A 57,671-nucleotide genomic window follows, 5' to 3' on the forward strand; every position below is an offset into this window, starting at 1 on the left:
TCAGTACAGGATCTACCAGAAAAGAAACACCATCTGTTTGCAGGTAATAGGATGAATGTCCCAGCCAGATAAAAACATCCTCATCTTTCCTGATTTTTTTCAAATCTGTATGAATGGCAGGAACAGCTTTCAGGGGTTTTAGCAAGGGATGCTTTTTGCTCAGGATGAAATCATAAGTAACTTTTATTGTACTGTACCCTTCAGCTATAGGCGGGGTATGACTTATATTCTGGAATTTCCCGTTTTTATAAAGCTTTGATCTTCTAATGCGTTCCAGTCTTTTGCCTTCCGGTTTTGTCCCGAAAGCAGGCATATTTATTATCAGGTAAATTGCTGCCAAAACTCCAATCAGTAAAATCAAATACATCATCTGCAAAAATAAAGGGCAAAGGTATTTACTTTTGGTTTAATCTAAAAATTGAAGTATTTTTTTAACTTAATTTATAAAGGTTTCTGAATAATTTATTATTTATTTAAATCAGAATCATCTTAATCTTTTTAATTTAGCCGATTGAAAAAAATTCAAAACACGTTGAAAAATTATTCGATAATACTGCTGGCTGCAGCACTTTCTTCATGCTCATCTGTCAGAAGACACAATGAGCGCAGTACAGCATGTATTGGCACCCACGAGCTTAAAGAGGATATAGATTATGCTTATTTAAAGCTTCAGAAAATGCATCCACAGCTTTATTGGTACATTTCTAAAAAGGATCTTGATTATAAATTTGACAGTCTTAAACAAACTATCGACCAACCGCTAACCCCGCTCCAGTTTTATTTTAAACTCCAGCCCGTAATTGCTGATATCCGTGAAGGGCATCTGGCATTGAGAATTCCCAGAAAAAAGTTTTCTAAAAAAGAAATTAAATCTCTTGAGCACAAGAAAGGAATGTTCAGCCGTTTTGAATATTATGTAAAAGACAATCATCTGTTTATCGTTCAAAACAAAGATTCTATCAACAATATAAAGCCGGGAACCGAAATCTTATCAATCAACCATATACCTGTATCCGACTATATAAAGAAATACCGTGCCCTGATCAGCAGTGACGGATATAATGACACATTTCAGCCTTATTTTTTAAAGGATGTCTTTTTTAATTTTTATACAGCAGAAAACGGTTTTGCGGACAAGGCCTATTTGGAAACCCTTTACAACGGCAAAAAACAGGTATATATCCTCCACCGGGAATCTAAATCCATAACTGATCTGGAAAAAGATAAAGAACAGGAAAAGCGAACTCCGGAAAAGAAAATCAACGATTATGTAGCCTACAATGATTCCTATAACCGCAATTTTAAATTCCTGGATAAAGATAGTACTACAGCTTATTTAAAGATTCAAAGCTTTTCCAGTGATTATTCAGACCGGTTTTATAAAGAAACATTTGAAAAAATAAAGAACGCAGGATCCTCCTATTTAATTATAGATGTCCGCAACAATTATGGCGGATCTCTACACGAGATCAATAACCTGTACTCTTATCTGGCCCCGGAACCTTATGTCCTGATAAAGCCGTCACAGCTTACCTCAAGGATTACTCCACTTAAAACCAACTATTTCAGAAAAAGCTCTCCTTTCCAGTATGCTTTTAAAAGCCTTGCCTATCCCACGTATGTTTTTGCACAAACTTTCAGCACGTATAAAAAGGACGGAAAAGTATACTATAAAATGAAGGCCGCCAAACCTACAAAACCGAAAAAAGATGCTTTTCAAGGTAAAGTATTTGTACTGATCAACGGAGGGAGTTTTTCCGCATCCTCAATTATCACTGCAAAACTGAAATACGACAAGAGAGCAGTCCTGGTGGGTGAAGAAACCGGAGGCGCCAATGACGGGACCGTAGCCGGATTTTACTCCTACCAGAAACTTCCTCACTCAAGGATCAATTTCCCGATAGGATTATTGCTGGTACAACCCAATATTGATTTTCAAAATACAAAGCGAGGGGTTTCCCCGGATGTCACCATTAAGGAAAGTATGCAGGACATCATTGGAAACAAGGATCCGCAACTGGAATGGGTGAAAAAAGAAATTGCCAAAGAAAAAGGAAACAGATAATTGAAAAGGTTTCGGCGGGCTTTCAGCCCGCCGAAACTGTTTTTCATCTTTTTAATTCTTTCAAAAGCTCTTCAATATGTACAATATATCTTCCGTAGTAACGGTAAAACCAGAACTTTCCGGATATAAAGAGAACAAAAAGCCCTATGGTCACCGAACTTATGAGAACCACAGCAATTTTCATTTCGCTCATCGGCTGTGGCCACGGTATGAATTCTATTACAATGATCATTTCGCAGACAATAAAAGGAACAAAACTCAGATAATAGGACAAATAATACTGTTTATTGAGATTGACCTGCATAACCAGATCCTTTAAAGAGTCATAGGTTTTGAGCATTGGATTGCTGATATCGTTGTAAAGCCTGAAAAACTTACTGAAAAAGAAGATCGTAACAACAAGCATTGATGCCACAAGAACAGTGATATAAAACTGAAGTTTAAAGGGTCTGCAGAAAGCACAAACTATAAATGAAAATATAAAAACTCCAATCACAAACCAAAATTCCATACGCATATTCTTACGTATCTTTTCCAGAGGAAGATTGATCTTATTCCTCTGCTCAATACTTATTTCAGGGGTTTCCTGGGAAACATCATCATTCCACACATTTTTTAATTCGTCTATATTCATGGGGCTTGATTTATAATTATGATTTATTTAAAATATCTTTCAGTTTATTTTTAGCTCGGTTCATTCTCACTCTTGCATTGCCTTCGGAAATTCCCATTTGCACTGCAATTTCTTTTCCCGAAAAATCTTCCAGATAATAGAAAATAAAAGCTTTATCAATAGGGTTTAACTGCCGGATCGCTTTATACATTTTAGCCAATTTCTCTTCCTTTCCATAGTCGTAATCATCATGGGCAATTTTATATCCGGAAAAATCCTCATTAGAAATAAAGCTTCTTCTTTTCTCGGATTTCAGAAAGATAATAGCGGTATTGAGAGCAATTCTGTACAGCCAGGTAGAAAATTCACTCTGTCCCCTGAAATAGGGATAAGCTTTCCAGAGCTGGTACGTAATTTCCTGAAAAAGATCATCGCGGTCATCTTTTTCGGACATATACATTTTAGAAATCTTGAAAATGATTCCTTTATGCTGTTCAATTTTGTCTAAAAATTCCTGCTCTGATGAGTTCATGGTTTCGGGCTCTATAGAGTTAGTTTTAAATGTAAAAAATTGTTACATATATTTTATAAATAAAATTTCTGAAAAACCCCTGATCCCGATTTAAAAGGCTTGTACAGATACATTAAAAAACCCAACAGAAATTACCTGTCGGGTTCGGTGTGTGTTTTTTTAAGCTCTACTCCACAATCTGCTTAAAACAGAACGAAATAATCTAATTAATAATTACTTTACGAAGTATTTTACTAAAATTGAACAGTCAGTTAAAATTGGCAATCACAATATTGAGACTAACATTTTTCCTGCTTATAACAGTTAGTAGAATAAAAATGAAAATGTTACACTTTTTTAGGAAAAAATTACATTAAAAATAAAATTTAATGCTCTTATTTTATTCAATGCTTATAAAATTTATAGTCAATAAATAACCTGTCAATTATTTGACAGGTTATTTTATGTGGATATTACAGAATTAAAATCTTTTAATTCAAATTATTTAAAGCTTTTTGAAGAGAATAAATGTCAATGAAATGTAACTTCACCCCAATGACTATAAAAAGAACGAGAACAATTGTTAAAAATGCAATAATAAAAATATATACCGAAACAAACCACAGGACGGTATTCAGGATATTCCCCTTAAGCCCGAACTTCTTGATAAAAAATTTCTGAGATCGTTCAAACCATGAATTTCCCCGTACTTTTTTGGGGCCGACTTCCACTCCGTTCAGTTCGTCCACCAAACGCACCACATCTTCTATGTATCTGCCGTACATATAATACATCCAATATTTTATTATAAACCACACCAGCATCAGGGTAATCAGGAAACTGACCCCGAAGATGGAAAGGTTATACTTTATATCAAAATGAAAGTTAATCTGGATCAGGGATAACAGGAAAGCGAGAGGAATATAGGAGATATAATAAGAAATATAGATTTCTTTTGATATTAAAAGCTGTGTTTTCAGGTTAAAAAGGTCATAATTGGTATTAATACCGCTTTTGCAGAGTATTTTGTAAAGTTTAAGAAAACGGGAATAAAAATAGATAATAAAAGCCAGTGTCAGGGCAACTACAAAACCTGATATGATAATAATATTGGTATCCCTGGCGGCAAAAGGAAACCCTATAAGAAGCATAGGCAGGGTAAAGAGCATCAGCCAGAATTCCGTTTCCATATTAAGCTTCAGCATCTGCATGGGAGAATGAATTTCCCTTTGCTTTTCCAAAGAAATCTCAGGCAGATCCTGCCTGTTATCCTTATCCCAAAGTTCTTTAAAATTTTCTAACTCCATTTGTCTTGTTTTAAATCCGATTATTCTTTTGCTTTTCGATAATTTCCTTCAGTTTTGCTTTGGCCCTGTTAAGTTTTACCCGGGCATTCACTTCAGTTATACCCAACTGGCTGGCAATTTCTTTACCTGAAAAGTCTTCCAAAAAGAAAAAAATCAATGCTTTATCTATAGGGCTTAGCTGATGGATAGCTTCATACATTAGCTTCATATTTCTGTCATCCGTATCATTATAGGACTCCTGTGGAACGACAAGATTCTCTATTCCCTGATTTTGTATAAAACTACGTTTTTTTTCGCTACGAAGAAATACGATTGCTGTATTAAGTGCGGTTCTGTAGAGCCATGTTGAGAAGTCACTTCTCCTCTGGAAATCGCCGTATGATTTCCAGGCCTGATAAATGATCTCCTGATAGAGATCATTCTGATCATCCTGATCGTCCATATACATTTTAGAGATCTTGAAAATAACACCTTTATGTTTCTCAATTTTCTCTAAAAACTCCTTTTCCATTAAAGACATTCTATAAACTCTACCCGTAAAGAAACATTATTAATAAATTACAGCCTTTTTAATATAAAAAAATTAAAAACTTCACGTTTGAAAATACAAAATCCTCAAAAAATAAAGAAATTTATTGAGGATTATTATTTTATGTTAAATAGAGTTAAAAAAAATCTAGAAAATATAATCTGTGCTTAAAAAATTAGAATCATGTTCCCGGACGATGGTATTTAATAATTTTTTATTGGCATCCGTCAGTTTTGCAGCTACCAGGGACCTGATCGAGAATGAACGAAGTGCATCAAATACAGAAAGCGTTCCTTCCGCACTGTCTTTTCTGCCTGTGAACGGGAATACATCCGGACCTCTCTGTGCCTGGCAATTGATATTAACGCGGCTTACAAGATTTACAAACGGGTCTATCAGCCTGGAAACTTCCTGTGGATCTTCACTGAAAATGCTTACCTGCATCCCATGCGAAGCATTTACCTGGTAATCAATAGGCTCTTCTATATCTTCAAACGGAACTACCGGAATCACCGGCCCGAACTGTTCTTCATGGTACAGCTTCATGTCACTGTTAACAGGATAAACCACTGCAGGAAAGACAAAAGATTCTTCCATAAATCCACCGTTTTCATTTAAAACTTTCGCTCCTTTGGCTAAAGCATCTTCAATGCATTCCTTCAGGTAAGGCGGTTTATTTACTTCCGGAAGCGGCGTTACTTTTACATCCTTTTCCCATGGCAGACCTGCTTTCATTGCTGAAACGGCAGCGCTTAATTTCTCAGTAAATTCTTCCGCAATTTCTTTTTGAACGAATATAAGTTTTAACGCTGTACATCGCTGCCCATTAAATGACAAGGCTCCGAGAATGCATTCACTTACCGCAACATCCAGATTTGCATTTTTGGTTACAATCGCTGCATTTTTAGCATCGAGGCTTAGGATGGCACGTAAACGGTTCACTTTAGGATGTAGTTTTTTCAGCCCGTTGGCCACTTTACTGGATCCGATAAAGGCCAGAACATTCACTTTTCCGCTTTCCATAATTGGAGTGATGATCTCCGAACCTTTTCCATACAAAGTATTTACTGTTCCTTTCGGGAAGGCTTCTTTAAAGGCATTCAGGAGCGGATAATGAGCAAGAACCCCATGCTTCGGAAGTTTAAAGAGAATGGTATTTCCCATGATCAATGCAGGAATGAGGGTCGTGAAGATCTCGTTTAAAGGATAATTAAATGGTCCCATACTCAGAACAACGCCCAACGGAGCTCTTCTGATCTGTGCAATGGTTCCTTCAGCCTGCTGGAAACGGGAAGACTCCCTGTCCAGATCTTTTAAAGCATCAATGGTCTGATTGATGTAATCTACAGTCCTGTCGAATTCCTTGGTAGAATCTGCCAGGGTTTTACCGATCTCCCACATCAGCAGTTTGATCACCAGGTCGCGCTGTTCAATCATCAGATAAACAAATTTCTGCATGCACTGGATGCGTCCTTCCACAGACATTGTAGGCCATTCCCCAAGACCGTTATCATAAGCTTTTACACAAGCTTCAAGAACATCCATTGCTTCTTTTGGGCCAATATTGGGAACGCTTCCCAGAAGTTTCCTTTCCAGACCGTTTTCTGTAGGAATACATACGGGTGAATAGATATTCTGGATCTCCCCTTTCCATTCTACAAGTTCGCCATTCAGAAGATAAACGTTCTGATGGATTTCCGGGACTTTATATTCTTCGGGAATTTCGTTTTCGCTTTTAAAAATATTCTGAAATAAGGCTTTGTTTTCTGAATCCATAAATTTTTAATTTTTGATAATTTGAATGTAATTTTTAGCTTTTACAGAATAAAGGTAGACGTTACAACCGGTAAAAAAAATAGCTGACTGATAGATTTGCTCTATTTGATGGCTGTTTGAATTAAAATTAACAAACAGCTGCCAAAAAAAGAATAATTTTGTTTAAAAATAAAATTCATGGTATCAAGATTAATTTTCAGTGCTGCAATCCTTTTCTCAGTATTCAGTTTCGCCCAGAATACTGTTCTGATGGGAGGAAAACCCGTGCATACCTACTCCAAATTACCTGCAGTGAATAAAGCTGCACCCAGGTTTATCCTTACGGATGTGACGATGAAAGACCAGACTCTGGATTCGTATAAAGGAAAATATGTTATCCTTAATATCTTCCCAAGTGTAGATACAGGGGTTTGTTCGGCTTCAGTACATCATTTCAATGAAGATGCGGGTAATATTCCGAATACGGTGGTTCTTTGTATTTCCAAAGATCTTCCTTTTGCCCAGAAAAGATTCTGCGGTGCAGAGGGGATCAAAAATGTGGTGATGCTTTCGGATTTCCGTTCAGATTTCGGGAAGACATATGGAGTGGAGATCACAGATTCTGTAATGAAAGGCCTTTTGAGCAGAGCTGTGGTGGTGATTGATCCTTCAGGAAAGATCATTTATGAAGAACAGGTTGCAGATATTTCCCATGAGCCGAATTATGAGGCGGCCATTGCAGCTGTGAAAAAGTAAGCTTATGCTTTGTTTAAAAGAGGTTTCGGGCGATCTTCGATCGCCCGAAACCTCTTTTATTTCTTTATTTTCCACTTCTTTTTCGTGGTCACTATGATCACTCCGTTCTGAGCTTTTGAGCCATAGACTGAAGTGGCAGCTGCATCTTTCAGAATCCTCATGGTTTTTATTGCATTGGGATCTGTTTCCTGCAGATCTTTTAAACTGACTATTTTGCCGTTCATAACCACCAAAGGTTCCTGATCTTTCCTTACACTGGAGTTTGCCCCTCCTATTCTTATCGGCTGATTGCTAACCGGCATTGGGTTGCTAACCACTCCCTGAACTTTTGATACCATTTCTTCCGGCTTGTTTTCTTTGGTATTCGCCAGAAGGTTTTGTTGTACCACGACAGGGGCTCCGGCCACCATCTGCTCTTGCTTTTGCTTTGGTTTCACTCCGTACAGCACGACTTCTAATTGTTCTGTTTTTAAAGTATCATTTGTAATGTTTTGCTGGGCAGGCACAGAAACCAAGCCTCCGGTAGTAAGAATAAAGCCTACAGCAAATTTCACAAAAACCGAATTGAGATAAGAATACTGCAGATTCCTGTTCAGCTGGGATTCATAAAAGTTTCCGCAGATATCTTCTGAGGAACGGGAAAAAACATTTATAATTTCCTCATCAGAAGCAACAGTAAAATCTCTGACGGTCTTGGAGCAGACGGAGCAAAATCTTCCTTTTTCTTCCGGGGTCATAGTTTCCCAGTTTTCTTGGCAGGGTTTGAGTATGGTAATTTTCATAGGGATCTTTTATAGTAAAGATGCTTTGTTTTGGAAAAAGGTTGGATTCTTTATATTTGGTGATTATCTTTAATCATCATATAATAGTAGAAGAACACAATAATGATATATACAATTGAAAAAGCCAATCTTATTTCTGAACAACTAAAAAAATTTACGACAGGTTATACCCATCATGTTGTTGGTCATTATTCAAATATTGATTTTTGGATGAATGAAGTAATAGAAGCATTACATACTATCGACAATCACAAAAAAAGATTTGACAAAATATATGATGCTCAAAAAAACTGGATTGAAGAACATGGTACAGTTGTTCACGATTATTGCCCAATATGTAACGGGAAATGTGAATTTGGAGATGGAAAACCAACTCTACCCAGACTGAAATATAAAACCGAATTGGCAGATACAAGAAAAGACCTGATAGATTCAGTATATTTTTTTCTCATCCGCTGTTTTAGAATAGGGGTTTTAAACAATAACGAATTGTATGAAAGATGCAATTCTGTTGGAACAAGCATTGATCCGAATGACTTAATAAAATAACACAACATTATATAAACAAATACATGAAAACTTTAAGATTTCTTTTACTATTTACAGCAGCAATTACTTTAACGGCCTGCGGAACCTCCCACAATTACACAAATAACAGTTTGAATAAAAATTTCTATGCAGAAAAATCCATCTATTTCAAACTGAATCCTAAAAGTCAGAACCAGATCAACTTTACGGGAATGTATGGGACTGTACTGGGCGGTGTGATGCAACCCAATGTAAAGGAAACCTTCCAGTTATCTTTAAACGAACTCGCCAGTGAGACCAATATAAAACTCAGTTTCATCGAAAACTCTGAAGAAATCACGGATAAAAATGCCGTGGTATTCGACACGGATATTTCGGAGATTAACTGGCATTTCGGGTTTTCTGTAGCGACCCTGAAAACAGTGGTGAACTATAAAAACATCAACAACAGCAAAGAAATACAAACTACAGGAATCCGTAAAAGCGGTGGAGGGGACGAAAAAAATAATCTAAAAAAATCTTTAAAAGATGCCACGTATAATTTCCTGAAAGAATACGAAAAATGATAGAAATAAAAGCTTCTTAATGGTTCAAAAAAAATGATACTCAGCTACATGCTGAGTTTTTTATTTATTATTACTGAACGATTTTATTTTCCCACGGATTTCACAGATTTGCACGAATGTTTATGTTAAACTTTATTGAATCCGAAAATTACACGTAATTATCTGTGTAAACCTGTGAAATCTGTGGGAAATAATCTTTTTAAAACTTTATGCTATTTGAACCATTAAGAAGGTTTAAGCGGTTAAGAATATTAAGCATTACGCTTCACAAAAACATCAAAGATGTTTAAATATATCAACAAACGAAAAAAAGACTAGCTAATTACTAATCTTTATTTAATTCTATTGGGTTTTCGTATTTTAGAGCTTCTTCTCTTTCTTTTACTCTTTGTCGTAATTCTTCCTGCCCTTTAATAATAGTAGTTCCATAACTTGCTAGCATAGCAGCAGCATTTTCTCTAGAAACTTTTAATGATTGCTCTAATTTTTGTTGTGTCGTTTCTATGGCTTCTGTATATCTGCTTTTTTTAATGGTAATAAATTTACCTTTTAATTTAGATGCAGGTATGGATTTTACTAGTTCAAAGTCAAAATCTCCCTTATCATCTGTTATTTTAACAATTAGTCCTGGTAATCCACTAAATTTATACGGACCATAAGGAAATGGAATTTCAGGAGAATACCATGCTATCCAATTACGACCTTTAAAAGTAACTTCTGCTTTCTTACAATTGATTGTATTGATGACTTTTGTTTCATTCATAAGTTTCCAATCACCTATGATTTGTTCTTTATAGCTGAGTACCGACATACCAACTAATTGAAAGTACTGTATATTTTGATTTGCTTGTATAATTGTATATGGAAATTTCGTATTGGGTATAGATACTCCATTTTTAAGACCCAGGGTTATACTTCCATCGGGATTATTTGTTGTTACTCTGGATTTTTCTATTATCGAATCTCTTGTAAGAGATTTAGAACTAATAAAAAATGCATGATTATCACCTATCAGTAACGAAAAAAGTTCCTCATGAATATAGTCGGGTGTGTGGGTATTTAATTTGGCTTTTAATAAATAAGTAAAACTTCCTCGCAGAGAATCATTATCATATGTTTTAGAAAAAAATATCCCACTAAAAAACAATAGAGATAATAAAAATAACTTTTTGGAATAGTACATAAGGTAATTTAATTAAAAAAAATTACACTTATGATGTAATAATTTGTACATCATAAGTGCATTAGTTGAAAATAATTAATTAACAATTACAATAAATTGCCTCAACCTTATCACGCCATTCATTAGCTTGTTGTGCTGTCCAATCTTGTGTAGTTGTTGCAGTCACTCCACAACAGGTTTCAGCTATCCAGGTTTGTGGTAATTTACCTCCTTTTACAGTTTTAAGGTCCTCACGAGTCATTTTTTTCATTTTTTTCATAAATGTATTTTTTAAAATTAAGTTTTAAATATATATAATTAATTCATTTAAGAGAGATATTTTTTATTATGTTAATTGGCTTATTTATAAAAAGTTGTTTACTTACAAACGCCCTCAAAATAAATCTCCGGAGCTGTACGAAAGTTTCCCGCAACTTGCAGGAGACTTCCGGAGATCTCCTGAAGTGGCAAACAATAGGGTTTGGAACCACCGGAGAAGTCGGGAGGTTTGTTTTGCTAGTGGTTTAGAGTTCCGGAGGGGTTGGGGAGGTTGTAAACAGGATGCTTTTTGATGTTTGTAGAAAGTTCTTGGAGGTGAAAGAGTGTGTTTGGAATCGATTTTTTTTAGATTATGGGAAACCGTAAGGAAATATACTTCATCAGAGATATATTTGAACATAAAATATAAATATGTCTAGAAAAATTGGGTTATTCTTTCTCTCACTATGGCTATTATTTATTATGATTATCATTATAACATGTGATATACCATGTTATTTAAAAAAAGATTTTGAATTTGTTGGAATCAAATATCTAATAACTCATAATATTATTCCATTATTTTGTGTTGCAGCACTAATTATTGGATTGATATCTTTTGTCGACTTTAATAATCAATCAAAAGGTACTCCGGAACTTTCATTTAAAATTTCAGAAATTGAAAATATAGATTATGAGCATTTAACATTTTTGACCACTTACATTATTCCTTTAGTGTGTTTTCAATTTGAAAACCTGCGCTATATAATTGTCTTTGTAATAATATTATTAGTTATAAGTATAATCTATATAAGAACTGATTTATTTTATGCAAATCCAACATTAGCAATACTTCAATTTCGAATATATAAAGTAGAGGGAGAATTCAGAAATGGGCAAGTGAGAAAATCAAGAATATTAATAACAAAGAACAAACTAACAATAAATGATAGAGTAAAGTATTATAAACTTGACGAAAGAATTTATTATGCATCAAAAATAACATCCAATGAATAAAACTCAATTAGACAACGCACTAAATTTTTTATCAAATCCACAAGGTGAATTACAAATAATAATTTATGCATTAACTAACGCAAATGAAGATCCGAAAAAATTAGATATTCAGGAAGAAGATTTACCTTCATTTAAGACATTATTTGTTAATTCTATTAGCAATATGATTATAGAGAAAAACGATTACTTTGTTTTACCATTATCTACAGCCGACGAAAGAGGTAAAACTTTTTACGAATATGATTTAGAAATACCGGAAAAACTTAAATTACTCGAATCTGTAGTTGGCAATGATCAATTATCAAATTTTGATTTTAGAAATTCGAAGTTTTCAGATATAAAATCATTAATTATTGTTTTAGCTGACAATAATAATGAGATTACTTTATTTAAAAATATTTCTCCGATTGAAATTATTGGAAGAGCTGGAGCATTTTTAAGAAAATCTAATCAAAGATTAGAAAGATTTGATGAAGAACTACTTAGAATCTCACCGAAATTTCAAGCTATCAGTGTAAATGAAAAAATTATAATAATAGATTTACCATCTATTGAAAGAAGTTTTGGGATTCATGATGTAATAATTAGGGAAGCTACAACAAGCTTAGAAGTAATTGAAAGAATAAACATCGTAGCAAATATAGAGTCTCTTACTGAATTAGTAAATGACGTCACTTTTGCACGTAAGCTTACAAAGGTTGCTAGAAGCTCACCTGTTCTAAGACTAAATATTCCAAACTCAGATATAATAGCGTTTTCGAAATCACATCCTTTAACCAAGAAGAAAATTAGGCTAAATACTGATGAAACTCAATTTAATCTAGATACACGAGTATCAAAAGATTTATTTATCAAAATACTAAATGATGATTTATTAACATCAGAACTAACTAAACTTTATTATGATACTTTAGCCAAAGATGGAATAGAAATTGAAGAAGATGATGTTATCGAAGAAATTTAGAAAAAAACCTGCCGGGAGGCAGGTTTTTCCATATCTAAAAAGTTTTAAAACAAGCTTTCATCTATAAAATACTAATCTCCATCACCTCCAATATAATTAAACTCTTGTGTCGAATAATGTAGGAAAAACAATATCAGTAAATCATCCACAGAATCATCAGCCTGAATATGAAAAAGATTGTTATTCTCTTTCTTAATTTCTATTAGCAACTCTCCTTTTTCAAATAACTGGTTGGTTTTATCCAATTTGAAATGATACATTCTAACATCTCCGGATTTGATGATTCTCTCCTTTTGCAAATCTGTAAAATAAACAACGCCTTTAGAATAGTAAAGTTCCGCATCGTTCTTTAGAAATCCAACGTTCTTTATATCATAACTTCTGGAATTCAAAATAATATAATATCCCGAAGAAAAAAACTTATTCGTCTCTACAATTCTTCCAATCTCTTTTTGGTCTTCTGATGTTAAAACAAACTGCTTTTTAATAGTTAAAGCTTTATATTTTTTCAAATATTTCAAGGTTTAAATTTTTATAAAAATAAAAAGAACTTTGCTATACAAATACAGCAAAGTTCTTTTATGATATAAATTTTTGTTTAAATTAAAACAAACCCTCATCCACAAAATTCGGCAGCGTTACTTTCAGGTTCGGTTCTGCTTCCATTGCTCTTTTAATGGCGAAAACAGCGCCTTCATTTCTGGCCCAACTTCTTCTGGAAATTCCGTTGTTTACGTCCCAGAAAAGCATAGATTTCAGTCTTCTGTCGGCTTCTGCACTTCCGTCCAGCAGCATCCCGAAACCACCGTTAATCACTTCGCCCCAGCCTACCCCGCCGCCGTTATGGATAGATACCCATGTAGCGCCACGGAAACTGTCACCAATCACATTATGGATGGCCATATCTGCAGTAAACCTTGAACCGTCATAGATATTGGAAGTCTCCCTGTAAGGCGAATCTGTCCCGGAAACATCATGATGATCTCTTCCCAGAACCACAGGCCCGATTTCCCCGTTCTTAATAGCATTGTTGAACGCTTCGGCGATCTTCATTCTTCCCTCTGCATCGGCATAAAGGATTCTCGCCTGTGAACCTACTACCAGCTTGTTTTCCTGCGCCCCTTTGATCCACTGGATGTTGTCTTTCATCTGCTGCTGGATTTCTTCGGGCGAGTTTTTCACCATCTCCTCCAAAACAGCACAGGCAATATCATCCGTTTTCTGTAAATCTTCCGGCTTTCCGCTGGTACACACCCAACGGAACGGCCCGAAACCGTAATCGAAACACATAGGCCCCATAATATCCTGAACATAGCTCGGATATTTGAATTCTCTTCCAAGGCTTGGATTTTCTGCCATTACATCTGCTCCCGCTCTTGAAGCTTCCAGCAAAAAGGCATTTCCGTAATCGAAGAAATACGTTCCTTTCTGGGTATGCTTATTGATGGCCGCAGCATGTCTTCTTAAAGTTTCCTGAACTTTTTCTTTGAATAATTCAGGCTCTTCAGCCATCATCCTGTTCGATTCCTCAAAGCTTTGCCCAACCGGATAATAACCACCCGCCCACGGATTGTGAAGCGAGGTCTGGTCTGACCCTATATCGATTTTTAAATTCTGTTCATCGAATTTTTCCCAAACCTCAACAATATTTCCGAGGTAAGCCAGGGAAACGGTTTCTTTATTTTCCTGGGCTGTTTTTACTCTTTCTACCAGTTCATCAAGGTTCTCATGAATTTCATTCACCCACTTCTGGTCGTGGCGGATTCTGGTAATTTTAGGATTTACTTCTGCACAAACGGTAACGCAGCCTGCAATATTTCCCGCTTTTGGCTGTGCTCCACTCATTCCTCCTAATCCCGAAGTCACAAAAAGACCTCCTTTAGGCTCTTTTTTTATTTTTCTGAAAGCATTCAGAACCGTAATCGTTGTGCCGTGAACAATGCCCTGAGGCCCTATATACATATAGCTTCCCGCCGTCATCTGCCCATACTGTGTAACGCCCAAAGCATTGAATTTCTCCCAGTCATCCGGCTTGGAATAATTGGGAATCATCATTCCGTTTGTTACTACAACCCTCGGCGCATCTTTGTGAGATGGGAACAATCCCATCGGATGCCCTGAATACATGGTCAGAGTCTGCTCATCTGTCATTTCAGACAGGTATTTCATCGTCAGAAGATACTGGGCCCAGTTTGAAAACACAGCGCCGTTCCCTCCATACGTAATGAGCTCGTGCGGATGTTGTGCCACTGCATAATCCAGGTTATTCTGGATCATCAGCATAATGGCTTTAGCCTGCTCAGATTTTCCCGGATAATCGGAAATAGGTCTGGCTTTCATCTCATAATCCGGACGGAAACGGTACATATAGATTCTCCCGTATTTCTCCAGCTCTTCCCTGAATTCAGGCAGCAATTCTGCATGAAACTTAGGCTCGAAATACCGTAAGGCATTCTTCAGAGCAAGCTTTTTTTCTTCTTCTCCTAAGATTTCTTTACGTTTCGGCGCATGGTTGATATTGGTCTCATAAGGTTTAGGCTGTGGCAGCTGATCCGGAATCCCCTGCTGTATCTGTTCTTGAAATGTCATATGCTATTTAAAGTGCAATGTTTAGAGTGAATGTTTAAAGTTTTAAAGATATTCAAATTAGAAAATATAGGCAAGTAAAAGGAAAGGGCGAAATCATGGAAAAGGTAAAAAGTTAAAATGGTTAATAAAGCAGGTTGTTTGCAAATGATTTGCAGGGTATAAATGCGGGCTGAAACCTTACTTGTAGTGTGGGGAAAGGTTTCCCCTCCTCCGGAGGGGTGGATTTCAAAATTTATGGAATTTTGGAAGACGGGGTTGTCCCGAAATGCTCAATAATAAAACACTCCAGATCCTTCATCACAACATCAATATTCTTCCTCACATCAAAATCAGTAATTCTGAAGATTGTAAGTCCTAAAGATTCCAGATATTCCTGCCGGATTCCATCATATATCTGCTTTTCATCATGGCTTGAGCCGTCAATTTCAATAATCAATCCTAAAGTTTTCACGTAAAAATCTACAATATAGTTTCCTATAATTCTCTGTCTGTCAAAATCTATATTGTGGAAGGTTCTGGCTCGCACTTTTTTCCAGAAAAGAACTTCACCCAGAATTCCTGCCTTACGTTTTTGTTTCAGTAAGATTTTTAAGTGTGGATTATAAGGTATGTTTTCTACAAAGTTCCTATGGATGGGAACCCCGTTGATGTGGGTGAGTATTTCTTTCATTGTTTGTGTTTTTTTAACCACCCCGTCTTCTCCTTTCAGTCGAATCCACCCCTCCAATGGAGGGGAATAATATTCTGCAGAATACAGGTAGTTTTCAAAAATAAAAAACCTCACTGAAAATCAGTAAGGTCACTTTATTATCTGTTGAAATTTATGTCAGGACATCGTCATTTTCCTCTTCGTGGTCATCATCGTTATCACTGAGGCTCCAATAGTTGTTTTCTTCATCCTCAGAGCCTATTTCCTCCATGTCATCGTCATCTTCTATTCCGGGAATATCGAGGCCTTTATCGATCTTATCGTCATCCTCTTCGTTGAGGATAGGATTTCCATCACCGTCAAGCGGAATATGGGGTTCCTTATTGAATATATCTTCATTCGGATTGTAATCCATTTCTTCTAACTTTCTGTTCTGTTCATTGGTATTGTTTTCTGGTGTCATGATATTTTATATTTAGGGTTAATCTGTATGGAACAAAAATAATTCCAAGCTGCTAAGAATTTTCAGAATATACTTCAGGATTGGCACAATAAGGTATTTTATCTCCTTTAGAGAAGGCAATAATATTTTCAGCAGCCATCTTTGCCATTCCTGTCCGTGCTTCCATGGTTGCGGAACCTATATGAGGCAGTACACAGACGTTGGAAAGCTCCAAAAGCGGGCTTTCTTTAGACATAGGTTCAGGATGGGTAACATCCAGGCCTGCTCCCCAGATCTTTTTTGAGATCAATGCCTCATACAGGTCTTTTTCGTTTTGGAAACCACCTCTGGCCGTATTGATGAAAATGGCGTTATCTTTCATTTTTTCAAAAACAGGACCGTTGAATAGATCTTTCTGATCTGGCGTAAAATTCGCATGAATACTTAAGACATCCGATTGCTCAATAAGTTCTTCAAAAGAAACATAAGTGGCTTTTAACTCCTTTTCGGCTTCTTCATTCTGATGTCGGTTGTGATAAATAATGTTCATATCAAAAGCTGCCAGTGATTTTTTAGCCATCTCAAATCCGATCCTTCCCAGCCCCAGTATTCCCAAGGTTTTTCCATACAGTTCCTGTCCTAAGGCATGCATTGGATCAAAATCTCCCCAATTGCCGTCTTTTACTTTCTGGAAATTATAGCTTGCCCTTCTTGCTACGGACTGCATCAGCAGGAATGCAACATCAGAAGTGGCTTTACTGAGTACATCCGGGGTATTTCCTACCGGAATATGTCTGCGGTTTGCTTCTTCAATATCCACATGGTCAAAACCTACGGAATATAAAGCAATTGTTTTTATGCTGGGACACTGATCAAAAAAGTCCTTATCGTATCTAAATTCTCCACCGACACTTAAAATGGCATCGTGATTCTGGCAATAGATCAGCCATTCTTCATGAGAAAGATTCTCATGTTCCGGAATAAAAACTTCAAGCCCTGCTTCTTTCAGCATATGAATGCCCGTTTCCGGAATTCTTCTGTTTACAAATACTTTCATGATCTGTCTGATTTCTTTTGAATTTTCAAATAAAAACCTCACTCCTTTTAAAAGTGAGGTTCTCTAACTTAAGTATTAAAAAATTATTGATCTTTTTTAGAATGGTTCTGGCTTTTATCCCAGGCTTCTGAAGCCATCTCCTGAATTTCTTCCCATACATCTTTTGCCGATTTCTGGGCATGAGCCATAAAGCCCTGCTTGGTAGGTTCCTGATTCTTAGTTTTCATATCATTCATATAATCCTTTACCTGCTGGGTATAGCTTTCAGCATGATATCCGGGATTATTATGCAGATTTTTCTGAATATTACTAAAATCGTGTGATGATTTAAATCTATTCGTATCCATAATAATAAAAATTTAAGTGATTAGGTCTTAAATTGAATTCAATTATTATTCCGAAGAGGTCTTAATTTTTATTAAAATAGAAAAATCAACTTTTAAATTTTTGAGATCTGCTTCAACCTATGATGAATAGAAATTAACCATTAAGATTCTTTTTTAAGTATCCAAGATTATTAAGTTTCCAGCTTTATTTTATAAAGGTCATTTGATTTTCTTAATAATCTTATACCCTTCACTAATCTTAATGGTTAAAAGTATATTATAAAATCTGTGTATTTTACCGTTGGAAATATCCGTTAATGATTGGTATCGCCCAGCATCGGAACAAATTTATAAGCCCCAAATTCTTCCTTTTCGAACTGAGTAGGAGCTGTTTTTGTAAATCTGTATAAAATCTGCTCATCAACAGGTCCCAAAGGAATTACCATTTTTCCGCCTACATTCAATTGTTTCAATAATTCTGTAGGCAGTACAGAAGCTCCGCAGGTAACGATAATCTTATCAAAAGGAGCAAAGGTAGGAAGCCCGGCAAAACCATCGCCGAAGCTCTGAAACTTAGGATTTAAATGCAGTTCCCGAAATTTTTTCTTTGAAAAATCAAAAAGGTCCTTTTGTCGTTCTACAGTATACACCAATGCTTTCATGGCCAATAGAACAGCTGTCTGGTATCCGCATCCTGTTCCTATCTCCAGTACTTTTTCGCCCGGTTTTACCTGGAGCAGTTCAGACTGTTCTGCCACCGTTGAAGGATGGGATATAGTCTGGTGCGATAAGATAGGAAATGCCCGGTCTTCATAGGCAAAATCCTCAAAAATACTTTCAATAAACAGGTGTCTCGGGACTTCACTCATTGCCGAAAGTACATTTTCATCTGAGATTCCTATGTTACGCCTTAAATATTCGACCAGGATCTTTCTTTTCCCTTTATGTACAAACGAATCATGCATCATTAGTAAGATAGTAGTTATTAGGTTGTGAATAGTAGTTCCTACAAAAGTAAAAAAACTATCCATACCGGTCAACCTAAATAGACAACGTGTTTCCTAATACCTAAAATTCTTATCTTTACAAAAATTAAAAAGATCTATGTTAAAAGCAGGTTTGGTAGGTGCCGGACATCTGGGAAAGATTCATTTACGGCTTCTTAACCAGTCAGATAAGTACGAACTGGTAGGTTTCCACGATAAGGATACCGAAAACGGAAAAAAAATAGAAGCTGAATTCGGATATAAATATTTTGAAAATTTTGACGAACTTCTTGAGCAGATCGACATGCTGGATATTGTGACTCCCACAGTCTATCATTATGATTATGCATTAAAAGCTATTGAAAAAGGGCTTCATTTTTTCATTGAAAAGCCGGTCACCCAAACGCTTGAGCAGGCAGAAGAAATCCTTCATAAGTGCCAGGAAAACGGAATAAAGGCCCAGGTCGGGCATGTTGAAAGATATAATCCTGCGTTTATTGCCACTAAGGAATACATCAAGAACCCTATGTTTATCGAAATCCACAGGCTGGCAGAGTTCAATCCGAGAGGAACGGATGTTTCTGTAGTACTGGATCTTATGATTCATGATCTGGATATTTTGTTAAGTATGGCAAAATCTAAGGTTAAAACCATTCATGCAAGCGGTGTATGTGTGGTAAGCAAAACTCCGGATATTGCCAATGCCAGGATTGAATTTGAGAATGGATGCGTTGCGAATCTTACCACCTCCAGAATTTCGATGAAAGCGATGAGAAAAAGCCGCTTTTTCCAGAAAGACGCCTATATTTCCGTAGATTTCCTGGAGAAAAAAGCAGAAGTGATCCGGATGAAAGATGCTCCTGAAAATCCTACTCCATTCGATATGATCATAGAAAATGCTGACGGGGAAAAGAACCAGATTTTATTTGAATATCCTGACATTCAGCCGAATAATGCAATTCTTGATGAACTAAATTCTTTTGCAGACGCCATCACTGACGATAAAAATGTAGAAGTTTCCCTGGAAGATGGGACAGAAGCATTAAAAGTTGCCCTGGAAATTGTAAAACTGATTTCTTAAAAATTTACTTTATATCATAAAAGCAGACTGTCATAATAATGACGGTCTGTTTTTATTTAAGCCTGAGGACCTATCTGCACTTTTACATTTTCAATATAATAGTTAACAACATGTTTTTTGATGCTTTGCAAATAATCAATTTTCATTACATAATTTTAATTTTTTCTGGATTTTTTAAATATATTTGTCTTTCTTAATATCATAATTCTTTAATTTTTTTCCAATAATTTAAATAAATAACTTCCTATGAAAAAAGCCATCCTGTTATCCGCATTTTTATTGTCTCAATTTGGGACATCACAATTGTTAAAAACTGACGGTCAGAAAATAGTTAATGATAAAGGTGAAAATATTCAGCTGAGAGGTTTAGGCCTCGGAGGATGGATGCTTCAGGAAGGATATATGCTGAAAACGGCAGATTTTGCGGGCCCTCAGTATAAAATTAAAGAAAAAATCAGTGAGCTGATCGGTAAGAACGGAATGAAACAGTTCTATAAAGCATACCTTAAAAACGGAATCACCAGAGAGGATATAGATTTCCTGGCAAAATCCGGGTTTAATTCCATAAGGCTGCCGATGCATTATAATCTGTACACTTTGCCTATAGAAAAAGAACCGGTAAAAGGGGAAAATACATGGCTGGAAGAAGGTTTTAAAATGACGGATGATCTTCTGAAATGGTGTGCGGCAAACAAAATGTATCTGATCCTGGATCTTCATGCAGCACCCGGCGGACAGGGAAATGACGTTAATATTTCAGATAATGATAAATCCAAACCATCACTGTGGGAAAGCGTTGAAAACCAGAAAAAGACCATTGCTTTATGGAAAAAACTTGCGGAACGATATAAAGATGAACCGTGGATCGGCGGCTATGATCTGATCAATGAACCTAATATCAACTTCACCGGAAAAAATCCAAATGGTACCGACGAAATGTCAAATGCTCCGTTATGGAAACTGCAGAAAGATATTACCGCCGCCATCCGTGAAACCGATAAAAAGCATATCATTTTTATAGAAGGCAACGGATGGGGTAATAACTATAACGGCCTGATTCCGCTTTGGGACAACAATATGGCATTCAGCTTTCATAAATACTGGAATTATAACAATGATGAAACTATCCAGTCTATTCTCGACCTCAGAAAGAAGCACAATATCCCGATCTGGCTCGGGGAAACCGGTGAAAACTCGAATGTATGGTTTACAGAACTTATCCAGCTGCTCAATAAGCATAATATTGGCTATGCATTCTGGCCGATGAAAAAAATAGATAATATTGCAGGAATCACCAATGTAAAGATTACTCCTGAATATGAAAAACTTCTCAGCTATTGGAAAAACGGAGGTGAAAAACCATCTGAAGATTTTGCAGCAAAAGCACTGATGCAGATCGCTGAAAATTATAAATTCAGCAATGTTGAAATTAAAAATGATGTAATTGACGCCATGTTCAGGCAGGTAACGGATGATTCCACAAAACCATTCAGAAAACATCTGGTCCCGGGAAGGGTATTTGCTTCAGACTATGATTTGGGAAGAATGGGTTCTGCTTATCTGGATAAGGATTTTATTAACCTTTGGGTAAGTGATCCTGCGAAAAGGTCAGAATGGAATTCCGGACAGCAGATGAGAAATGACGGCGTAGATATTTACCTGTGCCATGACAAAGTCACCAATAAATATTATGTAGGAAAAACAAAAACAGGCGAATGGCTGCAGTATACTATTGAAGCAAAGGAAAAACAGGATTATACGTTTGATATACGATATACAGCTGTTAATGATTCCAGAATAAGAATTGAAACAGCTTCCGGAAAAGTTTTAGCAAATGTATCGTTATCATCGAGTGGTGGAAATGATAGCTGGAAAACTGTTTCTGTAAAAAAAATCAGTCTTCAGAAAGGAGAAAATCGTATCAGAGTATTTTTTGAAAATGATGGTGTTAATCTGAATTATTTTGATATAAAACAGTAATTATGTTTTAAATTAAAAACTCCTTTTTATAAGCTAAAAAGGAGTTTTTAATTTACTTTATACTATCAATAATTTTTTTTCTGTGATTTATTCCCCATGCCTGGATATGGCGCAGAAGAGGTTCCAGGGTTTCTCCATATTCTGTAAGTTCATATTCAACAGTTACTGGGACAGTTGCGATTGCTTTTCTCGAAACAAGACCGTTACATTCTAAACTTTTAAGTTCAGAGCTTAGCATTTTGGGAGTAATCTTACCTATATCTTCTAATAAGTCCTTAAATCTTTTTTTTCCTCCACAAAGGCTATAAAGAATGGGAAATTTCCATTTCCCTCCGATAATTTCCAAGGCATCCATTACAGGCTGGACCTGTATTTTATTTTTCATAAGATCCTTTATTAATCAATAACTATATAAAAGTAAACTAATATACAAAAAGTAAACTTATTTCAAAAATAAACTTTTCTATGCAATTTTGTTTCACAAATATTAAAAATTATGAATAACAAAAGATTTTCCACAGAAGACAGTGCTCTATTACTCATTGACCATCAGGTAGGAACTATTAAATTAGCACGGAATATTGATCATGAAGAGATCATAAAAAATACACGCGCTTTGGCACGTACAGCAATAGAAACACAAATGCCACTTGTATTAACTTCCAGTCAGGAAGACCATTTCCAGGGATTGCTTCTGGAAGATCTGCAAAAAATTGCTCCTGAAGATTATCTGAAAAGAATAAAAAGACCCGGAGTTGTCGATGCATGGCTATATCAGCCTTTCAAAGATGCTGTAGAAAAGACGGGCAAAAAACGTCTTATTATGGCGGGTCTTACTAATGATGTATGTATCGTTTATCCTGCAATGAGTGCTTTAGAAGATGGTTACGAAGTACAGGTAGTAGTTGATGCCGGTGGTTCACCTACAACTCTTGCAGATGAAACGTCATTAAGAAGAATGGAAAAAGCAGGTGTAATTCTTACAAGCACAAATCAGGTAATGGCTGAGTTAGCAATGGATTGGGCTTCGGAAAAAGGGAGCAGGATTCAACGTATTATGTATGAAGAGATTCTTAAAAAATATATTGAATCATAGAATTTCAATAGCACTAAATACAACAAAATTATCTTAAATTGCAGCTCCCTTTTAGACTTTAAAAGGGAGTTTTTTAATTGATACATTATGAAAAAAATAGGAATCTTCTTTCTTTTGATCTCTTCACTGGCAGCAGCTCAGAAATCGGCTTTAGAACAAAAAATAAATTCTATTACTAAAGGTAAAAAAGCTACGGTAGGAGTTTCTGTTCTGGGTTTTGAAAATAATTTCAAATTCAGCAAAAATGGGGATAAGCCGCTTCCTACTTTAAGCGTTTTCAAGTTTCATATTGCATGTGCCGTTCTGGATCTTGTAGATCAAGGAAAACTTTCACTGGATCAAAAGATTTTTTTCAAAAAAGAGGATATTCTGGAAAATACATGGTCTCCGATACGCGAAAAATATCCTGAAGCCAATGTTTCCCTTTCTTTGGGTGAAGTATTGGATTATACGGTTGCGTTAAGTGACAATAATGGATGCGATATGCTCCTCAGGCTAATCGGAGGAACAGAAACCGTTCAGAAATTTATGGATTCCAAAGGGGTAAAAGGTTTCCAGATCAAGCATAACGAAGATGACATGCATAAAAACTGGAAAACACAGTACGAAAATTACAGCACTCCTAATTCTGCGGTATTGTTGCTGAAAAAGTTCTATGACGGCAAATTACTTTCCAAAAAATCTACCGATTATCTGATGCAGATCATGATAGGAACCAAAACGGGTACAAATAAAATTGTTGAACAGCTGCCCAAAAATACTCCTGTAGCTCACAAAACCGGTTCTTCCGGAAAGTATGACAATGGCCTTACTGTTGCCGAAAATGATATGGGGATCATCACACTTCCTGATGGAAAGCATTACGCAATTGCCGTATTTGTAAACAATTCGACTGAAACAGATGAAGTGAACTGCAGAATGGTTTCCGATATTTCCAAGGCGGTCTGGGATGATTTTAATAAGTAAAATATTAAGCTTATTTTTAAAGCAGAAAAATTGCTAAAAAATGGTTTCATCACTATTAATGAAAACCAGAGCGATCAGGCCATTAAAAATTTAACTATCTATAAAAAATAAAAGAAAAAAATGATCAAAAACATTGTAGTTATTGGAGCTGGAACCATGGGAAATGGTATTGCGCATACTTTTGCACAAAGCGGATTCAAAGTAAATCTGGTAGATGTATCTCAGGATGCGCTGGACAGAGGATTGAAAACAATTACAACTAACCTTGACAGAATAATTGCAAAGGGAAACCTTACGGAAGAACAGAAAGCTGAAACCTTAGGAAATATCAGCACTTTTACAGAGCTTAAAGAGGCTGCAGGAGATGCAGACCTTATCGTTGAAGCTGCTACTGAAAATCAGGATCTGAAACTAAGGATCTTCGGGCAGATGGACGAACTGGCACCTGCCAGCTGTATTCTCGCTACAAACACCTCCTCTATTTCTATTACAAAGATTGCCGCCGCTACCAAAAGAGCAGATAAGGTGATCGGTATGCATTTCATGAATCCCGTTCCTATCATGAAACTGGTAGAGATCATTAAGGGATATTCCACTTCTCAGGAGACTTTTAATGCTATCTATGAGATGAGTAAAACATTGGGAAAAGTTCCTGTAGAAGTAAATGACTATCCAGGTTTCGTAGCCAACAGAATTCTTATGCCAATGATCAATGAGTCTATTGAAACGCTTTACAACGGAGTGGCCGGAGTAGAGGAAATCGACACGGTAATGAAGCTTGGAATGGCACATCCGATGGGACCTCTTCAATTGGCAGATTTTATCGGTCTTGATATTTGCCTTGCCATCCTGAATGTAATGTATGATGGTTTCAAAAATCCTAAGTATGCTCCGAATCCACTTCTAGTAAACATGGTAATGGCCGGGAAACTGGGCGTGAAGTCCGGTGAAGGCTTCTATGATTATTCTGAAAGCAAAAAAGCTGAAAAAGTTTCAAAAATGTTTTTGAAATAATTTTAAGTCAATAATTTTATTTATCTTTGATTAAAGTTAAAATATAAAAAAATGAAATTACCAAAGTTTTTATTAGCAGACAATTCGGAATTTCCTGAAGATTTATTCGTAGTTCATACAGAATATCCAAGATTTATCTTAAATGTAGAGGAAGAAGAAGTTGAATGGTTGGATGATTTGGAAGGTGACGATGAGGAAACTATGGCAGACGAGGCTACAAAAGTGGTAGAAGCTGCGTTTAAATGGTGCGATGAAGAGTTGGCTAAGTACGACGAAGAAGAGGAAGAATAATAACTACCTAAACATAAAAAAAGGAACTCGATCGAGTTCCTTTTATTTTATTCCGCTTTATTGAATTTCAACAGCAGCAGATTGTCTTTGTAAAGTTCTAAGGTTGTTCCGGAAACAACATATTTATTAGCTTTTCCTACCATATCCATAAAATTCTGCTCAACGCTCATATTGTTGCACATCATTTTTGTAGATCCCATTTGTCCGGCAGAAAAATCACCTGTAGAAGGGTCTATTTTAGCCGTTCCGAAATAGTTGTTACATCCTCCGTTTCCATTGATCTTTTCACCTTCGATATTAAGGGTCGGAACTTTTCCTTTCACATTATCTGCCAAAGTCCATTTTGTATTGGCCAATGATGGCTGGGCCTTTCCTACTTTAGAGGCAGAAGCACTGGACATTGTTCCGCACGACGCCAGGATAGCAGCCGCACCTATACTTAAAAAAAGATTTTTCATTTTTTTCTTTTTGATTTACTCAAATTTAAGGAAATTATATTATTTAAACGGTTTGTGGAAGATTTTATTACTTTTTTAAGAACTCTAATTTTTGAATTTAGGGTTATTTTTATTTTTTAGTTAGCATCAAATGATTTGGAAAGCATGATCCTATTGAATTTTTCTGTAAAATATTTGTTGCTCTCTTGTAGACTAAGCAGATTTTTTCTGTAAAATTTTGGATAAATATATAGCATCTTCAAATCTGGAAATAAAAAAACGGACTTTTTCAAGTCCGTTTTTTTATAATTCTTATCTTTTTATTAAGATCTCAATTCTGCGTTATATTCTTTCTGGAATGCTTTGATCAGAGAATCCATTACTTCAGAAATTTCTTTTTCTTCCAGCGTTTTCTCCTCATTTAGCAGTTCAAAGCTCATTGCATAGGATTTCTTTCCTTCCGGAAGGTTCTTTCCTTCATATACATCGAATAAGTTGATCCCTTTGATGAAAGGGGATTTATTCTTTTTCGCGGTCTGATAAAGGTCCTGATAATTGATATTCTTATCAATCAATAAGGCAAGGTCCCTTCTGATTTTATTGAATTTAGGAATATCCCTGAACTTAAGCACGGTTGCAGAGCGTAATTGCTGAGCCAGTTCCAATTCGATTTCTGCATAGAAACAAGCCTGATCTATGTCGAAATCCTTTAATAAAACCGGAGCTACTTTTCCGATTCTCACTAAAGTTTTACCGCCTGCTTCATAAGCCAATGCATCAGAGAATCTTTCATCTGTTAAAGCAACCTCTTTATAATCTACTCCAAGTCTTTCCAATAAAACTTTCACATAAGCTTTAAGGTTATAGAAGCTTACTGCAGATTTAGGCTGTAGCCAGTTTTCGGCAACATCTCTCCCTGTAACAAGGATCGCAAGCTGCTTTCTTTCTTCGTATTTTTCTTTTTTATGGTAAATCTTTCCGAATTCAAAGAACTTGATATCCTGATTCTTTCGGTTGATATTATACACTGCATTCTGAAGAAGCCCTTCCAACAGAGATTTTCTCATGAAGGCAAGATCTCCGCTCAATGGATTCAGCAGTTTTACAGCATCCGTTTCATCCTTTACGAAAGTAAGTGAATTATTCATTGCTTCATGAAAGCCAAGGCTCTGCAATGTTCTTGCCCAGTTGTTTTCAAGTTCATCCTGATCATTAGCACTTAGCTTTACAGGTGTAAAAGATATTTTCTGCGGAGCATCAATCTTATTGTAACCGTAAATTCTCAGGATTTCTTCAATAACATCGATTTCTCTTGTTACATCGGCTCTGTAGGCCGGTACAGATATTTCAAGCCCGTTCTGAATTTCATTTAAAACCTGGATTTCAAGAGATTTTAAGATTTCCTTTACCTTTTCTCTGTGAATTTTTGTTCCAAGGATCTGTTCGATTCTTGAAAACCTGATGATTACATAATTGTCCTCAATTTTCTTTGGATATTCTTCCAACAGATCTCCTGCCAGTTTTCCGCCCGCAATCTCCTGAATCATTTTGATGGCATGGGTAATGGCAGTTCTGGTCATATTAGGGTCTACTCCTCTTTCGAATCTGAAGGAAGCATCGGTATTCAGTCCGTGGAATTTGGCTCCTTTTCTTACCGCTACCGGGTTGAAATAAGCACTTTCCAGGAATATGGTTTTTGTTTCATCAGAAACTCCTGAATCTGCTCCACCGAAAACACCCGCAATACACATCGGGTTATCTTTTCCATCTTTAATCATTACTTCAGAACCGTTTAAAGTTCTTTCAACCCCATCCAGGGTGGTGAATTTAGTCCCTTCTTTTACGGTCCCTACCTTCACTTTACTGCCGGTAATCTTATCTGCATCAAATGCGTGAAGAGGCTGTCCGTACCCGTGAAGAATATAATTGGTAATATCTACAATATTGTTGATTGGGCTTAAACCGATTGCTTTTAATCTGGCCTTTAACCATGCCGGAGATTCAGCTATTTTCACGTCTTCGATAACGGCTCCGATATATCTTGGACACAGATCTGCATTTTCCACTTCCAGAGTGAAATTGTGTGAACCTTCACCGTTTACTGCTTCAGAAGATACTTTTTCAAACGTTGATTTCTGCTGGTTGGTCGAAAGGAAAGCATGAAGATCTCTGGCAACGCCGTAATGGGACATGGCATCCGTTCTGTTGGGAGTCAAACCAATCTCGATCACTTCATCGTTGGTCAATTCAAAATAGTCTGCAAAATTCTTTCCCACTTCATATTTGGTTTCATCCAAAACCATAATTCCGCCGTGATCTTCGCTAAGGCCAAGCTCATCTTCTGCACAGATCATCCCCTGAGAAACCTCACTTCTGATCTTTGCTTCCTTGATCTCGAAAAAGCTTCCGGTTTTATCATAAATTTTAGTTCCAACAACAGCTACAGGAACAGTCTGCCCGGCTTCAACATTGGGAGCTCCGCAAACGATATTTAATATTTTACCATTCCCTACATCAACTGTTGTTTTCTTTAGTTTGTCTGCATTCGGATGTTTTTCGCAGGTCAGTACCTTTCCTACTACAATACCTTCCAGGCTGCCTTTTACACTTTCAAATTTTTCAATCCCCTCTACTTCAAGACCTATATCTGTAAGGAATTCTCCGATCCTTTCCGTTTTCAGTTCCGTTTTGATAAAGTCTTTCAGCCAGTTGTTTGATATTTTCATTTGCTATATTTTGAAAAAATTATTGAATTTCCGTATCGGTTTTCCTGTACGGTTTTTTCCCGTACAAATGTCGTGTTTTTTTAAGAAATAGAGAAATTTAGGGAGGATTTTAAAACAAATACTTTCTTATCCGTTTTCGGTCTATTTTGATGTATTTTTTATATGAAAACATACAAACATATTGCATTATTTTCAGAATTTTTAGGCTTTTGTCAAAATAAATTTCTAAAATTCCTTTATATGATATAAATAAAAAAGAGACTGAAAATTCAGTCTCTTATAGTTGATGTATTTTAAATATTATAATCCGATTACCGGCATTGATAACATTAAGATATTTTCACTTTCTTCAAGACCGTCAAGAGGCTCAATGATTCCAGGCCTGTTAGGTTGAGACATTTTCATGGTAATATCATCAGAACCTAAAATCGTAAGCATTTCCGTTAAGAATTTCGAGCTGAAACCAATATTGATATCTTCCCCGTTATAATCACAAGGGATCTGCATATCTGCTTTGTTTGCATATTCCGTATCTTCTGCATGAAGGTGAAGAATGTTTGCAGACAGCTTAAATCTAACCTGGTTGGTAGATTTGTTAGACATGATCGATGCTCTCTTGATTGCTCCTAAAAGAAGGTTTCTGTTGATCGTCAGTACATTTGGATTTTCTTTTGGAATTACAGCCGTATAATTAGGATATTTCCCATCTATCAGTCTACAGATCCATACATGTTTTCCAAAAGTAAATTTGGCCATATTCTCATTAAAGTCGATGGTAACATCTTCGTTGGAACTTGCCAGAATATTTTTGAAAATATTCAAAGGTTTTTTAGGCATGATGAATTCCATTGGCTCGGCATTCATCAGGTCTGTTCTTTTATATACAACCAGTCTGTGGGAATCGGTAGAAACAAAATTGGTTTCATTCTCTCCGAACTGGAATAATACTCCTGTCATTACCGGACGAAGAGAGTCATTACTGGTAGCAAAAAGAGTATTCGTCAATGCTTCAGATAAAACTCCGGCAGGCATTGTTACGCTTTGGGACGCATCAAACTCCGGCAGCTCGGGGTAATCATCGGCATTATCCAATGCTACAGCAAAGTTGTCTTTTTCATCTAAAATTTCAAGCTGGCTTCCGGTTCCTTCTGCGTTATCTTTTACAACAAAGGTTAAAGGCTGTTCACCATACGTCTTGATAAAATCCTGAAAAATTTTAGCAGGAACGGCAAATTTACCCGAATCATCGGACTTTACCTCCAGAGAAGTAACAAGAGTAGTCTCGCCATCAGATGCTGTAATGGTAACGTTATTTCCGTCTAATTCAAAAAGATAGTTTTCTAAAATCGGTCTCGATTGAGAGCTTGATATTACGCCACTTACAGTTTGCAATGCTTTCTGCAGTTCACCACTTGAAATAATAAATTTCATAGATTTAAAAATAAGTTTCTACAAATATAATAAATAGAAACTATAATGAAAAAAATAATCTTAAGGAGTTTTGAACAAATATCGTTAAGCTGTTTTCAGGCTTGATTTATGACCAGAATTTCCTGTGAATTATTCATTCCAAACTAAAAATCTGATGCTTATTTATTCATTGGCGGGTGAAAACACGATATCGATATTTCACTTCCATCAAAATACAAATCCTATCTTTGCTAAAAATAAGCTATGCAAAAGCCGCCTATTCACAGAAGTTTTTTAAACGCTTTCCGCGGTGTTTTCCTGATGCTGAAAACAGAGAGAAATTTCCAGATCGAGGTGGCCGCTTTTTTTATTAATCTGATGCTGATCTTTTATTTTAAACTTTCAGCAGTTGATACTGTATTAATTCTTATGGCTTCAGCAGGCGTTTTAAGTGCTGAAATTTTCAATACCGCGATTGAAAGGATATGTGATATCATTCAGCCTGATTTTGATAAAAGAATTGGCTTTATTAAGGATATTTCTGCGGGAGCGGTCCTTTTGATGACGATTGCATCAATTATTACAGGAATAATTGTTTACTGGAAGTATATTTTCCAATAAAAAAGCACTCCCTAAGGAATGCTTATATTTTTAAGAACAGTATTTATCCCAGGACTCTGAGGTCATACAGCCATCAAATTTTGCACAGTAAGAAATATATGGCGGCGTGCTGCAATATCCGTTTTCGTCTGTCGGATAAATGATCAAGGATGGGCCTATTCCTCCTTTTACGTTTTTCAGTTCCTGTCTTTTTAGTTTTTTTAGATTTTTCATAATGTTTCTTGAATTTGTAAGCATAAAACTAACAAATAAAATCAATATTTCACCTTATTAAGATAAATTTATTTTCCAATATAAATAAACCCAGATTTCCCTGACTTGAAAACCGTTTCTATTCTTCTATAATCTTCCACTTCATATTCATCGGCCTGCAGAATTTCCTGATCTGTAACCTGAAAAAGGATTCCTTCCACCTCATCTTCAGTATTTCCTGAAAATTCTAAAATGGGATGGTACTGCTGATTGCTTTTACGTAAAACTTCGGGATCTGTGATCTCTACGCTGCCCAGTTTATACCCCGTAAGAATGTCTTTTTCACCCTCCAGAATTCTGCCGAATGTTTCAATCTGAACCTGTTCTTTCTGCAAGGTTCCATAGGAAAACAGATAAGCCATTACAAATATTTTTCTATGATGGGTATTGCCGTTTCAGCCATTATTCCGTAGCCTTTTTCGTTGGGATGTACACCATCGTCAGAAAGCAGGATTTCTTTGTCTTCTAAAACAGCCGTATAAAAATCAACATAATGCAGGGAGCGCTCAGAAGCAGTATCTTTCAGAATCTGGTTATAAACCAGGATTTCTTCATTGGTCCTTAACTTTCCCGCCGCGCTTTCTATTCCATCTATCTTTTGAGAAACGGGAAGAATGTTGACCAGATAAATATCATGGGCATATTGTTTTGCATGATGAACTGCTTCGTTGATGTTACTCCTGAACTGATCAGGATTTACCATATGAACTCCACCTTTTTTAGCAAGGTCATTGGCTCCGTAAGCAATAAATATAATATTTCCTTCCGCTGAATTTCTGGCTGCCAGTTCATAAGGCATTCTTTTCAATAACCCTTCTGTAGTCTCACCACCGATTCCAAGGTTAAAAAGGATCAGCTCATTCTTTCCTTCATGAAACTGCTGCAAGGCATATCTTTTAAGAATATCTACCCAGCCTCCGAATACTCCGTCATATTCTCCATACGTGATGCTGTCTCCGAAGAACAGCCCGTAAATCATTTTTTTCATTAAATAATTGCGTTGCTTGTTATTGTAATCAATGGCATTAAAATCAATCCAAAATTAACACAATATTTTTATGCGATTCTATAATTTCAACTAAAATTTCAAAAAGGGTCTGCCCTTTTCCTGAAGTCAGATCATCCAGTTTTTGCTGTATCAATTGGATATTGAAAGGTTTTCCCTGCCTGATCTTGTTTTCGTAAAAATCACGGGTTGCTTCAAAACCGAGTTCCTTTTTTGATTTTTGGGATTCTTTCCAGATGATTTCTAATTCTTCTCCGTTCCCGAATACTCCAAAACCGCCATACAGAATATCATCGAAGCCATCCAGAGTCCCCACTTTCCAGTCAGTATCTTTCATCAGCACTGAAGAAACCTCATCGTAGAACTCCTCCAGATTTGAAAAGTGACCGCCATTAATGACGGTCACTTTTCTGTTATTTTTATTTGAAGTATTCCACTCCATTTTTGAATATATTGTGATAATTTGCGGTCGGTATGTTTTTCATTAACCCTTCTGCAAAACGTTCCGGGTGTCCCATTCTACCGAAAATTTTCCCGTCCGGACTGGTAACACCTTCAATTCCGAACAATGAATTATTAGGGTTGAACGGCATTCCGTGAGCAATATTTCCTTCTAAATCCAAATACTGCGTTGCAATCTGTCCGTTTTCATACAACTTTTGGATTTCAGCTTCCGAAGCCATAAAACGACCTTCACCATGAGAAATCGGAATGGTGAAGACATGATCTTTCATTCCTTTTAACCAAGGTGATTCATCATTCACTACTTTTACATTCACCATCTGTGAAATGTGCCTTCTGATGGCATTGTGAGCCAATGTAGGGGAATTTTCATCCAGATCCTTGATTCTTCCGTAAGGTAATAATCCAGATTTAACCAACGCCTGGAAACCGTTACAGATTCCGATAATCATTCCGTCTCTGTCTAATAATTCATGAACTGCATTTCTCATTTTTTCGTTCTTTAAAACGTTGACAATGAATTTTGCAGAACCATCCGGCTCGTCACCTGCAGAGAAACCTCCTGAGAATGCCAGAATCTGAGAAGTCTTAATTTCTTCTACCCACGCATCAATACTTTCATCCAATAACTGATGGTTGATATTGATCAAAGGTAAACTGCTGATTACAGCTCCTTCTTTTGCGAAAGCGTTCAAGGTATCGTACTCACAGTTTGTTCCAGGGAAAACCGGTGCGAATACTTTCGGCTGAGCGATTCCGTGTTTTTTAATGATGATATTTCTCGGGTTGATTGAGTTTAATTTCTCATCGATTTCAACCGTCATTTTTTCTTTTTCTATCGTTGGGAAAAGATTCTCAAACGTATTGGTATTGGCTGCTAAAAGTTTATTGATCGCTATTGGTTGTTGGTTGATCGTTAAAACTTCATCCGTAACCACTTTTCCGATTAACTGAAGATTTGCAGAATTTAATTCTTCTTTAGATTCGATGATTAAGCTTCCGATATTTTTAGCTAATAAAGCATCTTCTGCAACCGTAATTTCAGCACCTAATCTGTTTCCGAAGCTCATTTTTGCCAAAGCAACTGCCACTCCTCCTTCTTTCACCGTTTTCACGGAAACGATTTTTCCGGTTTTGATGTTTTCGAAAATGAATTCATAAATTCCTTTCAAAGCATCATAATTCGGAAGTCCGTTTTCCTGAGCGATATGATTGAAGAAATATATTTTGTTTCCTGCATTTTTAAATTCAGGAGAGATAATGTTTTTCTTTTCTCCGTTAGCACAAGCGAAAGAAATCAACGTTGGCGGAACATTCAGATCCTGATACGTTCCACTCATTGAATCCTTACCACCGATTGCAGCTAGTCCAAAGTTAATCTGAGCATCATAAGCTCCCAATAAAGATGCTAAAGGTTTTCCCCATTTTTCAGGATTCTGACCTAATTTTTCAAAATATTCCTGGAAACTGAATCTGATATTTTTGTAATCGCCACCCATTGCAACGATTTTTGCCACACTTTCCACAACGGCGTAAGAAGCTCCCAACAAAGAATTCTGCTTAGAAATCTCTGCATCAAATCCCCAACTCGCTAAAGAAACGGTTTCAATATCCTTTGCCCCGATGATCGGCAATGTCTGAACACTTCCTTCCATCAAAGTCTGCTGATATTTCCCACCTAAAGGCATTGCAACCGTAGTTGCACCGATCGATGAATCGAACATTTCAAGCAATCCTTTTTGAGAAGCTACGTTTTTATCGCCTAAAATTTTAAGGAAGTTCTCTTCGTTGAATGCAGGAGTTTCTTCTTTTACTTCATTAAGGTGAGTAATTTTAACCTCCTGACTTTTTGAACAACCGTTCGTATCTAGAAACGCTCTTGAAAGATCAACAATTTTATCGCCTTTCCAGAACATCTGCATTCTTCCTGAATCTGTCACTTTTGCCACCTCAACCGCTACAATGTTTTCAGCTTCACAGAATTTAATAAACTGTTCTTTATCTTTTGGTTCAACCACAACTGCCATTCTCTCCTGAGATTCCGAAATGGCTAGTTCAGTTCCATTTAAACCTTCGTATTTTAATGGTAAAACGTCAAGATTCACTTCTAAGGAATCAGCAATTTCACCGATTGCGACAGAAACACCTCCTGCACCGAAGTCATTAGATTTTTTTATCAGTCTCGTTACTTCAGGATTTCTGAACAATCTCTGGATTTTTCTTTCTTCAACCGCATTTCCTTTCTGAACTTCAGAGCTCATGGTATGGATTGAGGTTTCGTCCTGTTCTTTTGAACTTCCGCTTGCTCCTCCAACTCCGTCACGACCTGTTGCACCACCTAAAATGATGATAGAATCGCCATTTTCAGGCTTTTCACGTCTTACCCAATCCACAGGAACGGCTCCGGCGACGAAACCGACTTCCATTCTTTTTGCTTTGTAGCCTTCGTCGTAGATTTCGGAAACCATTGTAGTTGCCAAACCGATTTGGTTACCGTAAGAAGAATATCCGTTCGCAGCCTGTTTTGTAATGGTTTTTTGTGGTAATTTGCCAGGTAAAGTTTTATCAACAGATTCCAATACATCAGCAGCACCCGTTAATCTCATCGCCTGAAAAACGAAAGATCTTCCGGATAAAGGATCTCTGATGGCTCCTCCCAAACATGTTGAAGCCCCACCAAAAGGTTCAATTTCTGTCGGGTGATTATGCGTTTCATTTTTGAACAATAAATACCACGGTTCTTTTTTACCGTCGTATTCAGCTTCGATCTGGATGGTACAAGCGTTGATTTCATCAGAAACCACCAAGTTCTCTAAATTACCTGTTTTATGGAAATATCTTGCGCATACTGTGGCAAGATCCATTAAAGAAATAGGTTTCAGTTCGCGGCCTAAGAATTTTCTTTTTTCGATATAGTCATTGAAAATCGTTTCCAATGTATGTTTGAAATCTCCTTCAAACTGAATATCTGACAACTGTGTTTCAAAAGTGGTGTGACGACAATGATCACTCCAGTACGTGTCTAGAACTTTCAGTTCGGTTTCCGTAGGATTTCTCTGTTCAGATTTAAAATATTCCTGAATGAATTTCAAATCATCCAAACCTAATGCAAAACCGTGCTTATTAAAGAATTCTTCAAGCTGAGCATCATCAAAATTGATGAAGTTTTCGTGAACAATAACTTTTGATGGTGTTTCTTCTGCAGGAATATCTAAAATTGATAAATCTTTTTCCTGAGATTCTACTTTATTGATCAAAAGGTCTTTAATTTTTGCCAGATCAGATTCTGAAACGCCTTCAAATTCGATCAATTTACCACTTCTTACTTTAGATTTTTCATTTTCGGTGAGTAATGCGATACATTGCTGTGCGGAATCTGCACGCTGGTCATATTGCCCCGGTAAAAACTCCATCGCGAAATGGATTGTTTTTGCAGGATTCTCTGTGTGCAAAATATCGGTAACGGGATCTACAAAAGTACTGTTGACTACTTTTTCGAATTCTCCATCATTTAACCCGAAAATATCGTAAACATTATATACTTTTACGTTTTGGATAGACGGAACGACCGCTTTTACTTCATCAAAAATTTTTGGACTTTCAACATCGAAAATTCCTCTTTTTTCTACGAAAATTCTTTTGTTATTAGACATTAGATGTCAGATTTTTAATATTAGATTTATTTTTCTTTTTACTTTTCAGAATCGATACTGATTCTTCTTAATTTTTACAGCTTCAGAGTAAGATTATTATCCTCTGTTCCGTCTGTATTGGAAGCTTTTTTAGGAGTTATCATCCAACCTCCATTCAGTACAAATTTAAAGGAGTAGGTCTTCCCTTTTTCAAATTCGGATGCCGGAATTTCCAGTTCAAAATGATTTTTATCTTTTCTTTTCATCTGATACTCTTTATTCCCGGGATTCCAGCCGTTAAATGAACCTGCAACCACAATATTATTGATGAACCCTGCATCCAGGTTTTTTGGATGGATGTATTCAAAAACGACTTTATCGCCTTTTAAATTGTATCCGTAAACCTGTTTTTTATCTGATGGAGAAGTGAAATCTTCCATAATCTCAGAAGCGGCATTCTGAAGGGTATAGCCTCCTCCAGGCACACTTACATTGATGATCATACAGATACCTATGTTGTATTCGGGGTATATGGTAAACCAAGTTTGTGTTCCGAAGGCACCGCCATGTTTGAATCCTACTTTTCCATATTCGCTGATATAATAATCGTCCCAGAAGTATCCATGCCAGTTTTCTTTGCTGTTTTCTATATTTTTCTGGGATTCTTTTACTACTTTGCTTTTTGAATATAATTCGTCTTTCAGGAATTTCATCAGATCCCCTAGAGTTGATTTTGTTCTTGCACCAGTGGAACCCCATAAATTGGAGCTGAAATGCGGCATCAGCCTGCCATTTCCATAATAACCATCAGCCAAATATTCATTTTTATCTAAAGTGAACTTGGTATGGTTCATTCCTAAACCGGAAAAAATGTTTTCGTTATAAAGGGTTTCAACGTCTTTTCCGTAAACATTCTCTAAAATAATCCCCGTAAGCTCAAGGCTTAAGTTACTGTACTTATATTTTGTACCGGGAATTGTATCCAGTTTTACATTTTTTAAATCTTTATAAAACTGTTCTTTGGAATAACCGGACTCAAGCTTATTGATTAAAAAGGGCGTTTCATCCGTTGGATTTTCGTATAATTTATCCTCATCAGGTAAACTCCTTGGCAATGCGGTTGTATAAGAAATCAGGTTTTTAATTTTTACAGGTATTCCCTGATATTGCAGATTGGGATAATCTTCTTTTAAAAATTTACGGATATCGTCTTCCAGACTGATCTTTCCATCTAAAACAGCTTTTGCCAATAACTGACCTGTAAAAAGTTTGGTCACTGAAGCTATTTCAAAATAGGTATTGTCATTAGCTTTGTTTCCTTTGCCTTTGTCTATTTCTCCATAATGCTTTGTATAGATTTTCCCGTCTTTCACAATTCCTACGGATACTGAGTAAGCTCCTGATTTTTGGGCAAGCTTTTGGGCATTGGCATCCATTATGGCATATATATCATTCTGTTTTTGTGAAAAAGTTTTCACAGAGAGAAAGAGAAGTAGAAAAACTGAAAGTCCTTTTATGGTCATATAATATCTTTATTTGAAATTGATGAAAATAAAATATGCAGCCCAAAAGGACTGCATATGTTTTATACTTTAAGATCAGCCTCCAATCCTATCAGGTCTTTATTCTGATCCAGGATCGGCTGGACTTCATTCGCTATGAACTCCTCTGTCTGGATCGGCGCAAAACCGATAAAGTTTTTAGGATCTAAAACTTCTTTCAATTTTGATTTGTCTAATTTTAAAGAATCATCGTTCAGGATTCTTTCAATAAGGTCATTTTCTTTTCCTTCTTCTTTCACTTTCTTGGAAGCTTCCATAGAATGAACTCTGATCACTTCATGAATTTCCTGACGGTCACCACCGGCTTTTACTTCTTCCATGATGATGTATTCTGTCGCCATGAAAGGAAGTTCTTCCATAATATGTTTGTTGATTCTGTTCGGGTATACAACGATTCCGTTCATGATATTGTTCCAGATCAAAAGGATAGCATCAACAGCAAGGAATGCCTGAGGAATCGTCAATCTCTTGTTGGCAGAGTCATCCAATGTTCTTTCAAACCATTGTGTAGAAGCTACCATTGCAGAACTTGTCGTCAATGACATTACATATTTTGCCAATGCTCCGATCCTTTCACTTCTCATTGGATTACGCTTGTAAGCCATAGCCGATGAACCGATCTGGTTTTTCTCGAATGGCTCTTCAATTTCCTTAAGGTTTTGAAGTAGACGTAAATCGTTGGTGAATTTATGGGCTGATTGAGCAATATTTCCTAATAATGCTACTACTTTAGCATCAATTTTTCTATCATAAGTCTGACCAGAAACTCCAAAAACTTTTTCGAAACCGAATCTTTTGGAAAGCTCTTTATCTAAGTGTTTTACTTTGGAATAATCACCGTTGAATAGTTCAAGGAAACTTGCTGCTGTTCCGGTAGTTCCTTTTACTCCTCTGAAGCGAAGGGTTTCCAGGAAGAAATCAAGTTCTTCGATATCAAGAACCAAGCTCTGTAACCAAAGAGTAGCTCTTTTACCTACCGTTGTCAGCTGAGCCGGCTGGAAGTGAGTAAATCCTAAGGTAGGAAGGTCTTTATATTGAATAGCAAAATCAGCTAAGTTTTTCATCACGTTAACTAACTTTTTCTTTAAGATTAAAAGTCCGTCACGGATCTGGATAAGGTCTGTATTGTCTCCTACAAAAGCTGAAGTTGCTCCCAGGTGGATGATTCCTTTTGCTGAAGGGGCCACATCTCCATATGTATGAACGTGAGCCATTACATCATGACGGAATTTCTTTTCGTACTCTGCTGCTTTCTCATAATCGATATTTTCAGCATTAGCTTTTAACTCAGCGATCTGCTCGTCTGTGATTTCAAGGCCAAGGTCTTTTTCGATTTCAGCAAGAGCTATCCAAAGCTTTCTCCAATTCTGGAATTTGTTATTGTGCGAGAAGTTAAATAACATTTCTTCACTGGAGTAGCGTTCTTCCAATGGATTTTTGTAGGAATTCATTCTTTCTTTTACTTTTTAGATGTACAAAAATAAGGATTTTCGGTGAGAGATGAAAATTGTGAATATTCTTTTAAATTTTAGTTTAAATGAATAAAATATTTTAAATTTTTAAAGATCTGAATCTATCTTTGGATGCATAATTTTTATCGCTCAGAATTATTTTTCAATGGTAAGTGATATTATATTGATTTATTTTTTAATTTAGTAAAACGTCAAATAAATAATTTAAAACAAAACTTATTATGAAAAATCTAAAAAAGTTATCAAAATCCAATTTAAAAATGATTTCAGGAGGATGGGTTCCACAACCGGGACAAAGCTGTCCTGCCGGAACATGTCAATATTCTGAGAACGGACCATGCAGGATTTACGATGCTAATAAATGTTATTAAAAAAATGCCTGATTAATTCAGGTTTCTCTACAAATAATAGCCGGTCATCTGACCGGCTATTATTATTTAAAGCAGTAAAAGATCAGTATACTACAGAGTCAGTCCGCATTCTGATCCTACAGAAATACATTTTTTAACAAATGAACACCAGAAATATCCTGGCAGACACATAGGGATACCTCCCTGAACTGTTTTCAATTCTTGTCTTGTCAATTTTTTCAGATTTTTCATACTATTTAATTTTTTGGTTTTTCCTACTGTAAGCTTTCGGATTCTGCTATGATTTGATTATACTAATATACATTTTTCAATTGAAATATATTTGATAATCAACCTTTAATAAAAACCTAATCTACAACACGAAGTCATGCAGTTAAATGATTTTATTACCGATAGATCACAACATCATCTTTTTTAATCTGATAACCTGTTTTTTTATAGGGAACCAACACATAGGTTTCCTTAATGTAGCTTCCACTTTTCCACATTTTGCTTTTTCCTTCTCTGACAAGGATAATACTTTTTGCATTTCCATCGGGGATGAAAATTTCTGCCCTTTTCATGTCTTTGCTAAAAATAACAGCGGTCATTGAAGTATAACTTTTATCTGAGTTTACTTCCTTTAATTTAATTTTCTGTTCGAAAACTCTTACACAATCATTTTTAATTTGCGAATACGTGTAGCCTGCTGAGCTTCTGCATCCATGAACATCTTTATCACCTCCTAAAACCGGAGTTTTTTGTTGGGTAAAGGCTAAAGTGCTGAGGAACATTGCGCCTAATAAAATAGTTTTTCTCATATTTTAAATATTAATGGTTTGAGTTTTGAGACAAGGTATTAGTTCATCTAATATATAAAAAACTCCTCATTCCGGGAGCTTTATAAATATACTTTTTTAATTCTGTTGTTTCTCTTCTATACTACTAAAACAAAGAGACTACCTTAAAAGGCAGTCTCTGTTATATTTTTATAAAAATCCGGATTTACTGATAAATCACAACATTATCTTTTTTAAGCTGATATCCGTCTTTCTTGAAAGGAACCAGGACATAATCATCTTTTTTCCAAGCTTTACCTTTTCCTGCTCTTGTAAGGATCAGACTTTCTCCGTCAGTATCCGGAATAAAAACTTCAGCTTTTTTCATATCCTTACTGAAAATAACGGCTACCATTGAAGTGGAGCTTCCTTTAGGAGCCACTTCCGTCAATTTAATCTTCTGCTCAAAAACTCTTACACAATCTTTTTTAATTTGGGAGTAAGTATACCCTGCCGAACCTATACATCCATGTGCATCTCTATCTCCACCCACTGTTTGTGCGAACAGAAAAGATCCCATGAATACTGTGCCAAGTAAAATCGTTTTTTTCATAATTATTATATTAAAGCTACCACTGTGCTATTAAAAATCATGCCAAATGCGGAAAAAAGCCACTCTTTGAGTGGCTTTGGTTATTATTTAGTCCAATTGATCTTTGAGTGTTTCACTTCATCAGAATTAGTTCCCACCATGATATCAAAATCTCCCGGTTCCCAGTCATATTTTAATTCTCCGTTGTAGAATTTCAGGCTTTCCGGTGTAATGTCGAAGGTTACTTTTTTAGATTCTCCTTTTTTCAGGAATACTTTCTGGAATCCTTTCAGCTCTTTTACCGGTCTGGTAATGCTTCCTACCATATCCCTGATGTACAGCTGTACCACTTCGGCTCCGTCGTAGTTTCCGGAATTGGTAACGGTTACTGAAGCCTGAACCGTTTGATTCCCTTTTGGATTGGAATTTGAAACAGACAGGTCGGAATAGTTGAATTTAGAATAGCTCAAACCATACCCGAACGGATACAACGGTGTATTACATTCATCCATATAGTTTGAACGGAATCTTTCGTACACGCATTTATCAACTTTATCCTGGCTTAGCGGACGGCCTGTATTTTTTGCATTATAGTAGATAGGAACCTGTCCTAAGCTTCTTGGGAAGGTCATCGGAAGTTTTCCTGAAGGATTTACTTTTCCAAACAGAACGTCTGCAATAGCATTTCCAGCCTCTGAACCGGCAAACCAGGCGTTAAGGATAGCATCAGGTACATCTTTTACATTGGTCAAAGCCAGGGGACGTCCTGTGTAAAGTACCATTGCAATAGGTTTTCCTGTTTTTTTCAGTTCATTTAATAAATCAACCTGGGACTGTGGAATTGTAATCTCTGTTCTTGAAGAAGACTCGCCGCTCATTTCTGCAGATTCTCCGATTGCCAGAACGATAACGTCTGCTTTGTTGGCTATATCAACAGCTTCTTTCAGTAATTCTTCTTTAGAACGGTTATCGCGGTCTGTTTTTTTACCATGAGCTGCATAAATATCTTCTAATTTAGCATCGTAATCTATGTTTGCTCCTTTTGCTGAAAGGAATTTCACTTCTTTTCCATAATTAGCCTGAAGTCCCTGCATTAGTGAAACTGAGGCAGCGTGTTTTGTAGCCACACTCCAGGTTCCGGCCATATTCAGGGAGTTGTTTACCAATGGCCCGATCACTGCTACGGTACCGGATTTTTTCAATGGTAATACCTGGTTTTCATTTTTTAATAAAACCATAGACTGGGCTGCCGCGCTTCTTGCAATATTACGGTTTTCCATATTATACACTTCTTTTGCAGCCAGTTTTGCATCTCCGTAACGGTAAGGATCATCGAATAATCCAAGGTCATATTTTGCTTCCAGAATTCTTCTTGCCGCCATATCGATCTCAGACTGTGTAACTTTTCCTTCGTCCAGGGATTTTTTAAGGGTGGTTAAAAATCCTTCTCCCACCATATCCATATCCACTCCGGCTTTCAGGGCTAAAGCAGATACCTGCTGAAGATCTCCCATTCCATGTTCTGTCATTTCGTTGATTCCTGTATAGTCAGTCACAACAAAACCTTTGAAGTTCCACAGTTTTCTCAGTACATCGGTCTGAAGCCATTTATTTCCGGTTGCCGGAACTCCATCCACTTCATTGAAAGAAGCCATCACAGAGGCTACTCCTGCATCTACAGCTGCTTTGTAAGGAGGAAAATATTCATTGAACATCCTCACATGGCTCATATCTACCGTATTGTAATCACGACCGGCTTCACCAGCTCCATAGAGTGCAAAATGCTTTACACAGGCCAGGATGGTATTAGCAGCAGAAAGGTCTTTTCCCTGATAGCCATACACCATATTCTTAGAAACTTCACTCCCTAAATAAGGGTCTTCTCCGGAACCTTCAGAAACTCTTCCCCATCTTGGTTCGCGGGAAATATCCACCATTGGCGAGAACGTCCAGTTGATCCCGTCAGAGGAAGCTTCTTTTGCCGCTACCCTTGCAGACTGCTGTATAAGGTTCATATCCCAGGAAGCAGCAAGTCCCAACGGAATCGGGAAGGTGGTTTCGTAACCGTGAATAACATCCATTCCGAAGATCAAAGGAATTTTCAGACGGCTTTTTTCTACGGCCACTTTCTGAACTGCTTTAATTTTTTCGGCTCCTTTTATATTGAATAATCCTCCTACCAGTCCCTGCTCCACTTTTTTTCCGATATCCGAGCTCTGAGCCTGTCCTGTGGTAAAATCTCCGGAAGTCGGCAGATTGAGCTGGCCAATCTTTTCATCCAAAGTCATTTTAGACAAAAGATTTTCTACGAAAGCTTTTTTCTTCGCCTGATACTGAGCGGTCTGATAAGACTGAACCGGCTTGGTTACCATTTCCTGTGCAGAAAATACGGGAGAAAGGGCCAGGGTTGCCATTACAATTAACTTTTTCATAAATCTATCTTCTTAAATTATAGTTCTAATTTTATTTTGCTTGTTTTATAAGGGATTCTAATTTTTTACAATTTGTGTTTTGCAGAATTAATATCTCTTTTCAGGAGTCATTTAATTTTCTTTTTTCTTAGACAGCATCCACTCGTACAGCTTAGGATCAGAATATGTTGAATCCCATGAGTTATGGTTATCATTCGGGAAAATAACCAGTTCTGCTGAAGGATTTACCGGATGTAATTTCTGATAGAATTTAAAAGCATTTTCAGGCAGCACAATATCATCCATCCCACCATGAAAAATTTTCATATTCAAATCTTTATACCTATTAATATTCGCATACATGATCATATCTGTGGGAGCACATACCGGCACTACTGCTGCGAACATTTCAGGATGTTCCATTGCAAGCTTCAAAGTTCCCCAACCTCCTAGTGAAAGTCCTGTGAGGTAAATTCTGGAAGCATCAATTTTATATTTTTTCTGAATTTCTTTGATCAGGTTATAAATCGTCACCGTATCCCACCATGAATCCGCAGGACACTGAGGCGCCAAAAAAGCTACAGGCTCCTTGATCAGATTTTTATAGGTGAACGGACTGTGAACCTTAACTGCATCAAGATTATTGCCTCTTTCTCCCGAACCGTGAAGAAATACAATCAGAGGAACATTTCCTTTTGCTTTCTGAGGATAATCGAGAATGTAGGATATTTTTTCAGTCCTTTTGATTTCTTTGTTTAATTCCGCTTTTATTTCCTGTGCATTAACCTGTAATGAGAACGGCAAGAGTAAAAGCGGGAGGTGTTTTAATTTTACTTTCATATTGTTGTTTAGATTTTGGCTAAAGCCGTTTGGTATTTGTTTTATTTAAAAGGGCTAAAGCCCGTTCCTATTGAATTAAAATTCAACGAGATAAAGATAACGTTAAGATCTGATTATCTGATATTGTATTTGTCAGATTTGAAACTTAATTTTTTAAGTCCCTGCTGAATTTCCGGAGCATTCATAAACAGTTTCCAAAGGAATCCTGTTCTGTAGTTTTCAATCATTGGGGCTATTGTCCCCTGATCTATCGCTAAATATCTTGGGGTAAACCAGTTGTCGTAGTTAACCGAAGTAGCGTCATAAGGTCCTGCCGATCCAATGAATTCAGGTTTTTGTGTGTAGAGAAATCTAAGGAAATTCATAGATTCTTTCGGGGTATACGGGAAGCTGCTTAATGCGGCAGTAGGTGTAATAACTCCATTGTCATTGGTTGGCATGTGGGCAGTATAGCCTGTGCTTCCGTCTTCGTTTCTTGTATAGCCAGCTGTTAATCCCCAATAATTCGGCCCGTAGCCTTTCCACTGTTTTGGATTTTCAACACAGTATTTATAGTCGATAAGGACCTGATTTTTATTTAAATCAAAATAATTTTTAACTAATTTATCGGAAAGTCCTGTAGGATCCAGACCGATATAGGAATATTGCGACCAGAAAAGCGGGCCTCCATATTCTTCGGCATAATTGTGTTTTACATAAAGAGGGAGTCCGTATTTTGTTTTGTCTGTAAGGTAGGTTCCGTTTCTCGTCCAGCCTTTGTAATAGGTTTCTTCATCAATAGGGTATGTAGGTGATGAGGCAGCTAAAATATAGGTAATCAGGCATTCGTTATAACCTTCCAGCGGAAAATTCATCTCCCACTGATATTCCGGTGACCAATGCCAGTAAAGAACTTTTTCGCCTCCTTTAGTATACCAGTTCCACTGAATTCCTTTCCACAGCTCATCACATTTTGCGGCAAGGGCTTTTTCTTCAGTATTTCCGTTTTTGAAGTATTCACGGACCATCAGAATTCCTGAGGTAAGGAATGCGGTTTCAACAAGGTCGCCGCCGTTATCTTTTTTACCGAAAGGAACTGTTTTTCCTGTTTCTCCATTGATCCAGTGTGACCAGGCTCCTTTATGGCGGTCTGCTTTGGCAAGAAAATCCATCATATGGGTCAGTCTTTTTACGGCTTCCTGTCTTTGAATAAATCCTCTTTCCACACCTACCAGCAGGGTTGCCAATCCAAATCCTGAACCTCCGGTAGTAACCACATGCTTATCATTATCCGGATAGATATCATCTTCATGATACCGTTCTCTTCCAAGCATTGATTTGGGCTCAGCGTAATCCCAGAAATATTTTAATGCATCTTTCTGTACCCTGTCCATTAGCTGCTCATCAGTAATGTTACTTTTCACAACTTGTGTCTGAACAGCTTCCTGTTTTGAAGATTGAGAATTTTTGCAAGAGTATGCAAAGAATAAAGATGTTACGGCAATTGATAATACGGTCCTTTTCATGAAATCTTTTTTACCTTGTTTACTAAAAGAAGAGGAGAACTTTCATTCTCCTCTAAAGTTTATTGGTTTATTTTTAATAACCCGGGTTTTGCGTTAAAACTCCGTTGCTTTGTCCTATTTCTATGAAAGGAATCGGGAAAAGCTCATTCTTTCCGGCCTTGAATCCGTAAGGAGCCAGTACCGTGGCAGCCTGTCCTGTTCTTACTAGGTCTACAAAACGATCGCCCTCCATCGCAAGCTCAACTCTTCGTTCGTGCCAAATGGCTGTTCTTAATGCACCCTGAGAAGATGCTGTAGTATTTGGCAACATCGCTCTTGTTCTTACTTTATTAAGATTTGTTATTGCAGCAGCAGTATTCCCTAATTCATTTGCAGCTTCTGCATTGATTAACAAAACTTCGGCGAATCGTAAAATTCTGATATTCTGGACTGATCCAGCATCACAAGCACTATTCTGCTGGCTTTGAGGAACATAAGCTTTTTGATTATAAGTATTAACGGAAGTTGGATTTGCCTTAATAAGATCTCCTTCCGGTGTAGTTTCTCCGTTTCTCAGAATGGTTAATTCTTTACGAATATCTCCAGGTTCAAATGCATTCTCTAATGCTTGTGAAGGGGTAAAAAAGCCCCAACCAAACTGATCTTTTGCTCCCTGCACCTGTGAATACTGGCTTCCTTTGTATTGCCCTGTACAAGCACAGTCAACTTCGAAAACGGATTCTGTACCGAACTCTCCTGCTACTCTGAATAAATGGTTGAAATCGGGGTCCAAAGCATAGCCCATAGCAATGACCTGGTTAGAAGTGTCATAAGCTTTCTGCCAATCTTTTTTATACAGATAAACTTTTGATAACATTCCTAAGGCAGCCCCTTTGGTTGCTCTACCCAAGTTTGCAGCATCATATGACTGCGGTAAAGTCTGTGAAGCTGCGGTTAAATCAGAAATAATAAAGTTATACACTTCATCGGTTGAATTTCTGGGAATATTATAGTTTTCCTGAAGCCCATCAAAAATCGGAACACCTCCATATATTCTTACCAGGTTAAAGTAGAAATAGGCGCGTAGAAATTTTGCTTCAGCTAACAGCCTGTCTTTTAATGTAGTATTCATTTCAATAGCAGGAACTTTTGAAATAACCTGGTTACAACGGGCAACTGCCTGCCATTGTCCAGCCCAGTATCCTTTAACTCCATCATCACTTGCAGTATAAGTAAACTGATCGTATGCATTGATAAAAGAGGCATCTCCCGGGTTTGAACCTTTCAATACGTCATCTGCAGGTACTCCAAAAAGATACTGATACGGAAACGCTGAATTGTCCCAGCTTCTTAAAAAATTATAAATTGCGTTGGTAGCCTGTATGGCATCACTTTCTGTTTTAAAGAATTCTGAAGCATCTGTTCTTCCTTCAACAGGTATATCTAAATAATCACTCTTACAGCTTAAAACTGCAGAAAGCATGAATATGGAAAATATGATTTTTTTCATGATAAAATTAAATTAAAAAGTTACATTAACCCCAACCGTATATATTGCAGATATAGGATAAATGTTATTATCTATACCCATCTGTACCCTATCCGTATTCAAGATTTCCGGTGAGAAACCATGATATTTAAAGCTTGTCCACGGATTCTGCGCGCTTGCATAAAAACGTAACTTCTGGATTGCTGTTCCTAAAACACTCTTTGGAATAGTATACCCTATCTGAATATTTCTGATCCTGAAAAAGCTTCCGTTTTCTACATAAAAGCTGCTCGGAACAATAACTCCCTGATCATTGGTCGTCATAGCATATGTATTAGAAGTACCTTCTCCATGCCATCTGTTATTGTAGAAATCCAAATCCCAGCTTTCGTTTCCAAATCTCTGTTCTCTGTTATAGTTGTAAATTTTATTACCGGATACTCCCTGGAAATCCATTGCTACATCAAAATCATAGATATTAACATTAAATCCAAATCCATAAGTGAATTTCGGAACCGGGCTTCCCAAGAAGGTCTTATCATTGGCGTCTATCACACCGTTTCCATCTCTGTCTTCAAACATAAATCCTCCGACAGTTTTTTTCACGGACGAATAAGTAGGAGCAGCATCTACCTGAGCCTGATTCTGGAATACTCCCACAACATTATACCCATAGTATGAGCCTACCGCCTGCCCTTTCTCAAGTCTTATGATAGGATTACCAAATAAGCTTACTCCAGGTTGGTTGTAAGAATCTGCATATACACTTGTAATTTTATTATCAAGAGTCGTAATATTACCAAAAACACTGAACTTGATATGTTCATTTACTCTTGCATCATAACTAACAGAACCTTCAAATCCTTTATTATTAAAAGAATATGCGTTAGTTACATAGTTATTCGCATTACTAGCTCCGGATGTTGTCGGCTGATTAATTCCATAAACGACATCTTTAGAATCTTTATCAAAATAAGTCGCTTCAATTTTTAATTTATTATTAAGCAAAGCCATTTCAATACCTAAATCACGACCTGTAGTAGTTTCCCATGTAATAGTTGGGTCTACAATTTTGGTAACAGTTTGTGCCGGATTACCAATACCTCCAAAATAAGCACCAGTATCGAGAATTGTGGTAAGATTATCATAATCTCTGGAAACTTCCGGATTACCAAGTTTACCCCAGCTCGCTCTTAATTTCAATAAATTAAACACATTCTGATTGCTCATGAATCCTTCTTTCGAAATTACCCAACCAATACTTACTGCAGGGAATACTTTATATCTGTCATCCGAAGAGAAACCTGTTGCCCCATCTCTACGAACTGAAGCATTTAAAAGATATTTACCTGCGTAATCATAGTTAAGTCTTCCAAATGTTGATTCAATTCTCTTTTTGTAAGGAATAACATTTCGGGTTCCTATGTCTGAAGTAGTTGCGTAGATTTCATTTCCTTTAGAAATATCAAGACTGCTATCATCTCCATTAAATATAATATCCCTCGCTTCCAGATAATTTTCACGATAGTAATTCTGGGTACGTGAAAAACCTGCTAACAATTCAATATTATGCTGTCCAAGTTTTTTCTTCCAGGACAATGTGTTATCCCATACATAATCTCTGTTTCTGGAATCTCTGGTTATCAAGAGAGTTCTATTAGGTTGAGGAATATATGTTGAAGTAGGGGTAAACTCATACTTGCTGGTATTGGTATTATCAGAAGTATAGCTGACTCTTAATGTAAAATCTTTAAGGAATTTATACTCAGCCCAAATATTATTCAGCATACGCTGCTGTCTGGTTTTTGAACGGAATAAATCGAGCATTGCTCTTGGATTCGTTACACTTACTAAAGTAATATAATCGTAATTATTAGTGTTCGGATTAATCGGATAGAATACCGGTGGAGCATTATAAGCCGTCAATAATGGATTGTTTGCATTATTGTTATGAATATCTGCCCAGGTAAAGTTATCTCCGATTGTTAAATTATCAGTAATCTTATAAGAAAGGTTGATTCTTGTATTTAATCTTCCAAAATCATTTCCTGAATTTATTCCACGTCCGGCTTCTAAAGTACCCTCATCTTTCAAATAACCTAAGCTTAAGAAATAATTCAATTTACCTAAACTCCCTGAACCTGAAATATCAGATGAGCTGATAATTCCCGGTGCCAGAACTTCATTAAACCAGTTTGTATCAGCCGGATAATTGCTTCTTGATATAAACTTCGTAGGATCTGTTACTCCTTCATTACGAAGCTTTTCATTATATAACTCAACGTATTGGTCACCATTAACCATTTTAGGAACGTTGGTTACTTTTTTTACCCCAAGATAAGAGTTGAAATTAAAGACTGGTTTTTTCCCTTTTCCGGTTTTTGTTTTAATAATAACCGCTCCATTGGATGCCTTGGCCCCAAAAATGGCTAAACTGGATGGGTCTTTAAGAATACTCATGGATTCAATATCCTGAGGATTCAGGAATGAAATATCATCTGTAATCATTCCATCTACAATAAATACTGTTTTCCCTGTTATGGATCCTACACCTCGAATGTCTATCCTTGGTGATGCACCGGGCGCACCTGAATTCAGGATCTGAACCCCTGATACTTTACCCTGAACTGAACTAATAGGGTTTGAGTTAGGTCTATCTGCTATATCTTTAGCACTAATTGTGGCGATACTACCCGTCACATTTTCTTTTTTCTGAGATCCATATCCTATCAGAACCACCTCCTCAATCTTCTGCTCTTTAGGAACAGTATCTTTTGGAGTAGTCTGTGCATTGACGTTCATACCGAAGTACAGAACTGCAATGAGACATGAATACTTTAAATCACGTTGTTTCATATAGTTTCAATTTTATTCGTACAATCAAATTTTATAATGTCCGTTTGTGGAGTTATTTAAAATCTCAAAAAAAGACATTAGGTAAAAATAGAAAAAAAATCGAACAATGTTAAGATATCATAAAAATTTAAAAAAAATAAATGAATATTAAACAAAAAACTAAATAAAGTAATTTCAGGTAATTAAATTGTATTATAACTATCAATTTACAATAAAATATCCAATTCAAAATTCTGTACTTTTTATAAAAAAATCACCAAATACGCATGAAGAATTTAATATTTTGTTAATACAGTTATAGTATTTACCTTTGGCGCAATATTTGAGAAAATAAGAAAAAGATCAATGAAAAAATACATTATAGCAGCAGCATTATTAATTGGAACCGGTACATTAATTTTTACCAGCGTCCAGTCGTGCACCACAGTAGCTACTTCGGACATTGGGTTGTCTATCATTAAAAGAATTCTGACGAACGGGATCGACAAAGGCATGAGTATCTACAGCAATAAGGAGGCTTTCCTACAGAATAACATGGTAGATAAGGCTCTTCCGAAAGAACTTAGAGACATCAACTCCACTCTGGAAAAAATTGCGCCTTCTTTAGTAGCTAAAGAACGTGATTTTATTGCCCAGGCAGCAGCTTATACTGTAAACACCTCAAAACCCATACTTCAGGGGGCAGTCAATAGTTTGAATGCCCAGGATGTAACCAGAATAATTCAGGGGACTACGGCCACTCAGATTCTAAAAGAAAAAACTTCCCAGCAGCTTGTCGCAGCAATAGCTCCCAAAGTGGATGAAAAGCTGAATGAATATGGGATTGCAAAAACGATCAACACAGCTCTTTCAGGAAATAATCTTCTGGGCAGCCTGCTGGGAGGAAGCAACAGTAACGTTAATGCCGGCGGATTAAGCAGACTTGCTTCTGAACAACTGGTGAACGGACTGTTTTATATCATCGAAGATTACGAACACCAGAATTCCAAAGCCCTGCTGGGACCTCTTGGAAAATAGAAAAAATTTCGCTATATTTATATATAATTTAAGAATGGCAGATGGATATATTACAAGGAAACCAACACGCAAATCCTGAGGAATTTTATGTTTCTCTAAAGGAAAAACTGGAAGGTCATCATGACTTTCCTGAAGATTATTTATTCAAATTTATTATTCCCACAGATGATGCAAAGCTTACAGAAATTTATAAGGTTTTTGACGGCATCAAATTTACACTGGGAAACCGGGAAAGCAAAAACGGAAAATACACCGCATGCAATATCAATGCTTTTGTTCTGGATGCAGATCAGGTAGTGAATATTTATAAAGAAGTCGCCAAAATAGAAGGCGTCATTCTTTTATAAGAAAAAGAAAAGTCAGCTTACTTAAGCTGACTTTTTTTTAATTTATTTTTCAATAAAGAATTTAACATTCTCAATAGGTCTTCCCAGCATGGCCACAGATCCTTTGATCAGGATAGGTCTCTGTATCAGGGAAGGGTTCTCAGAAAGTATCTTGATCCATTCTTCTTCAGAATAATTTTTATCGGCATAATGTTCCGTGTACAGTTTGTCTGTTTTACGGATCATATGAAATACGCTCTGATTCAGTTTTTTCAGTACTGTTTTTATCTCTAAAACGCTCAACGGATCCTCCATGATATTGATGATCTCGAAAGGAACGCCATTTTCATCAAGATACTCAAGTACAGCATTTGATTTAGAGCAGTTTCCGTTATGTAAAACCTTAACCATCATAATATAATCATTTATAAAATTAAACTCCTCTCATCAAATTTAGGAAGAAATGAGTTGAAAGTGATCTTAAATTCTGATAAAAATTTGTTAAAAGAGACCGTTCAGTTCTGCTTCGATCTTTTCGAGGATAAATCCGAAGTCTTCAGGCTTTTCTACAAAATCAAGATCGTCTACCTCAATCACAAGAAGTTTACCTTCGGTATAATTGGAGATCCATTTTTCGTATTTCTGGTTCAGTTTTGAAAGGTATTCAATGCTGATAGATGCTTCGTATTCCCTTCCTCTTTTATAAATCTTTTTCACAAGATTCGGAACGTCAGATTTCAGGTAAATCAACAGATCCGGTGCAGAAACAAAAGATTTCATCAGCCCGAAAACAGATACGTAATTATTAAAATCCCTGTCTGACAGAAGCTTCATATCGTTCAGGTTTTCTGCAAAAATATGAGCATCTTCATAGATGGTACGGTCCTGGATAATATTTTTACCGCTTTCTCTGATCTCTTTTACCTGGCGGAATCTGCTTCCCAAAAAGTAAATCTGCAGTGCAAAACTCCACTTGCTCATATCCGCATAAAAATCTTCAAGGTAAGGATTATGGTCTACATCTTCAAACTGTGCATCCCATCCGTAATGCTTGGCAAGCATCGTAGTCAAAGTGGTTTTTCCGGCTCCAATATTTCCTGTAACTGCAATATGCATTCTCCTAAGTATTTTTTATTAATTTCACTAAACACCCGCAGACTGAACCGCTGAAGTATCTTCTAAAAGCTTCTGTATAGTCGTTTCAGGAGCTTTTTCTTGAGATTCCTTCCTCTCCCCGTCAGTTTTTTCCACGTCTTCGCCTATGGTTTGTTCGGATGGCGGTTTTGTGTCGGACGGTGCAGTTTCCTGCTTGGTTTCAGGTTCTTGCTGCTGTTTGGTTTCCTTTATTTTTTCCAGGTTGTAAAGATAGAGTTTGTTGGCTTTGATTTCAAAATAAGAAAGGATGTTTTTATCCACAATTTGTGCGTCTTTATCTTCAAAAATCTTCACCATCCCTTTTTCAGGATCATATTTCTGGATCGAATTGTCTGCCATCACCAGAATAACATCATTTTCCCTTCTGAATCTTTTCCCGTTTTCAAGCGGAGCTTCAAAAAGCTTTTCAAATTTCAGCGAGTATATCCTGATATGTTTCCTGGTTAAAATATAGACTTTATTTTCAAATACCAGCAGATCCATCAGATCATCAAAACCGATGTCAAATGGATAAGAATTAATGGTAGTATCATTCCTGAAATTGTACTGAATAAGACGTTTCGTACTGTCGTCCAGAAGCCACAGCTGCTGCAGGTCTTCGGCATAAGCCATTTTAATAAACCCGAACTTCTGCTTAAAATCTATCCTCTGGATTTCATTCATATTCTGGTCCACAAACTTCATTTCCTGGGCATTTTCAGAGAACAAAGGTACGCTTAGAGGATTCTGAACCGACTGTACTTTATAGGGAACCGTCAGCATCATCTTTCCTAGCTGCTTTCCCAGGGAATCGTATTTGGTAAAGCTAAAATCTTTGTTTTTATAGATGTACAGATTTCCATAATCATCCGCAAGCATATCTTTAGCTTCCTTCAGTTTCAAAGTATCTAAAGGGAGGGACTTCTGTGCGGAAACGGTACAGAATAAGGAGATCAATATGATGTAAAGTAGTCTCAAAATCTATTTTGGTAAATATAAATTTCCTATGCGGAACACCGGCAATTTACACACTTTTATTTAAATTAAAAGAATGAATTAATGAATAGTAATCTCATTAATTTCAGCCAGTCATTTTAGTAAAAACAGCGCTCCTGAGGAACGCTGCTTTTTTATGGATAAATCTTAAATCGGATTATTTAATCTGAACTTCATAGATCTTCGACCAGTTTTTACCTGTTACAAGCATATTTTCGCCTTTAAAAGCAATTCCGTTCAGTACATCGTCGCTTCCTTTGGTGTTTTGTTTGGCAATATCGGTAAAGTCGAATGTTCCCACCACTTCTCCTGTTGCAGGGTTGATCTTTAATACTACCGGCTTCTGCCATACATTCGCATAGATGAATCCGTTATGATATTCAAGCTCGTTCAATTGGTCATAAATCTGTGCACTGCCTGCTACCGCTACATATTTGATCAGTTTTGAAGGGTCATTGACATCAAGGAAATACAAAAGCTTACTTCCGTCCGATGCAATCAGGTTTTTACCGTTATAAGTAAGTCCCCAGCCTTCACCCAGAACATTCGGATAAGGGAATTCTGAAAGAAGTTTCAGTGAGCTTTTATCATAGATATAGCCTTTTTTGCTTTGCCAGGTCAACTGGTATACTTTATCTCCGACAATGGTGCTTCCTTCAGAAAAATCTTCCTGAGCCTGTTTTGTAGAAGCCAGAGGAGTTGTTGTTCCCAATGTATATTTCAGGATTTGGGAAGAACCGTTCTGCCCGTCGCTTTCATAGATGGTATTGCCTTCGATCTGGAAACCCTGAACAAAATTCTTCGGGTCGTGCGGATATTCGGCTACGATCTGGTAGGCTATGCTTTTTTCAGGATTTTTTGCAAATACATTGATGGTTGCATCCTGATTCAACACTTTTCCTCCTTTTGTTTTGATATTGAAGGTTACGGCATTATCTCCTAATGTAAAGAATTTAGGGTCAACGGTTAGACTTGAAGTTTCTTTATCTCCAAAACTGATGCTGATGCTTTCTGCATTTTCCGTCACCTCTTTAGGGAGCTCAAGCTTATCACCGAAATGATATCCTTTCTCCGTCATTGAATTATTGTATTCATTCAGAGTGTTCAGGATCTTCTCATCTTTATTACATGACGCCAACATCAAAACCACCGCTAAACCTACTATTATATTTTTTTTCATTGAATTTCTAAATATTTCCCCAAAAATAGCAAATTTTATTCCGTATTGCCAATATTATCGACTGGCTGTCCAAATTGTAATATATAACCATTGTTATCATACACTGCAAATTCCCTCATATCCCAGTCAAAAGTCTCAATTTCGTAACAGATTTCAGCTTTTGTTTTAAGGTCTTCCCAAAGATCATCAACGTTATCAACATTGAAATAAAATGATCCTGTAAAGCCTATTCCCTCTTTTTTCTCATGGGCATTCGGCTGGGAAAGCATAATTTGTATGTCATCTTTTCGGATTGAGGCCCACTGCCAGTCATCATTTCTTCCCATTAGGGTAAATCCCAGAATCCGGGTATAAAATCCTATGGTTTCGTCTATATTCTCTGTCCAGAGTACGGGACGGAGTGCTGTAAATGTTGTCATTGCTGAAGGGATTGGAATGTATTTTTACTAATTTTCATATTAACTGAAAGCCATAATTCGTTGTCGATACTTACTTCACTCAGGACATCCGGGTCAATTTCGAAACCAACTTTTTTATAGCATTCTATCGCTCCGGTATTCCAGTCGTATACGTTCAGCTCGGCTGTTTCTCTGTTAAAATGGCTGAAACCATATTGCAGAAGGTTCTGTACAATTTTCTTTCCGTAGCCTTTCCCTCTGTTGTTCTCATCCCAGATCAGGATTCTTCCCAACAGAAAAGTATTTTCTTTGAGAAAAATCTGGGCATGGCCAATTACTTTTTGTTCCGTTTCATCAAAAACCCTGAACATGAATCTGTTTTCATTTTTCAGATCAACCTCCAGCTGTTCTTTTGTCAGAGGAAAATGATAGGCAGGACCGGCAAACTGAAGAAGCATTCTTTTATCTTTTATGGCAGAGATCAATTCCAGACTATCTTCTATGGTAAAAGGCAGCAGCTGTATCATATGATTTATTTTTCCAGATAATTTTTCATGCTTTGTCCGATGATTCCATTCCAGCCTTCTGTAAAGCTTTTGCTAGAGAAGTTTTCACCTAAACTGTCAAAGCTTTCAATATTGTCATGAGTCAAGGTCACCAAAGTTCCGCTGCCTTCCACCTGAAGTTCCCAGGTGACGGTAGTTACAGCATCTGAAAATTCGGGGTATGACCAGGTATGCTTTAATTTCCTGTTGGGAACAATTTCCAGAATACGGCACTGATGATGGTATTTTTTAACTTCACCCGGTTCATAGAAATTAAATTCTTTCCCGGTTTCTAATACAAAATCCCGGATATCAAAATACCAGGATTTCATTTCGTTTTTATCGGTCAATGCGTTCCATACTTTTTCCAGAGGAGCATTTATTTTGTACTGAATAGTGATGGGCTTACTCATATTTTTTATTTTTAAATCAAAAAATATTTAAATACTTGAATTCAATTTTTCAAATACATCTTTTTTCTCCATTTTTAAACGTTTTGATAATTCTGAAATCAACTCGTCTGAAAATTCTATTTTAACGTCTTCCCCACCAAACCTTTCCTGATGCAATTTAAAACTATTAACAGCTTCTTCCAAAGGCTCAGTATCTGCGACTTCAACAATACAATTTTCTATTCCTAAAAAATCTTTAGCAAATGATTTTACTCCTGTTTCAATTATTTCAAGATCAATTCCTTCATCAGGATGCCAAATATCTATGAAACGTGGTTTCACGCCTTTCCCGTTTTTGGGAGCATCATAATTTACTTCCTGAAAGTCTTCATCTTCAGGCTCGTCATAGTAAAACCAATAATGGCAAACATTATCGGATAAATACTCCTGAACTGCATCATAAAATTCTTTTTCATGTTTTTTATTGAGCAATTCATCTAAAGCATTTCTCAGATATCCTTTTGTATTCAAGCAAACTGCTCCAGCTTTTTCACCGGATTCGTAAAACAGTTCCAGATCTTCCCATCCGGCTTTCTCACAAAGCCCATAAATTCCCCACCATAAATTGGAAGATTCTGTTTTTACAATAATTTTTTCTGCTGCCATGTGTTCAAATTATAGTTTATCCATGGGAGAATCCTGTGATCTTCGCTTCATCAAAATCCAGCTGCATTTCAATGGTTCTCATGACATGATCATCAAAAATTTTCTCCTTTTTCATCCTGTGCAGTTCATTTCTCTGTGCCTGGATGATCTGGCGGAGCACATCTTTATTTTCATTGATCGCATTCACGTAATCTCCTGTAGAAGCCATACATTGGGCTTTATCGGCCATCAGCATCATTTCGGTTTCCAGTTTATGTTTCTGGTGGCGTACCAAAGTGTTTTTTTCCGCAAGGTCTGAAAAATCATTTTCCATTTTTTGCAGTGCGGTTTCTTTAAGCTTACGCATCAGGATCACTTCCTGTTTTTCCTCAGGCAAATCGCTTCCGGCATCGTCTATTTTCAACCATTTCAGGATCGGTGTCAGAAGAAGTCCCTGTCCTACCAACGTGATCAATATGATGACGAAAGTTACGAATAAAATGATATTACGATGCGGAAAAGCTTCTCCATTGGGTAAAAAAGCAGGAATAGAAAGCGCTGCCGCCAATGAAACCACTCCTCTCATTGCAGCAAAGCTGATAATGAAGGGTTCCCGCCAGTCGGGTTTCGGAACTTTTAATCTTAATTCTTTTGAGCAAAGCCTTGGAAAATACATTACCGCATAACTATACAATATTCTTGTAAGGATAATAGCACCACCAATCACAACGCTGTAAAAGATCCCTTCCGAAATGGTATAATCTTTCATCGCAGCAACCACTATAGGAAGTTCCAAACCGATCAGAATAAAAATAATGGTATTCATCAGGAATATGAGTACACTCCAAACGTTCCCTGACTGTATCCTTGAGGTATGACTCAGGTAACAATGGGAATTGTATGACATTAAAAGCCCTCCCGCAACTACTGCCAAAACTCCTGAAAAATGGAAATGCTCTGCTCCTACATACATAATGTACGGAACAATTAGTGTAATTACGGTATCAATATTGGAGTTGGAAGGAATAATTCTCAAAAGAGCACCAAATAAAAGCCCTACAGCAACTCCTACAGCTACCCCGCCTACAGCCATCATAAAGAAGTCCTGGACAGCATCCCTCCATATGAACTGGCCCGAAATAACAGCTGCCAAAGCAAATTTGAATACAATTAAACTGGAAGCATCGTTGATGAGACTTTCTCCTTCCAGGATACTGGTGATCTTTTTAGGAATTTTCATGTGCTTCAGTACGGAAGTGGCTGCTACCGCATCAGGCGGAGAATTGACCCCTCCAAGCAGGAAACCCATGGCAACGGTAAGTCCAGGAATAATGGAAGATGAGAGGTAAGCCACCACTATTGAGGTT

At 36.8% G+C, this 57,671-nt stretch carries 61 protein-coding genes (2 of these 61 running past the window's edge); 16 read left to right on the plus strand and 45 right to left on the minus strand.

Going from position 1 to position 57,671, the window contains the following annotated elements; translation table 11 throughout:
• A protein-coding gene (locus tag BUB03_RS01850) for an MBL fold metallo-hydrolase (RefSeq protein ID WP_073059851.1) crosses the window boundary here: on the minus strand, nt 1-370 show its beginning. It extends 722 nt beyond the left edge of the window; 370 of the gene's 1,092 nt are visible here — the first part of the coding sequence; the start codon lies at nt 368-370; the stop codon falls past the left edge of the window.
• Nucleotides 371-511: 141 nt separating this feature from the next.
• Between BUB03_RS01850 and BUB03_RS01855 the strand changes: the two genes are divergently transcribed.
• Nucleotides 512-2,065, plus strand: a complete 1,554-nt coding sequence (locus tag BUB03_RS01855) for a S41 family peptidase (RefSeq protein WP_228417737.1) — start codon at nt 512-514, stop codon at nt 2,063-2,065.
• A 43-nt stretch (nt 2,066-2,108) separates the two neighbouring features.
• Here the strand turns inward: BUB03_RS01855 and BUB03_RS01860 are convergent, their stop codons facing one another.
• The 5 genes from BUB03_RS01860 to BUB03_RS01880 all read right to left on the minus strand — a co-directional run bounded on the left by BUB03_RS01860 (nt 2,109) and on the right by BUB03_RS01880 (nt 6,801).
• Nucleotides 2,109-2,699: a hypothetical protein gene (locus tag BUB03_RS01860; protein ID WP_073059854.1), complete on the minus strand. Its 591-nt coding sequence runs from the start codon at nt 2,697-2,699 to the stop codon at nt 2,109-2,111.
• A gap of 16 nt (nt 2,700-2,715) precedes the next feature.
• A complete protein-coding gene (locus BUB03_RS01865) occupies nt 2,716-3,210 on the minus strand; it encodes an RNA polymerase sigma factor (protein WP_073059855.1) in 495 nt (164 codons plus the stop codon).
• 470 nt (nt 3,211-3,680) lie between these two features.
• Complete coding sequence (locus tag BUB03_RS01870; protein WP_073059857.1) at nt 3,681-4,496, minus strand: hypothetical protein; 816 nt, start codon at nt 4,494-4,496, stop codon at nt 3,681-3,683.
• 10 nt (nt 4,497-4,506) lie between these two features.
• Complete coding sequence (locus BUB03_RS01875) at nt 4,507-5,016, minus strand: RNA polymerase sigma factor (protein ID WP_073059859.1); 510 nt, start codon at nt 5,014-5,016, stop codon at nt 4,507-4,509.
• A 156-nt stretch (nt 5,017-5,172) separates the two neighbouring features.
• Complete coding sequence (locus tag BUB03_RS01880; protein ID WP_073059861.1) at nt 5,173-6,801, minus strand: NADP-dependent glyceraldehyde-3-phosphate dehydrogenase; 1,629 nt, start codon at nt 6,799-6,801, stop codon at nt 5,173-5,175.
• Between the two features lie 177 nt (nt 6,802-6,978).
• On the opposite strand from BUB03_RS01880, the gene tpx reads away from it, so the two are divergent.
• Nucleotides 6,979-7,536, plus strand: coding sequence for a thiol peroxidase (tpx, locus tag BUB03_RS01885; RefSeq protein WP_083538853.1), 558 nt, complete (start codon nt 6,979-6,981; stop codon nt 7,534-7,536).
• Nucleotides 7,537-7,592: 56 nt separating this feature from the next.
• Here the strand turns inward: tpx and BUB03_RS01890 are convergent, their stop codons facing one another.
• Nucleotides 7,593-8,318 carry a TonB-dependent receptor plug domain-containing protein gene (locus BUB03_RS01890; protein ID WP_073059863.1) on the minus strand — a complete coding sequence of 242 codons (726 nt, stop codon included), beginning with the start codon at nt 8,316-8,318 and terminating at the stop codon, nt 7,593-7,595.
• Nucleotides 8,319-8,420: 102 nt separating this feature from the next.
• On the opposite strand from BUB03_RS01890, the gene BUB03_RS01895 reads away from it, so the two are divergent.
• Nucleotides 8,421-8,867 (plus strand): hypothetical protein, encoded by a 447-nt coding sequence (locus BUB03_RS01895; RefSeq protein WP_073059865.1) that lies wholly within the window; start codon nt 8,421-8,423, stop codon nt 8,865-8,867.
• 23 nt (nt 8,868-8,890) lie between these two features.
• Nucleotides 8,891-9,412, plus strand: a complete 522-nt coding sequence (locus BUB03_RS01900; protein ID WP_073059867.1) for a hypothetical protein — start codon at nt 8,891-8,893, stop codon at nt 9,410-9,412.
• Nucleotides 9,413-9,737: 325 nt separating this feature from the next.
• Here the strand turns inward: BUB03_RS01900 and BUB03_RS01905 are convergent, their stop codons facing one another.
• From BUB03_RS01905 to BUB03_RS21625, 3 genes are all read right to left on the minus strand, one after another.
• The gene (locus BUB03_RS01905; RefSeq protein WP_073059868.1) at nt 9,738-10,595 is read right to left on the minus strand and encodes a GLPGLI family protein; all 858 of its coding nucleotides are present in this window, start codon (nt 10,593-10,595) and stop codon (nt 9,738-9,740) included.
• A 79-nt stretch (nt 10,596-10,674) separates the two neighbouring features.
• A complete protein-coding gene (locus tag BUB03_RS01910; RefSeq protein WP_073059870.1) occupies nt 10,675-10,854 on the minus strand; it encodes a bacteriocin-like protein in 180 nt (59 codons plus the stop codon).
• Between the two features lie 114 nt (nt 10,855-10,968).
• On the minus strand, nt 10,969-11,253 hold the full coding sequence (locus tag BUB03_RS21625) for a hypothetical protein (protein ID WP_139258741.1): 285 nt from the start codon (nt 11,251-11,253) through the stop codon (nt 10,969-10,971).
• Between the two features lie 11 nt (nt 11,254-11,264).
• Here BUB03_RS21625 and kwaA point away from each other — a divergent pair, with 11 nt between their 5' ends.
• Together kwaA and kwaB are read left to right on the plus strand one after the other, a co-directional pair.
• Nucleotides 11,265-11,849: an anti-phage protein KwaA gene (gene kwaA / locus BUB03_RS01915; protein ID WP_073059871.1), complete on the plus strand. Its 585-nt coding sequence runs from the start codon at nt 11,265-11,267 to the stop codon at nt 11,847-11,849.
• Nucleotides 11,842-12,813, plus strand: a complete 972-nt coding sequence (gene kwaB, locus BUB03_RS01920; protein WP_073059873.1) for an anti-phage protein KwaB — start codon at nt 11,842-11,844, stop codon at nt 12,811-12,813. The genes kwaA and kwaB overlap by 8 nt, the downstream gene beginning before the upstream one ends.
• 71 nt (nt 12,814-12,884) lie before the next feature.
• On the opposite strand, the gene BUB03_RS01925 is transcribed toward kwaB, so the two are convergent.
• The 7 genes from BUB03_RS01925 to BUB03_RS01955 form a co-directional block, all read right to left on the minus strand.
• Nucleotides 12,885-13,334: a hypothetical protein gene (locus BUB03_RS01925; protein WP_073059875.1), complete on the minus strand. Its 450-nt coding sequence runs from the start codon at nt 13,332-13,334 to the stop codon at nt 12,885-12,887.
• A gap of 82 nt (nt 13,335-13,416) precedes the next feature.
• On the minus strand, nt 13,417-15,402 hold the full coding sequence (locus BUB03_RS01930) for a urocanate hydratase (protein ID WP_073059877.1): 1,986 nt from the start codon (nt 15,400-15,402) through the stop codon (nt 13,417-13,419).
• A gap of 232 nt (nt 15,403-15,634) precedes the next feature.
• Nucleotides 15,635-16,072 carry an endonuclease domain-containing protein gene (locus BUB03_RS01935; protein ID WP_073061263.1) on the minus strand — a complete coding sequence of 146 codons (438 nt, stop codon included), beginning with the start codon at nt 16,070-16,072 and terminating at the stop codon, nt 15,635-15,637.
• Between the two features lie 151 nt (nt 16,073-16,223).
• A complete protein-coding gene (locus tag BUB03_RS01940) occupies nt 16,224-16,514 on the minus strand; it encodes a hypothetical protein (RefSeq protein ID WP_040994387.1) in 291 nt (96 codons plus the stop codon).
• A 52-nt stretch (nt 16,515-16,566) separates the two neighbouring features.
• Nucleotides 16,567-17,550 (minus strand): 2-hydroxyacid dehydrogenase, encoded by a 984-nt coding sequence (locus BUB03_RS01945; protein WP_040995369.1) that lies wholly within the window; start codon nt 17,548-17,550, stop codon nt 16,567-16,569.
• 83 nt (nt 17,551-17,633) lie between these two features.
• Nucleotides 17,634-17,897, minus strand: coding sequence for a hypothetical protein (locus tag BUB03_RS01950; RefSeq protein ID WP_040994385.1), 264 nt, complete (start codon nt 17,895-17,897; stop codon nt 17,634-17,636).
• A gap of 293 nt (nt 17,898-18,190) precedes the next feature.
• Nucleotides 18,191-18,841, minus strand: a complete 651-nt coding sequence (locus tag BUB03_RS01955; protein ID WP_040994383.1) for a protein-L-isoaspartate(D-aspartate) O-methyltransferase — start codon at nt 18,839-18,841, stop codon at nt 18,191-18,193.
• Nucleotides 18,842-18,980: 139 nt separating this feature from the next.
• On the opposite strand from BUB03_RS01955, the gene BUB03_RS01960 reads away from it, so the two are divergent.
• Together BUB03_RS01960 and BUB03_RS01965 are read left to right on the plus strand one after the other, a co-directional pair.
• The gene (locus BUB03_RS01960; protein ID WP_073059879.1) at nt 18,981-19,943 is read left to right on the plus strand and encodes a Gfo/Idh/MocA family protein; all 963 of its coding nucleotides are present in this window, start codon (nt 18,981-18,983) and stop codon (nt 19,941-19,943) included.
• Nucleotides 19,944-20,189: 246 nt separating this feature from the next.
• Nucleotides 20,190-21,923, plus strand: a complete 1,734-nt coding sequence (locus tag BUB03_RS01965) for a cellulase family glycosylhydrolase (protein ID WP_073059880.1) — start codon at nt 20,190-20,192, stop codon at nt 21,921-21,923.
• Nucleotides 21,924-21,975: 52 nt separating this feature from the next.
• Here the strand turns inward: BUB03_RS01965 and BUB03_RS01970 are convergent, their stop codons facing one another.
• Nucleotides 21,976-22,308: a winged helix-turn-helix transcriptional regulator gene (locus tag BUB03_RS01970; protein ID WP_042278980.1), complete on the minus strand. Its 333-nt coding sequence runs from the start codon at nt 22,306-22,308 to the stop codon at nt 21,976-21,978.
• Nucleotides 22,309-22,419: 111 nt separating this feature from the next.
• Here BUB03_RS01970 and BUB03_RS01975 point away from each other — a divergent pair, with 111 nt between their 5' ends.
• The 4 genes from BUB03_RS01975 (at nt 22,420) to BUB03_RS01990 (ending at nt 25,290) form a co-directional block, all read left to right on the plus strand.
• Nucleotides 22,420-23,019 carry an isochorismatase family protein gene (locus tag BUB03_RS01975; RefSeq protein ID WP_073059882.1) on the plus strand — a complete coding sequence of 200 codons (600 nt, stop codon included), beginning with the start codon at nt 22,420-22,422 and terminating at the stop codon, nt 23,017-23,019.
• An 87-nt stretch (nt 23,020-23,106) separates the two neighbouring features.
• Nucleotides 23,107-23,985, plus strand: coding sequence for a CGA/CIA family class A beta-lactamase (gene bla-A, locus BUB03_RS01980; RefSeq protein WP_040994373.1), 879 nt, complete (start codon nt 23,107-23,109; stop codon nt 23,983-23,985).
• Between the two features lie 123 nt (nt 23,986-24,108).
• Nucleotides 24,109-24,999 (plus strand): 3-hydroxybutyryl-CoA dehydrogenase, encoded by an 891-nt coding sequence (locus BUB03_RS01985; protein WP_175547487.1) that lies wholly within the window; start codon nt 24,109-24,111, stop codon nt 24,997-24,999.
• A gap of 51 nt (nt 25,000-25,050) precedes the next feature.
• Entirely contained in the window at nt 25,051-25,290 is a 240-nt protein-coding gene (locus BUB03_RS01990) for a hypothetical protein (protein ID WP_007845674.1), read from the plus strand.
• A 47-nt stretch (nt 25,291-25,337) separates the two neighbouring features.
• Here BUB03_RS01990 and BUB03_RS01995 read toward each other — a convergent pair whose 3' ends face one another.
• From BUB03_RS01995 to dnaN, 3 genes are all read right to left on the minus strand, one after another.
• Nucleotides 25,338-25,748: an META domain-containing protein gene (locus BUB03_RS01995; RefSeq protein ID WP_040994367.1), complete on the minus strand. Its 411-nt coding sequence runs from the start codon at nt 25,746-25,748 to the stop codon at nt 25,338-25,340.
• A gap of 302 nt (nt 25,749-26,050) precedes the next feature.
• Nucleotides 26,051-28,453 (minus strand): phenylalanine--tRNA ligase subunit beta, encoded by a 2,403-nt coding sequence (pheT, locus tag BUB03_RS02000; RefSeq protein WP_073059886.1) that lies wholly within the window; start codon nt 28,451-28,453, stop codon nt 26,051-26,053.
• A gap of 300 nt (nt 28,454-28,753) precedes the next feature.
• Nucleotides 28,754-29,884, minus strand: a complete 1,131-nt coding sequence (dnaN, locus tag BUB03_RS02005) for a DNA polymerase III subunit beta (protein ID WP_040994363.1) — start codon at nt 29,882-29,884, stop codon at nt 28,754-28,756.
• A gap of 243 nt (nt 29,885-30,127) precedes the next feature.
• Between dnaN and BUB03_RS02010 the strand changes: the two genes are divergently transcribed.
• On the plus strand, nt 30,128-30,484 hold the full coding sequence (locus BUB03_RS02010) for a diacylglycerol kinase (protein ID WP_073059888.1): 357 nt from the start codon (nt 30,128-30,130) through the stop codon (nt 30,482-30,484).
• A gap of 30 nt (nt 30,485-30,514) precedes the next feature.
• Here the strand turns inward: BUB03_RS02010 and BUB03_RS02015 are convergent, their stop codons facing one another.
• The 7 genes from BUB03_RS02015 to purB form a co-directional block, all read right to left on the minus strand.
• The gene (locus BUB03_RS02015) at nt 30,515-30,697 is read right to left on the minus strand and encodes a bacteriocin-like protein (RefSeq protein ID WP_139258743.1); all 183 of its coding nucleotides are present in this window, start codon (nt 30,695-30,697) and stop codon (nt 30,515-30,517) included.
• A 68-nt stretch (nt 30,698-30,765) separates the two neighbouring features.
• A complete protein-coding gene (locus BUB03_RS02020) occupies nt 30,766-31,098 on the minus strand; it encodes a gamma-glutamylcyclotransferase family protein (RefSeq protein ID WP_073059889.1) in 333 nt (110 codons plus the stop codon).
• A complete protein-coding gene (locus BUB03_RS02025; protein ID WP_083538854.1) occupies nt 31,098-31,724 on the minus strand; it encodes an SGNH/GDSL hydrolase family protein in 627 nt (208 codons plus the stop codon). The genes BUB03_RS02020 and BUB03_RS02025 overlap by 1 nt, the downstream gene beginning before the upstream one ends.
• Before the next feature lie 43 nt (nt 31,725-31,767).
• Nucleotides 31,768-32,184, minus strand: coding sequence for a ribonuclease inhibitor (locus BUB03_RS02030; RefSeq protein WP_042278975.1), 417 nt, complete (start codon nt 32,182-32,184; stop codon nt 31,768-31,770).
• Nucleotides 32,162-35,857 (minus strand): phosphoribosylformylglycinamidine synthase, encoded by a 3,696-nt coding sequence (locus tag BUB03_RS02035; RefSeq protein ID WP_073059891.1) that lies wholly within the window; start codon nt 35,855-35,857, stop codon nt 32,162-32,164. Before BUB03_RS02035 ends, BUB03_RS02030 begins: the two co-directional genes overlap by 23 nt.
• Before the next feature lie 74 nt (nt 35,858-35,931).
• The gene (locus BUB03_RS02040; protein WP_073059893.1) at nt 35,932-37,359 is read right to left on the minus strand and encodes a serine hydrolase; all 1,428 of its coding nucleotides are present in this window, start codon (nt 37,357-37,359) and stop codon (nt 35,932-35,934) included.
• A gap of 62 nt (nt 37,360-37,421) precedes the next feature.
• Nucleotides 37,422-38,849 (minus strand): adenylosuccinate lyase, encoded by a 1,428-nt coding sequence (gene purB, locus BUB03_RS02045; protein ID WP_073059894.1) that lies wholly within the window; start codon nt 38,847-38,849, stop codon nt 37,422-37,424.
• A 242-nt stretch (nt 38,850-39,091) separates the two neighbouring features.
• On the opposite strand from purB, the gene BUB03_RS21740 reads away from it, so the two are divergent.
• Nucleotides 39,092-39,241 carry a bacteriocin-like protein gene (locus tag BUB03_RS21740; RefSeq protein WP_155859091.1) on the plus strand — a complete coding sequence of 50 codons (150 nt, stop codon included), beginning with the start codon at nt 39,092-39,094 and terminating at the stop codon, nt 39,239-39,241.
• A gap of 90 nt (nt 39,242-39,331) precedes the next feature.
• Here the strand turns inward: BUB03_RS21740 and BUB03_RS21745 are convergent, their stop codons facing one another.
• The 8 genes from BUB03_RS21745 to BUB03_RS02080 all read right to left on the minus strand — a co-directional run bounded on the left by BUB03_RS21745 (nt 39,332) and on the right by BUB03_RS02080 (nt 49,671).
• A complete protein-coding gene (locus BUB03_RS21745; protein WP_155859090.1) occupies nt 39,332-39,472 on the minus strand; it encodes a bacteriocin-like protein in 141 nt (46 codons plus the stop codon).
• A 155-nt stretch (nt 39,473-39,627) separates the two neighbouring features.
• Nucleotides 39,628-40,041 carry a hypothetical protein gene (locus BUB03_RS02050; protein ID WP_040994351.1) on the minus strand — a complete coding sequence of 138 codons (414 nt, stop codon included), beginning with the start codon at nt 40,039-40,041 and terminating at the stop codon, nt 39,628-39,630.
• A gap of 184 nt (nt 40,042-40,225) precedes the next feature.
• The gene (locus BUB03_RS02055) at nt 40,226-40,612 is read right to left on the minus strand and encodes a hypothetical protein (protein WP_073059896.1); all 387 of its coding nucleotides are present in this window, start codon (nt 40,610-40,612) and stop codon (nt 40,226-40,228) included.
• Nucleotides 40,613-40,695: 83 nt separating this feature from the next.
• On the minus strand, nt 40,696-43,023 hold the full coding sequence (gene bglX, locus BUB03_RS02060; protein ID WP_073059898.1) for a beta-glucosidase BglX: 2,328 nt from the start codon (nt 43,021-43,023) through the stop codon (nt 40,696-40,698).
• A 111-nt stretch (nt 43,024-43,134) separates the two neighbouring features.
• Nucleotides 43,135-43,842 (minus strand): carboxylesterase family protein, encoded by a 708-nt coding sequence (locus BUB03_RS02065; RefSeq protein ID WP_073059900.1) that lies wholly within the window; start codon nt 43,840-43,842, stop codon nt 43,135-43,137.
• Between the two features lie 113 nt (nt 43,843-43,955).
• Nucleotides 43,956-45,347 (minus strand): glucoamylase family protein, encoded by a 1,392-nt coding sequence (locus BUB03_RS02070; protein WP_073059902.1) that lies wholly within the window; start codon nt 45,345-45,347, stop codon nt 43,956-43,958.
• 73 nt (nt 45,348-45,420) lie between these two features.
• Complete coding sequence (locus tag BUB03_RS02075; RefSeq protein WP_073059904.1) at nt 45,421-46,836, minus strand: RagB/SusD family nutrient uptake outer membrane protein; 1,416 nt, start codon at nt 46,834-46,836, stop codon at nt 45,421-45,423.
• A 12-nt stretch (nt 46,837-46,848) separates the two neighbouring features.
• The gene (locus tag BUB03_RS02080; RefSeq protein ID WP_073059906.1) at nt 46,849-49,671 is read right to left on the minus strand and encodes a SusC/RagA family TonB-linked outer membrane protein; all 2,823 of its coding nucleotides are present in this window, start codon (nt 49,669-49,671) and stop codon (nt 46,849-46,851) included.
• A 345-nt stretch (nt 49,672-50,016) separates the two neighbouring features.
• Between BUB03_RS02080 and BUB03_RS02085 the strand changes: the two genes are divergently transcribed.
• Nucleotides 50,017-50,688 carry a DUF4197 family protein gene (locus BUB03_RS02085; RefSeq protein WP_073059908.1) on the plus strand — a complete coding sequence of 224 codons (672 nt, stop codon included), beginning with the start codon at nt 50,017-50,019 and terminating at the stop codon, nt 50,686-50,688.
• A 41-nt stretch (nt 50,689-50,729) separates the two neighbouring features.
• A complete protein-coding gene (locus tag BUB03_RS02090) occupies nt 50,730-51,035 on the plus strand; it encodes a DUF493 family protein (protein WP_040994336.1) in 306 nt (101 codons plus the stop codon).
• A 42-nt stretch (nt 51,036-51,077) separates the two neighbouring features.
• Here the strand turns inward: BUB03_RS02090 and BUB03_RS02095 are convergent, their stop codons facing one another.
• The 9 genes from BUB03_RS02095 to BUB03_RS02135 all read right to left on the minus strand — a co-directional run.
• Nucleotides 51,078-51,428 (minus strand): ArsC/Spx/MgsR family protein, encoded by a 351-nt coding sequence (locus tag BUB03_RS02095; protein ID WP_073059910.1) that lies wholly within the window; start codon nt 51,426-51,428, stop codon nt 51,078-51,080.
• A gap of 87 nt (nt 51,429-51,515) precedes the next feature.
• On the minus strand, nt 51,516-52,130 hold the full coding sequence (locus tag BUB03_RS02100; RefSeq protein WP_040994332.1) for a deoxynucleoside kinase: 615 nt from the start codon (nt 52,128-52,130) through the stop codon (nt 51,516-51,518).
• A 27-nt stretch (nt 52,131-52,157) separates the two neighbouring features.
• Nucleotides 52,158-53,126, minus strand: a complete 969-nt coding sequence (locus BUB03_RS02105; RefSeq protein ID WP_073059912.1) for a hypothetical protein — start codon at nt 53,124-53,126, stop codon at nt 52,158-52,160.
• Between the two features lie 175 nt (nt 53,127-53,301).
• Nucleotides 53,302-54,324, minus strand: a complete 1,023-nt coding sequence (locus tag BUB03_RS02110; protein ID WP_073059914.1) for a glutaminyl-peptide cyclotransferase — start codon at nt 54,322-54,324, stop codon at nt 53,302-53,304.
• A gap of 35 nt (nt 54,325-54,359) precedes the next feature.
• Entirely contained in the window at nt 54,360-54,743 is a 384-nt protein-coding gene (locus BUB03_RS02115) for a bleomycin resistance protein (protein ID WP_073059915.1), read from the minus strand.
• Entirely contained in the window at nt 54,740-55,249 is a 510-nt protein-coding gene (locus BUB03_RS02120) for a GNAT family N-acetyltransferase (RefSeq protein ID WP_073059917.1), read from the minus strand. The genes BUB03_RS02115 and BUB03_RS02120 overlap by 4 nt, the downstream gene beginning before the upstream one ends.
• Before the next feature lie 5 nt (nt 55,250-55,254).
• Nucleotides 55,255-55,680 carry an SRPBCC family protein gene (locus BUB03_RS02125; protein ID WP_073059919.1) on the minus strand — a complete coding sequence of 142 codons (426 nt, stop codon included), beginning with the start codon at nt 55,678-55,680 and terminating at the stop codon, nt 55,255-55,257.
• Between the two features lie 27 nt (nt 55,681-55,707).
• Complete coding sequence (locus tag BUB03_RS02130; RefSeq protein WP_073059921.1) at nt 55,708-56,325, minus strand: hypothetical protein; 618 nt, start codon at nt 56,323-56,325, stop codon at nt 55,708-55,710.
• Nucleotides 56,326-56,341: 16 nt separating this feature from the next.
• Nucleotides 56,342-57,671: the 3' portion of a Na+/H+ antiporter gene (locus BUB03_RS02135; RefSeq protein ID WP_040994322.1), read on the minus strand. 284 nt of this gene lie beyond the right edge of the window; only the last 1,330 of its 1,614 coding nucleotides appear in the window; the start codon falls outside the window, past its right edge; its stop codon occupies nt 56,342-56,344.

The sequence above is a fragment of the Chryseobacterium oranimense genome (assembly GCF_900129755.1).
Lineage (GTDB): Bacteria > Bacteroidota > Bacteroidia > Flavobacteriales > Weeksellaceae > Chryseobacterium > Chryseobacterium oranimense.

Coding starts and splice junctions, on each gene's coding strand:
- purB (WP_073059894.1), bottom strand. CDS start 38,849: ATGAATTCCTACAAAAATCCATTGGAAGAACGCTACTCCAGTGAAGAA.
- BUB03_RS01990 (WP_007845674.1), top strand. CDS start 25,051: ATGAAATTACCAAAGTTTTTATTAGCAGACAATTCGGAATTTCCTGAA.
- BUB03_RS01905 (WP_073059868.1), bottom strand. CDS start 10,595: ATGTACTATTCCAAAAAGTTATTTTTATTATCTCTATTGTTTTTTAGT.
- BUB03_RS01895 (WP_073059865.1), top strand. CDS start 8,421: ATGATATATACAATTGAAAAAGCCAATCTTATTTCTGAACAACTAAAA.
- BUB03_RS02070 (WP_073059902.1), bottom strand. CDS start 45,347: ATGAAAAGGACCGTATTATCAATTGCCGTAACATCTTTATTCTTTGCA.
- kwaB (WP_073059873.1), top strand. CDS start 11,842: ATGAATAAAACTCAATTAGACAACGCACTAAATTTTTTATCAAATCCA.
- kwaA (WP_073059871.1), top strand. CDS start 11,265: ATGTCTAGAAAAATTGGGTTATTCTTTCTCTCACTATGGCTATTATTT.
- BUB03_RS01950 (WP_040994385.1), bottom strand. CDS start 17,897: ATGGATACGAATAGATTTAAATCATCACACGATTTTAGTAATATTCAG.
- pheT (WP_073059886.1), bottom strand. CDS start 28,453: ATGAAAATATCAAACAACTGGCTGAAAGACTTTATCAAAACGGAACTG.
- bglX (WP_073059898.1), bottom strand. CDS start 43,023: ATGAAAAAGTTAATTGTAATGGCAACCCTGGCCCTTTCTCCCGTATTT.
- BUB03_RS02085 (WP_073059908.1), top strand. CDS start 50,017: ATGAAAAAATACATTATAGCAGCAGCATTATTAATTGGAACCGGTACA.
- tpx (WP_083538853.1), top strand. CDS start 6,979: ATGGTATCAAGATTAATTTTCAGTGCTGCAATCCTTTTCTCAGTATTC.
- BUB03_RS01975 (WP_073059882.1), top strand. CDS start 22,420: ATGAATAACAAAAGATTTTCCACAGAAGACAGTGCTCTATTACTCATT.
- BUB03_RS01870 (WP_073059857.1), bottom strand. CDS start 4,496: ATGGAGTTAGAAAATTTTAAAGAACTTTGGGATAAGGATAACAGGCAG.
- BUB03_RS02110 (WP_073059914.1), bottom strand. CDS start 54,324: ATGAAAAAAAATATAATAGTAGGTTTAGCGGTGGTTTTGATGTTGGCG.
- BUB03_RS02095 (WP_073059910.1), bottom strand. CDS start 51,428: ATGATGGTTAAGGTTTTACATAACGGAAACTGCTCTAAATCAAATGCT.
- BUB03_RS02020 (WP_073059889.1), bottom strand. CDS start 31,098: ATGGCTTATCTGTTTTCCTATGGAACCTTGCAGAAAGAACAGGTTCAG.
- BUB03_RS02035 (WP_073059891.1), bottom strand. CDS start 35,857: ATGTCTAATAACAAAAGAATTTTCGTAGAAAAAAGAGGAATTTTCGAT.
- BUB03_RS02120 (WP_073059917.1), bottom strand. CDS start 55,249: ATGATACAGCTGCTGCCTTTTACCATAGAAGATAGTCTGGAATTGATC.
- BUB03_RS02010 (WP_073059888.1), top strand. CDS start 30,128: ATGCAAAAGCCGCCTATTCACAGAAGTTTTTTAAACGCTTTCCGCGGT.
- BUB03_RS02055 (WP_073059896.1), bottom strand. CDS start 40,612: ATGAAAAAAACGATTTTACTTGGCACAGTATTCATGGGATCTTTTCTG.
- BUB03_RS01865 (WP_073059855.1), bottom strand. CDS start 3,210: ATGAACTCATCAGAGCAGGAATTTTTAGACAAAATTGAACAGCATAAA.
- dnaN (WP_040994363.1), bottom strand. CDS start 29,884: ATGAAATTTATTATTTCAAGTGGTGAACTGCAGAAAGCATTGCAAACT.
- BUB03_RS01880 (WP_073059861.1), bottom strand. CDS start 6,801: ATGGATTCAGAAAACAAAGCCTTATTTCAGAATATTTTTAAAAGCGAA.
- BUB03_RS02050 (WP_040994351.1), bottom strand. CDS start 40,041: ATGAGAAAAACTATTTTATTAGGCGCAATGTTCCTCAGCACTTTAGCC.
- bla-A (WP_040994373.1), top strand. CDS start 23,107: ATGAAAAAAATAGGAATCTTCTTTCTTTTGATCTCTTCACTGGCAGCA.
- BUB03_RS01955 (WP_040994383.1), bottom strand. CDS start 18,841: ATGCATGATTCGTTTGTACATAAAGGGAAAAGAAAGATCCTGGTCGAA.
- BUB03_RS02080 (WP_073059906.1), bottom strand. CDS start 49,671: ATGAAACAACGTGATTTAAAGTATTCATGTCTCATTGCAGTTCTGTAC.
- BUB03_RS02030 (WP_042278975.1), bottom strand. CDS start 32,184: ATGGAGTGGAATACTTCAAATAAAAATAACAGAAAAGTGACCGTCATT.
- BUB03_RS21745 (WP_155859090.1), bottom strand. CDS start 39,472: ATGAAAAATCTGAAAAAATTGACAAGACAAGAATTGAAAACAGTTCAG.
- BUB03_RS02115 (WP_073059915.1), bottom strand. CDS start 54,743: ATGACAACATTTACAGCACTCCGTCCCGTACTCTGGACAGAGAATATA.
- BUB03_RS01965 (WP_073059880.1), top strand. CDS start 20,190: ATGAAAAAAGCCATCCTGTTATCCGCATTTTTATTGTCTCAATTTGGG.
- BUB03_RS21625 (WP_139258741.1), bottom strand. CDS start 11,253: ATGTTCAAATATATCTCTGATGAAGTATATTTCCTTACGGTTTCCCAT.
- BUB03_RS02090 (WP_040994336.1), top strand. CDS start 50,730: ATGGATATATTACAAGGAAACCAACACGCAAATCCTGAGGAATTTTAT.
- BUB03_RS01940 (WP_040994387.1), bottom strand. CDS start 16,514: ATGACACCAGAAAACAATACCAATGAACAGAACAGAAAGTTAGAAGAA.
- BUB03_RS02025 (WP_083538854.1), bottom strand. CDS start 31,724: ATGAAAAAAATGATTTACGGGCTGTTCTTCGGAGACAGCATCACGTAT.
- BUB03_RS01890 (WP_073059863.1), bottom strand. CDS start 8,318: ATGAAAATTACCATACTCAAACCCTGCCAAGAAAACTGGGAAACTATG.
- BUB03_RS01970 (WP_042278980.1), bottom strand. CDS start 22,308: ATGAAAAATAAAATACAGGTCCAGCCTGTAATGGATGCCTTGGAAATT.
- BUB03_RS02100 (WP_040994332.1), bottom strand. CDS start 52,130: ATGCATATTGCAGTTACAGGAAATATTGGAGCCGGAAAAACCACTTTG.
- BUB03_RS01875 (WP_073059859.1), bottom strand. CDS start 5,016: ATGTCTTTAATGGAAAAGGAGTTTTTAGAGAAAATTGAGAAACATAAA.
- BUB03_RS01860 (WP_073059854.1), bottom strand. CDS start 2,699: ATGAATATAGACGAATTAAAAAATGTGTGGAATGATGATGTTTCCCAG.
- BUB03_RS01960 (WP_073059879.1), top strand. CDS start 18,981: ATGTTAAAAGCAGGTTTGGTAGGTGCCGGACATCTGGGAAAGATTCAT.
- BUB03_RS02065 (WP_073059900.1), bottom strand. CDS start 43,842: ATGAAAGTAAAATTAAAACACCTCCCGCTTTTACTCTTGCCGTTCTCA.
- BUB03_RS02130 (WP_073059921.1), bottom strand. CDS start 56,325: ATGGCAGCAGAAAAAATTATTGTAAAAACAGAATCTTCCAATTTATGG.
- BUB03_RS01930 (WP_073059877.1), bottom strand. CDS start 15,402: ATGACATTTCAAGAACAGATACAGCAGGGGATTCCGGATCAGCTGCCA.
- BUB03_RS02075 (WP_073059904.1), bottom strand. CDS start 46,836: ATGAAAAAAATCATATTTTCCATATTCATGCTTTCTGCAGTTTTAAGC.
- BUB03_RS01995 (WP_040994367.1), bottom strand. CDS start 25,748: ATGAAAAATCTTTTTTTAAGTATAGGTGCGGCTGCTATCCTGGCGTCG.
- BUB03_RS01945 (WP_040995369.1), bottom strand. CDS start 17,550: ATGAAAGTATTTGTAAACAGAAGAATTCCGGAAACGGGCATTCATATG.
- BUB03_RS02015 (WP_139258743.1), bottom strand. CDS start 30,697: ATGAAAAATCTAAAAAAACTAAAAAGACAGGAACTGAAAAACGTAAAA.
- BUB03_RS02040 (WP_073059893.1), bottom strand. CDS start 37,359: ATGACCATAAAAGGACTTTCAGTTTTTCTACTTCTCTTTCTCTCTGTG.
- BUB03_RS01900 (WP_073059867.1), top strand. CDS start 8,891: ATGAAAACTTTAAGATTTCTTTTACTATTTACAGCAGCAATTACTTTA.
- BUB03_RS01935 (WP_073061263.1), bottom strand. CDS start 16,072: ATGAAAGAAATACTCACCCACATCAACGGGGTTCCCATCCATAGGAAC.
- BUB03_RS21740 (WP_155859091.1), top strand. CDS start 39,092: ATGAAAAATCTAAAAAAGTTATCAAAATCCAATTTAAAAATGATTTCA.
- BUB03_RS02125 (WP_073059919.1), bottom strand. CDS start 55,680: ATGAGTAAGCCCATCACTATTCAGTACAAAATAAATGCTCCTCTGGAA.
- BUB03_RS01910 (WP_073059870.1), bottom strand. CDS start 10,854: ATGAAAAAAATGAAAAAAATGACTCGTGAGGACCTTAAAACTGTAAAA.